The sequence below is a fragment of the Serratia montpellierensis genome (genome assembly GCF_020858655.1).
Taxonomy (GTDB): domain Bacteria; phylum Pseudomonadota; class Gammaproteobacteria; order Enterobacterales; family Enterobacteriaceae; genus Serratia; species Serratia montpellierensis.
Genome location: NZ_VOSN01000013.1, coordinates 944,984 through 990,812, shown reverse-complemented (window position 1 = coordinate 990,812; position 45,829 = coordinate 944,984). Strand labels below are relative to the sequence as shown.

40 protein-coding genes, 1 tRNA gene and 1 pseudogene (1 of these 42 only partly in view) are annotated in these 45,829 nt (G+C 60.7%); 21 read left to right on the top strand and 21 right to left on the bottom strand.

The features are described from left to right. From FUU19_RS16450 to FUU19_RS16425, 6 genes and pseudogenes are all read right to left on the bottom strand, one after another. Nucleotides 1-605, bottom strand: a pseudogene (locus FUU19_RS16450) (LptF/LptG family permease); the annotation flags it as partial. 28 nt (nt 606-633) lie between these two features. Beyond that, complete coding sequence (locus FUU19_RS16445; RefSeq protein WP_043143070.1) at nt 634-1,200, bottom strand: YtfJ family protein; 567 nt, start codon at nt 1,198-1,200, stop codon at nt 634-636. Between the two features lie 20 nt (nt 1,201-1,220). Continuing rightward, nucleotides 1,221-2,090 (bottom strand): hypothetical protein, encoded by an 870-nt coding sequence (locus FUU19_RS16440; protein WP_197833371.1) that lies wholly within the window; start codon nt 2,088-2,090, stop codon nt 1,221-1,223. After that, on the bottom strand, nt 2,087-3,424 hold the full coding sequence (locus FUU19_RS16435; protein ID WP_004935553.1) for a lipopolysaccharide biosynthesis protein: 1,338 nt from the start codon (nt 3,422-3,424) through the stop codon (nt 2,087-2,089). The genes FUU19_RS16440 and FUU19_RS16435 overlap by 4 nt, the downstream gene beginning before the upstream one ends. 72 nt (nt 3,425-3,496) lie before the next feature. Beyond that, the gene (locus FUU19_RS16430) at nt 3,497-4,291 is read right to left on the bottom strand and encodes a nucleoside/nucleotide kinase family protein (protein ID WP_141967766.1); all 795 of its coding nucleotides are present in this window, start codon (nt 4,289-4,291) and stop codon (nt 3,497-3,499) included. Between the two features lie 30 nt (nt 4,292-4,321). Further along, nucleotides 4,322-5,047, bottom strand: a complete 726-nt coding sequence (locus tag FUU19_RS16425) for a nucleoside/nucleotide kinase family protein (protein ID WP_187322592.1) — start codon at nt 5,045-5,047, stop codon at nt 4,322-4,324. Between the two features lie 333 nt (nt 5,048-5,380). On the opposite strand from FUU19_RS16425, the gene FUU19_RS16420 reads away from it, so the two are divergent. Then, complete coding sequence (locus tag FUU19_RS16420) at nt 5,381-6,112, top strand: nucleoside/nucleotide kinase family protein (protein WP_197833372.1); 732 nt, start codon at nt 5,381-5,383, stop codon at nt 6,110-6,112. 70 nt (nt 6,113-6,182) lie between these two features. Here the strand turns inward: FUU19_RS16420 and spt are convergent, their stop codons facing one another. From spt to FUU19_RS16400, 4 genes are read right to left on the bottom strand one after another with little or no spacing between them, the layout of a single operon-like run. Then, nucleotides 6,183-7,355, bottom strand: a complete 1,173-nt coding sequence (spt, locus tag FUU19_RS16415) for a serine palmitoyltransferase (RefSeq protein ID WP_230507215.1) — start codon at nt 7,353-7,355, stop codon at nt 6,183-6,185. Beyond that, nucleotides 7,342-7,602, bottom strand: coding sequence for an acyl carrier protein (locus tag FUU19_RS16410; RefSeq protein WP_019453571.1), 261 nt, complete (start codon nt 7,600-7,602; stop codon nt 7,342-7,344). Before FUU19_RS16410 ends, spt begins: the two co-directional genes overlap by 14 nt. A 31-nt stretch (nt 7,603-7,633) precedes the next feature. After that, entirely contained in the window at nt 7,634-8,548 is a 915-nt protein-coding gene (locus FUU19_RS16405; protein WP_197833373.1) for an NAD-dependent epimerase/dehydratase family protein, read from the bottom strand. Further along, nucleotides 8,545-10,284, bottom strand: coding sequence for a fatty acyl-AMP ligase (locus FUU19_RS16400; RefSeq protein WP_141967772.1), 1,740 nt, complete (start codon nt 10,282-10,284; stop codon nt 8,545-8,547). The genes FUU19_RS16405 and FUU19_RS16400 overlap by 4 nt, the downstream gene beginning before the upstream one ends. A 740-nt stretch (nt 10,285-11,024) precedes the next feature. Here FUU19_RS16400 and FUU19_RS16395 point away from each other — a divergent pair. From FUU19_RS16395 to psrA, 3 genes are all read left to right on the top strand, one after another. Further along, the gene (locus FUU19_RS16395) at nt 11,025-12,149 is read left to right on the top strand and encodes an N-acetyltransferase (RefSeq protein WP_197833374.1); all 1,125 of its coding nucleotides are present in this window, start codon (nt 11,025-11,027) and stop codon (nt 12,147-12,149) included. A 196-nt stretch (nt 12,150-12,345) separates the two neighbouring features. After that, a complete protein-coding gene (locus tag FUU19_RS16390) occupies nt 12,346-12,732 on the top strand; it encodes a diacylglycerol kinase (protein ID WP_230490714.1) in 387 nt (128 codons plus the stop codon). Between the two features lie 103 nt (nt 12,733-12,835). After that, nucleotides 12,836-13,735, top strand: a complete 900-nt coding sequence (psrA, locus tag FUU19_RS16385) for an L-proline-binding transcription factor PsrA (RefSeq protein ID WP_197833375.1) — start codon at nt 12,836-12,838, stop codon at nt 13,733-13,735. Here psrA and FUU19_RS16380 read toward each other — a convergent pair. Continuing rightward, nucleotides 13,710-14,516, bottom strand: a complete 807-nt coding sequence (locus FUU19_RS16380; RefSeq protein WP_197833376.1) for a substrate-binding domain-containing protein — start codon at nt 14,514-14,516, stop codon at nt 13,710-13,712. The genes psrA and FUU19_RS16380 overlap by 26 nt on opposite strands. Before the next feature lie 27 nt (nt 14,517-14,543). Then, nucleotides 14,544-15,839 (bottom strand): MFS transporter, encoded by a 1,296-nt coding sequence (tcuC, locus tag FUU19_RS16375; RefSeq protein WP_230490715.1) that lies wholly within the window; start codon nt 15,837-15,839, stop codon nt 14,544-14,546. A 679-nt stretch (nt 15,840-16,518) separates the two neighbouring features. Here tcuC and FUU19_RS16370 point away from each other — a divergent pair. Beyond that, on the top strand, nt 16,519-17,727 hold the full coding sequence (locus FUU19_RS16370; protein ID WP_230490716.1) for an aldose 1-epimerase family protein: 1,209 nt from the start codon (nt 16,519-16,521) through the stop codon (nt 17,725-17,727). Between the two features lie 73 nt (nt 17,728-17,800). Here FUU19_RS16370 and FUU19_RS16365 read toward each other — a convergent pair. Further along, nucleotides 17,801-17,876: transfer RNA gene (locus FUU19_RS16365), tRNA-Asn, on the bottom strand. 580 nt (nt 17,877-18,456) lie between these two features. On the opposite strand from FUU19_RS16365, the gene FUU19_RS16360 reads away from it, so the two are divergent. The 5 genes from FUU19_RS16360 to FUU19_RS16340 all read left to right on the top strand — a co-directional run bounded on the left by FUU19_RS16360 (nt 18,457) and on the right by FUU19_RS16340 (nt 23,497). Continuing rightward, nucleotides 18,457-19,575 carry a branched-chain amino acid ABC transporter substrate-binding protein gene (locus FUU19_RS16360; protein ID WP_048234441.1) on the top strand — a complete coding sequence of 373 codons (1,119 nt, stop codon included), beginning with the start codon at nt 18,457-18,459 and terminating at the stop codon, nt 19,573-19,575. A 125-nt stretch (nt 19,576-19,700) separates the two neighbouring features. After that, nucleotides 19,701-20,615, top strand: a complete 915-nt coding sequence (locus FUU19_RS16355) for an ABC transporter permease subunit (RefSeq protein ID WP_004928592.1) — start codon at nt 19,701-19,703, stop codon at nt 20,613-20,615. 10 nt (nt 20,616-20,625) lie between these two features. After that, a complete protein-coding gene (gene livM, locus FUU19_RS16350; RefSeq protein WP_141967784.1) occupies nt 20,626-21,912 on the top strand; it encodes a high-affinity branched-chain amino acid ABC transporter permease LivM in 1,287 nt (428 codons plus the stop codon). Continuing rightward, on the top strand, nt 21,909-22,784 hold the full coding sequence (locus FUU19_RS16345; RefSeq protein ID WP_174135410.1) for an ABC transporter ATP-binding protein: 876 nt from the start codon (nt 21,909-21,911) through the stop codon (nt 22,782-22,784). The genes livM and FUU19_RS16345 overlap by 4 nt, the downstream gene beginning before the upstream one ends. Next, entirely contained in the window at nt 22,781-23,497 is a 717-nt protein-coding gene (locus FUU19_RS16340; protein WP_141967788.1) for an ABC transporter ATP-binding protein, read from the top strand. The genes FUU19_RS16345 and FUU19_RS16340 overlap by 4 nt, the downstream gene beginning before the upstream one ends. A gap of 29 nt (nt 23,498-23,526) precedes the next feature. Here the strand turns inward: FUU19_RS16340 and FUU19_RS16335 are convergent, their stop codons facing one another. Next, nucleotides 23,527-24,213, bottom strand: a complete 687-nt coding sequence (locus FUU19_RS16335; RefSeq protein ID WP_060433575.1) for an aspartyl/asparaginyl beta-hydroxylase domain-containing protein — start codon at nt 24,211-24,213, stop codon at nt 23,527-23,529. 268 nt (nt 24,214-24,481) lie between these two features. Between FUU19_RS16335 and FUU19_RS16330 the strand changes: the two genes are divergently transcribed. From FUU19_RS16330 to FUU19_RS16305, 6 genes are all read left to right on the top strand, one after another. Next, entirely contained in the window at nt 24,482-25,672 is a 1,191-nt protein-coding gene (locus FUU19_RS16330; protein ID WP_230490717.1) for a sugar transporter, read from the top strand. Between the two features lie 174 nt (nt 25,673-25,846). Beyond that, the gene (locus tag FUU19_RS16325) at nt 25,847-27,241 is read left to right on the top strand and encodes an MFS transporter (protein WP_230507214.1); all 1,395 of its coding nucleotides are present in this window, start codon (nt 25,847-25,849) and stop codon (nt 27,239-27,241) included. A 142-nt stretch (nt 27,242-27,383) separates the two neighbouring features. Then, nucleotides 27,384-28,214, top strand: a complete 831-nt coding sequence (locus tag FUU19_RS16320; RefSeq protein ID WP_230490719.1) for an alpha/beta fold hydrolase — start codon at nt 27,384-27,386, stop codon at nt 28,212-28,214. Nucleotides 28,215-28,223: 9 nt separating this feature from the next. Then, nucleotides 28,224-28,649 carry a DoxX family protein gene (locus tag FUU19_RS16315; RefSeq protein ID WP_025303482.1) on the top strand — a complete coding sequence of 142 codons (426 nt, stop codon included), beginning with the start codon at nt 28,224-28,226 and terminating at the stop codon, nt 28,647-28,649. After that, entirely contained in the window at nt 28,642-30,252 is a 1,611-nt protein-coding gene (locus tag FUU19_RS16310) for an MFS transporter (protein WP_230490720.1), read from the top strand. Before FUU19_RS16315 ends, FUU19_RS16310 begins: the two co-directional genes overlap by 8 nt. A 96-nt stretch (nt 30,253-30,348) precedes the next feature. Further along, nucleotides 30,349-31,401, top strand: a complete 1,053-nt coding sequence (locus FUU19_RS16305; RefSeq protein WP_230490721.1) for an NAD(P)H-dependent flavin oxidoreductase — start codon at nt 30,349-30,351, stop codon at nt 31,399-31,401. Between the two features lie 45 nt (nt 31,402-31,446). Here the strand turns inward: FUU19_RS16305 and FUU19_RS16300 are convergent, their stop codons facing one another. The 5 genes from FUU19_RS16300 to FUU19_RS16280 all read right to left on the bottom strand — a co-directional run bounded on the left by FUU19_RS16300 (nt 31,447) and on the right by FUU19_RS16280 (nt 38,515). Then, on the bottom strand, nt 31,447-32,736 hold the full coding sequence (locus FUU19_RS16300) for an alginate export family protein (RefSeq protein WP_230507212.1): 1,290 nt from the start codon (nt 32,734-32,736) through the stop codon (nt 31,447-31,449). A 41-nt stretch (nt 32,737-32,777) separates the two neighbouring features. Beyond that, nucleotides 32,778-33,677: a VOC family protein gene (locus FUU19_RS16295; protein WP_230490723.1), complete on the bottom strand. Its 900-nt coding sequence runs from the start codon at nt 33,675-33,677 to the stop codon at nt 32,778-32,780. Between the two features lie 483 nt (nt 33,678-34,160). Further along, nucleotides 34,161-34,520: a DUF805 domain-containing protein gene (locus FUU19_RS16290; RefSeq protein WP_230490724.1), complete on the bottom strand. Its 360-nt coding sequence runs from the start codon at nt 34,518-34,520 to the stop codon at nt 34,161-34,163. Between the two features lie 115 nt (nt 34,521-34,635). After that, complete coding sequence (katG, locus tag FUU19_RS16285) at nt 34,636-36,831, bottom strand: catalase/peroxidase HPI (RefSeq protein WP_230490725.1); 2,196 nt, start codon at nt 36,829-36,831, stop codon at nt 34,636-34,638. Nucleotides 36,832-37,090: 259 nt separating this feature from the next. Continuing rightward, a complete protein-coding gene (locus FUU19_RS16280) occupies nt 37,091-38,515 on the bottom strand; it encodes a coniferyl aldehyde dehydrogenase (protein ID WP_230490726.1) in 1,425 nt (474 codons plus the stop codon). Between the two features lie 204 nt (nt 38,516-38,719). Here FUU19_RS16280 and FUU19_RS16275 point away from each other — a divergent pair, with 204 nt between their 5' ends. Then, on the top strand, nt 38,720-39,550 hold the full coding sequence (locus FUU19_RS16275; RefSeq protein WP_230490727.1) for an alpha/beta fold hydrolase: 831 nt from the start codon (nt 38,720-38,722) through the stop codon (nt 39,548-39,550). A gap of 68 nt (nt 39,551-39,618) precedes the next feature. Further along, nucleotides 39,619-40,563: an NAD-dependent epimerase/dehydratase family protein gene (locus tag FUU19_RS16270; RefSeq protein WP_197833390.1), complete on the top strand. Its 945-nt coding sequence runs from the start codon at nt 39,619-39,621 to the stop codon at nt 40,561-40,563. Between the two features lie 120 nt (nt 40,564-40,683). On the opposite strand, the gene FUU19_RS16265 is transcribed toward FUU19_RS16270, so the two are convergent. Together FUU19_RS16265 and amiA are read right to left on the bottom strand one after the other, a co-directional pair. Then, nucleotides 40,684-41,736, bottom strand: coding sequence for a porin (locus FUU19_RS16265; protein WP_230490728.1), 1,053 nt, complete (start codon nt 41,734-41,736; stop codon nt 40,684-40,686). Nucleotides 41,737-41,790: 54 nt separating this feature from the next. Next, the gene (gene amiA, locus FUU19_RS16260; protein ID WP_230490729.1) at nt 41,791-42,633 is read right to left on the bottom strand and encodes an N-acetylmuramoyl-L-alanine amidase AmiA; all 843 of its coding nucleotides are present in this window, start codon (nt 42,631-42,633) and stop codon (nt 41,791-41,793) included. A gap of 333 nt (nt 42,634-42,966) precedes the next feature. Between amiA and FUU19_RS16255 the strand changes: the two genes are divergently transcribed. The 3 genes in view from FUU19_RS16255 to FUU19_RS16245 are tightly spaced (at most 46 nt apart) and all read left to right on the top strand, a layout consistent with a single transcriptional unit that may run on beyond the window. Next, nucleotides 42,967-44,337, top strand: coding sequence for an MFS transporter (locus FUU19_RS16255; RefSeq protein ID WP_230490730.1), 1,371 nt, complete (start codon nt 42,967-42,969; stop codon nt 44,335-44,337). A 16-nt stretch (nt 44,338-44,353) separates the two neighbouring features. Next, nucleotides 44,354-44,752 carry a hypothetical protein gene (locus tag FUU19_RS16250; protein ID WP_025303469.1) on the top strand — a complete coding sequence of 133 codons (399 nt, stop codon included), beginning with the start codon at nt 44,354-44,356 and terminating at the stop codon, nt 44,750-44,752. A gap of 46 nt (nt 44,753-44,798) precedes the next feature. Next, nucleotides 44,799-45,829 carry the 5' portion of an ABC transporter substrate-binding protein gene (locus FUU19_RS16245; RefSeq protein ID WP_230490731.1) on the top strand. 46 nt of this gene lie beyond the right edge of the window, so only the first 1,031 of its 1,077 coding nucleotides appear in the window; the start codon lies at nt 44,799-44,801; its stop codon lies off the right edge, out of view.

The following is a 45,829-nucleotide window of genomic DNA, read 5'->3' as shown; positions in this document are numbered from 1 at the left end:
GGGCTGGCGGGAGAGGCGTCGAGCACCTCCACCGACTGCGCGCGGTACAGGTTGGTGTGATGGCCGCCGCGCACATAAATCAGGGCGTCCGTCAGATGGTTGGCCGTTTTGTCGACGTGATTGGCGAGGATCATGCGGCCGTTGCCGCTGACGTTGAATTTGTCGGCCTGCAGGTGGCTCACGTCCAGCACCGACTGCGACTCTTGCTGCAGCTGATAAATATTGGCGTACGCCCAGGGCCTGCCATACAGCGACAGCAGCGTGACCGCGATCGCCAGCGGCACGGCCAGTATCAGCACCGCTTTGTACAGCCGCAGCGGGCTGGCGCCGGCGGCCAGCATGGCGGTGATCTCCGCATCGCTGTACAGCTGGCTCAGCGCCACCGCCACCGAGACATACAGCGCGACGGGCAATATCATCTCCAGCGCGATCAGCGATTTATAGAAAACCACCTCGGCCACCACCCGCAGCGCCAGCGTGCCGTTGGCGGCGTCGGTCAGGTAGCGCTGGGCGGAGTAGCTGGCGAACATAAAGATCAGAAACCCGGCGATCATCATCACCAGGCGTCGGATCTCAACCGTGATATAGCGTTCAATCAAAGACATGCGTCATCGGCTCCCGGCGGCGTGCGCGTCATGGCGTCTCCCGGTCGATCAGGGTGCGCAGCAGGGCGATCACCTGGTCAACTTCCTGCGGGGTGAGTGCGCCGTCCTTCGCCCACTGCACGCGCCCGGCCTTATCCAGCACCACGATGGTGGAGCTCTCCTCCGGCAGCCGCCAGGCCATGCGCCCCAGCCCGTCGCTGTCGACGATGAACTGCGCCCAGGGGTAATGCCGCTTGTTTTTCTCGATCTTGCCGCGCACGAAGAAGCCGGAGCCCGGTATCGCGTCGTCGGTGTTGACGATGGTGGTCGGCTGGAAGCGATCGCCCGGCAGGTTCGCGTCCTTGACGGCGTTGATCAGCAACGAGTTCTTCTTTTTGGCGGAGGTGCGCCCGGCGATGTACTGGATCACCCGCACCTTGCCCGCCAGTTTTGCGCTGTTCCACGGCCGGTAGCTGAAATCGCCGTTGCGCAGCAGCAGCTCGCCGCGATCGGCGATGGCTATTGGCGCCACCGGCCGGCCATGCACGAAGTTATGCGCAGATGCCGCCAGCGGCGACAGCAGCAAGGCGAGGGTCAGCAAGCGGCGTAACGTCATCATGGCTCCGCGCAACCCGGTTATCTGCCCGCCGCGATGGCCGGCTGGGAATACGACAGCGGAAAGCGCGCCAGCAGCAGCTCCAGGCGCTGGCGGATGTCGATATCCAGGATCGCCGGCCTATCATAGATATCGCCGCCGGCCAGCTTGTCCGCCACCATCACGTCGTGTCGGTCGCCCATCAGGCCGTTAATCGCCGCCAGGAAGCGCGAGATCTGCCGGGCCTCGCGGTTGTCGGGATCGATCGATCTCAGCGTGTCGTAAAACGACACCTGGCGGCTGACGATTTTGCGCACGTCGTGGAACTGATGCCCGGTCAGCGCCGGGCTGGCGATCAGCGTCTGCAGCTGGCGCATCTGCTCCTGGCGGTAGGTGATAAAGCCCTGTGCGCTTTCCAGCCGGGTGTGGCGCAGCGCATAGCGCACCGATGACCACACCGGCTTGCTGAGCAGCAGCCGCAGCAGGTTGCCGTACAGCGTCAGGTTCTTCTGGTTGCCGTTGCGAAACGCGTCCTGAAAATGGCCGAGCACCACGGTGGTGATGTGGAACAGGCGGTTGGCGCGATGGGGCGCGCCGTACAGCTGCTGGGCGAAGCGCAGGTGCTTATAGCGGGCGCGGATATATTTGTAGCGCATGCGGGTAGCCGCCGCCAACTGCGGGTCTTGCAGGAAACCGTTCACCAACTGCAGCAGCTCGCAGCGGGAAAAGCCGTCTTCCCAAAACTGCAGGCACAGCGCGTAGTTGTCCCGAATGCTCTCGGGAGAGCATTCCAGATCGATCTGCTGTGGGAGGCTGATATTCGCCTCAACCAGGTCGTCCTCTTCCACCGCGACAAACAGCGCCTGGGTGGTTTCAGCGGAGAACTTCTTCCAATTCGTGTTAGCGGTCATTGATTACTCTCTTTGGGCACATTCAGCCCCAACATAAAGCGATTGCGGTAGGCGCCGATCGTCGGTATCAGGGATAACAGAACGTCTAAACATTGCCCCAGTAAATAAGCGAAGGCGGCGCCCTGCACGCCGAAGGCATACGCCATCGACACCAGCAGCGCAATGTAGGCCGCCGAGGCCGTCGCCTGCGCGATCAGGAAAGCGCGCTGCTTGCCTGCCATAAACAATAAGGACTCCTGCGGGAAGCCCATCATGGAAACGATGATCGCGCCCAGCATGATTTGAATCAGGTCATAGGCTTCCAGATATTGCTGCCCGAACACCGCGGAAATAAGCGGCTTGCCCACCAGTAGCATCAACACCGCGACGGCCAGGCCGATGCCGCCGGCCAACAGCGAGGAGCGCAGGCCCAGCAGCCACGGGGTCTTGGTGCGCGGATCCAGGCGCATGATCTCGGGATAGAAGCTTTTCTCCAGCAGCTTGGCCGGGGTGCCCGTCGCATCGAAGAAGGTCATGGCGATCTTGAACAGCCCGGCGGCGGCCGGCCCGAGCACCACGCCTACCAGCACGGTGGTGCAGGAGTTGCGCGCGGCCCAGATGGTATGGGCGATGTTGGTGGTCCAGACGAAGTTCCAGGCGCCCTCAATGCGGCGCGCGACGTTGAACAGGCGCGGCCTCAGCGCGCCGTGGATATCGCGGCGGCGCAGTTCGCGCGCGGTGAACCACCAAAACAGCGTGCCGCCGATCAGGTTAGAGGCGTACCAGGTGACGATAAAGCCGGGGAACCCCAGATCGAAATAATAGGAGATGACGCTGCCCACCGCCTGCAGGAATGGCTTGATCGCCTGCTGGATGGCGATGAGATCGAAGCGGTTGAAGGCGCGCAGCACGCCGGTCGGCGTGGACGAGGTCATCGACGGGATCAGGGTGCAGTACAGCATGGCGAGCCAGAAGCTTTCGCTGTCCAGCCCCAGGGCGTGAGACAAGAACGGCAGCATGATCATGCCGCCCAGCACGGCGATGACGCCGCTGGCGATATCCAGCCCGAAGGAGAAGGCGACGACGTCGCGGAAGCGCCCGGTGTTTTGATGCTCCAGCGCCGGGGTACCGAATTGCACCACAAACTGCCAGGTCTGGAATTTGATGAAATCGCTGACCGCTTTGGTATAGGCCTGGATCACCACCAGCACGCCGAACATTTCAGGTGACATGCCTTTACCGGCGCAGGAGAGCGCCAGCAGGCCAAGCAGCGCGCTGGCGACGCTGCCGGAGCCTAAGTAGGCGGCATTACGTAAAATGGAGCGAAACGCGCCATCGGAAAACCACCGTTTCATAACCCAAACCAGCCGTTATCGTTATTTTTCTGCATCTTGTGTTCCGCTGTTATGCGCTTTCCCTGTATGCGTTTAATAAACCTGAGTTTCTTTGCCGGCGTTTTCGCCGGGTTGCCCGATGTCGCTCTGTGGGCGCTTCGCGGGGTTCACCACGGCGGAAATGGCGTTGAGCGCGTTGCTCAGCACCTCGTCGTAAGGGGCTCTGGCGTCCAGCTCGATGATGCGCGTGCCGTTGTATTGCAGGCGCACCATGGCGGAAATCTTGTCTTTCAGCTCTTCATAGCTGTGATCGGGCTTGCGCGAAAACGCCGTATCGACGTCGATATCAAGGCGAATGATCAACTCCGGCCGATAGACGGCCATGCGTTGATATAAACGGCGTTCGCGCGCCGCCAGGCGGCTCAATAACCAGCCTTTTGCGCGTTCTACGCCGATGCCGGGCCCATCGTAGTAAAAACCTGAAATTTCCGCCTGCGGGTAGCGATCGCTGATCACCAGCACGCCGCTCTGCGCCAGCTGCCGCACCTTGCGCAGGTTGGCAGCGCGCCACAGCGAAAAGCCGTACATGATCAGCGCCGCCCACAGCGCCGGCGGCCTGTTGCTCATGCGCTGGGTTTTATCGGATTTGGCCGCCAGGCGCCGTTCCAGCCATACGCCGATGAACGGCAACTTCTTGATTTTGTCGCCGTCTTCGCCGGAGATCAGCCCCAAATAGCGCCGCTCCGTGGGGCGATGTTGCTGCAGATTTTTCACCAGATCGGCGGTCAGCGTGGACTTGCCCGTGCCGTCGCTGCCCACTACGGCAATCAGCCCGGTGATGCAGGCGGAAGAGGTATCCTGTTCGGCAGTGAGTTTATTTTTTTTCATCTGTTTCGGTACGAAAGGGTTATTTGTCGGCTAGGCATTGGCGGCCCTCAGCGATATTTTAACGGCGCGCAGCGATTCATCGAAAATACGGTTGGCCGGCTCGCGGCCGTCTAAATCCAATATGTTAGCGCCGTTAAACGTCAGGTGCGGGATAACGGCGATCTTTTCACGCAACGCCGCCAGCGAGTGGTCGGGTTTGCGTGAATAGGCCGTTTGCTCGTCAATATCCAGCCGAATTAATAATAAGGGCTGATAAGACGCCATCCACTGGTACAGGTGTTGTTCGCGCTTTCTCAGCCAGCGTACCCAGCGATTACCGCCGGCGGTTTTTGCCAGCTGCGGGCCATCAAAACGAAATCCCGCCACTTCGGCCTGCGGATAACGATCGGTAATCAGCAATGCGCCACGGCGACTTTTCTTCAGCATGCGGCGGAATTTATAAACGCGCCAATAGGAGAGTAAGAAAATCACCAGCGCCGTGGCATTATCCGGCGGCGTGGAAGGGCGATCGTGCACGCGCTCCGACTTCTTCAGCAAATAACGCCCGAAGGGGGCGCCAATAATCGGCAGCGAACTGATCCATTCACCGATACGCCCGGAAGACTGGCCGAGATAAAGCAGTTCGGCAGGTTCTTTTGCCGATAAGGCGTTGACCAGGCTGGCGGCCAAGGTGGATTTTCCCGAGCCGTCACAGCCGGTTATCGCTATGACGCGCACGGGCGAGCGATCAGACGAAGGTCTTATCTGCTGACTCACAATAATTGATCCAATGCGAAAAAAACTATTGTATTCCAATACGCCTTGGGTTCAAGATATTTATTGTGCTTTGCTGCGATAAAATAATGATGGCTGTATTTCTTTTCGTTATTTGAATTGATATTTATGGCGCTCGTTCTTGTTATTTTGTGCTAATTGGCTGTGCGTGTGCCGGTTTCGCTTTTTATGTTAATTCCGGCATGTGGCACGGCGAAAAAAGAGCAGAGGTTTTCAATTTTCGCTTAATCTTTTGTGCTGTTTGATGCGGCGTTGAGTGATATTTCGCTTCAAGCCTGGCACGCCATTTCTGGTGTATTGAAAGAGAGTCTGATTATGAGTGCAAAACTTCCGCCGCTGATTGCGGTTATCGGCAGCGACGGATCGGGTAAGTCCACCGTTTGTGAACATCTGATCGCGTATGTGAAACATTATGGCCCGGCGGTGCAGGTGCATCTGGGCAAACAGGCGGGCAACGTCGGGCGCGCGGCGGCGAAACTGCCGCTGCTCGGGCGCTCGGTGGGCAAGGCTATCGAGAGCAATACCAAAAAAGTCAAAACGAAAAAATCCCGGATCGGCCTGTTGCCGTCGGCGGTGATCATCGCCTTCGTCGGGCGGCGGCTGCTACGGTTTCGCCGCATGCTGGCGTATCGTCGGCAAGGGCTCATCGTGTTGACCGACCGTTTTCCGCAGGCGCAAATCCCCGGCGCTTACGACGGTACGGTTTTTCCCGTCGACGTTGAAGGGAGCCGTTTCGTCCGTTGGCTGGCGGCGCGCGAGCGGGCGGCGTTCCAATGGATGGCGGGGCAAAAACCGGATCTGGTGCTCAAGCTGAATGTCAGTCTGGACGTGGCCTGCGCGCGCAAACCCGATCACCGCAAAGCGGCGCTGGAGAAGAAGATCGCCGTCACGCCGTTATTGACGTTCGAAGGCGCCGACATCGTGGATCTCGATGCCGATCGGCCGATCGAGGAGGTGCTTTCGGCGGCGGAAAAAGCCATCGCGGAATTTATGGCGGCGCAGGGCTATCGCTATTCGGCTGATGGGGCATCAACGGCTGCGCACTGAGGCGCGCAGCGATTCGGAAGGGCGGTGATGCCATTTTCGGCACCGCCGCCGCGGCCGAGAGAGAAAAGCTTTATTTTTTCAGCGCCGCAAAGGCGCGCACGATGGCGTCGATCTCTTCATCGCTTTGCGCGGCATTGACGCTGCAGCGCAACAGGGTGACGCCCGCCGGCGCGGCCGGTGGCAGCACCAGGTTTACATATACGCCGTGGACGATCAGCTCGCGCCAGAAACGCAATCCTTCTTCCTTCGAACCGATCATCACCGGCACCACCGGGCTGATGCGCGGGCCCAGGGTATACCCCAGTTCGGCGAGGCCGTGGTACAGACGGTGCGCGTTGCTCCACAGCTTTTCCCGCAGCTCGGGATGGCGCGCGATTTTTTGCAGCGCCGTGCGCACCGACGCGATGCTGGACGGCGACGGCGAAGCGGTAAAGATATACGGCCGGCTGCTGTAGCGCAGCACGTCCATCCCCTTGCCACCGACGGCGAAACCGCCGATCGAAGCCAGGCTTTTGCTGAAGGTGCCCAGGATAATATCCACGTCTTGCTCGACGCCCAGCGCTTCGGCCAGGCCGCGGCCGTGCTCGCCCATCACGCCGAAGGAGTGCGCTTCGTCGACCAGCAGATACCCGCCCAGCCGCCGCTTGATGTCGACGATTTCCACCAGCGGGGCGACGTCGCCCAGCATGCTGTAGATGCCTTCCACGATAATGATCGCCTCGCGGGCGCGTTCGCCCAGGCGCACCATGCGGCGCTCCAGATCGGCGGCGTCATTGTGGCGGAAGCGAATAATCTCCGCGCCGCCGAGGGCGCAGGCGTCGTAAATGCTCGCGTGGCTGTCCGCGTCGATCAACACCACGGAGCCCGGTCCCGCCAGCGTGCTGATGACGCCCAGGTTGGCGGTATAGCCGGTGGAGAACACGATGGCGCTGGGGCGATCGAAGAATTCCGCCAGCTCCCGTTCCAGCGTCAGGTGCGATCCGTAGCTGCCGTTCGCCATGCGCGAGCCGGTGGTGCCGGTGCCGAGCGCCGCCAGGGCTGCCTGGCCGGCGGCGATCGCCTGCGCATCGAACGTCAGGCCAAGGTAGTTATTGGTACCGGCAAGGACAATCTTTTGATCGCCGATGCGGCCCTGGGTGGCGGAATAGACTTCGTCGATACAGGTGCCGAACGGATTCAGACCGGACGTTTGAAATTGTTCACGGTCATTGGCGAGCCGAGCAAACTTATCATACAGTCCCATGGCTTTTCTCCAGATAAGGGCGCAGCGCATCAAGCAGTTGCTCAGGCGTTCTGACATCAAGCAATATATTGATAGGAATGGAGATATCTAATTCATCTTCCAGCATCATCAGCAGATCCAAGACTCTGATGGATTCCAGGCCAAGATCATTGACGAGATCGCTATCAGGTTTTATTTCCACTCCGCCTTCGACGATACCTTGCAAACACGTCAGGATATAATCCATTACAGCATCGCGATTTAGCATAAGAATGTTGACACACCTCTATTTGGAATAATTAAAACAGCCCTTCACGCAGTGCGCGCTCCAAACTCACCTGTGGAAACCAATTAATCTGTTGCGACAGCGCGTGATTACTGGCGGACCAGTCGTGATGCGTTAATTCGCGTATTTTGCTGCGCGTCAGCATCGGCTCTTGTTTGACCAGGCGGTTCCACGCCACGCTGATATCCGCCAGGGCTTTCAGCAGCGGCAGCGGAATGCCCACCAGACGCACCGGCCCGTGCCGCACGGCGGCGCCGATGTCCCGCAGGCGCAGCCAGTTATAGCCTTCGGCCACGCCGTCGCACAGCTCGTAAATATTCGGCTGCGCGGGTTCGGCCTGCACCCATTGGCTGACCGCCTTTGCCAAATCGCTCACGTGCAGAAAAGAGAGCCTGGCGTCAGGCGCGCCCAGCCGGGGCAGTACGCCGCGCAGCAGACCGTTGAACAGCGGTTTCAGCTCTTTATCGCCGGGCCCGTAAACCGCCGTCGGGCGGAAAATCCCCAGCGCGATATCGCCGCTGGCGGCGATGAGTTGCTGTTCGGCGGCCTGTTTTGAATGGGCGTACCACGACAGCGCCGGATGGCGGGCCGCCAGCGACGACATGAACAGAAAGCGATGGCAGCGGCCGTTTTGCCTGGCCGCCTGCATCAAATTCAGGCTGCCGGTGACGTTGCAGCGGGTAAAAACCGTTTCCGCATGCCCGCGCACCTGGCCCGCACAATGCACCACGCATTCCGCGCCGCGCACCAGTTCGGTGAGCGAGGGCCGATCTTCCAACTCGCCGGGGATCCATTGCAGGTTGTCGGCGGCGGCTTTTCCGGCGCGCCGCGTCAGGGCGCGCACGCTAAATCCTTGCGCCAGCAGTTCCTGGACGATGTGCCGGCCGATAAAGCCGGTCGCGCCCGTCACCGCCACGGTGCCGCTCATTGCGCGAAACCGGCCAGCTGCGGCATTTGCGGGTAGAGCGAAGCGCTCAGCCAGCGTTTTTTGGCCTCGGCACGGGCAGGTTTGCCCGACGACGTACGGGGAATGCTGTGCGGCGGCAGCAGCTCGATGTCCACCGCAATGCCGAACTCGCTTTGAATGCGCGCGCTCAGCGAATGCACGATTTGCTCCCGGCGTTCTTCCGAACTGACTCGGCACTGGATTTGCAAAATGATCCTGGCCGCTTCGTCGTGTTCTTCGGTCACGAAGGCGATCGCATCGCCGGAACGGATTTCCGGTTCGGATTCCGCGACGTACTCGATATCCTGCGGCCAGATATTGCGGCCGCGAATGATGATCAAATCCTTCTTGCGGCCGGTGACGTAGAGATAGCCGTCCAGCAGGTAGCCCAGATCGCCGGTATCCATCCAGCCGGTCACCTGAATTTGCTTCTGAGATTCATCGTCGCAGAAATAGCCGTTCATCAGGCTGGGGCCGGAAATCGTGATGTGGCCGACCTGGCGTTCCGGCAGCGGTTGCCCGGTTTCGCTGCGGATCTCGATGCGGTGGCCGGGCAGCGCTCGGCCGCAGTTGACGAAGGTCGAGACGGCGCGGGTCTTCTTGCCGGGCGCGACCGCCTTACCCTCGTACTCCAAAATATCGCGGTCGACGGCGTTGGTTTGCGGGCCGGAGCAAGGGTCGGAAAAACTGACCGCCAGAGTGTTCTCGGCCAGGCCGTAGCAGGGCATGAAGGCTTTACTGTCGAAGTTGATGCTGCTGAAGTGGTCGCCGAACTGGCCGAGCAGCTCGGCCGGGATCGGCTCGGCGCCCACGCCCGCGACCCGCCAGCTGGAGAGATCCAGATCGGCCAGCTCTTTGGCGTTGCTGCGGCGCAGACACAGATCGTAGCCGAACGGCGGGGCGACGGAGACCGTGCCGCGATTCTTGGCGATCAGTTTCAGCCACTGCATCGGACGCATGGCGAAATCTTGCGTGCGCAGGTAATCGACGGACAGCTGGGTCGCTACCGGGGTCAGCAGGAAACCGACCAGGCCCATATCGTGATAGAAGGGCAGCCAGGAGACGCAGCGGTCGCCCGCGCGCAGCTTGATGCCGTCGCGACTGATCGCGTTCAGGTTCGCCATGGCCGCCCGCTGGGTAATGATCACGCCGCGCGGGAAGCGGGTGCTGCCCGAGGTGTATTGCAGATAGGCGATGTCGTCGGGCGAGGGCGCCGGCAACGCGATTTCCGGCTCCGGCAAGGCGTTAAAATCCTCGTCGCTGAGGATGTGCAGCGACGGCGCCTTTTCCGTGGCCGACGCGATCAGCGGCGTCCATTCTTCGCTGCTGATGATTGCCGCGGGGTTGCAGCTGGCAATCAGCCCCTTCAGCTTGGCGGTGTAAGAGTCGCGCTGGCCCACGCCCATCGGGATCGCCAACGGCACCGCCACCAGGCCGGCATATTGGCAGGCGAAAAAGGCTTCAACGAATCCCGCGCTGGTTTCAGCGATCAGCGCCACGCGATCGCCTTTCTTGAGCTTCAGGGACAATAAACGCCGCGCGCCCGAGATCGCTTTTTGCTGCAGCGTGCGATATTCGAGAACGGTCACGAGTTGATTGCGACGGTCGTAAAAATTCATTCCCGTATTACCGAGTGCCGCGTAATCCAACGCGTCCACTAAAGTGGGGAAGTCCGCATAGCGCATGGGAAGAGAATGAACGGAACTTGTTTCAGACATAGACAAACTTAGCCATAGATTAAAAATCACCAAAAGAGATAAATCACTCTTGGCGAGGTAATTGATGTTTTACTATGAATAGGTTTCGAATAAGTTTGTTATTCAACCATCTTCATTCCGCGAAAAGCGTATATTGTCGTGCTTGAGTAGCACGCAGGTTATTAACCGGATAGCGCGTTATTGACTCGCGTTATCAGCCTTGAACAGCGCCCTGGAGATATACGAGAGGCTAGGGTAATACCCGGGTTTTGCCGTTCTTTCATCTGCATATGTTGAGCAGGAAATAACTGTCGGCTCATAGGTTATGACCTCATGCATGGCAATCTTGGAACTTAAACACTTCCTAAACAGTATGCCGCAAGAAATCAAAAAGTGAATGCCTGATTTAACCTGAATCTTAAAAAGAGCATTAAGTGGTAAAAATGGCGGCGCACCTCCTGATTAAAGTCGGTACACTAAAAGCGGCGGGTTTCTTTTGCCTGAACAGCACGAAATAATAAAAGAGCATCATTAGCGTAGCATGCCTGCGCCGCTTTTTGTTTTTCTTTTTTGAGCAATCACGAAAATCACAGGGTGAATGTCGGGCCAATAATGCGCTGATTCACAGGGGGTAATATTCGGTTTTTCTTATCGTTAAATCGGAGGCAATACACTAATCCAATAAAAGAGAACAGCATAAAAAATGCTAAAGGCATTGTCGCGCGCATAGTTAATTATTTTATTAAAACCTAAGGCTATTTATGATCCGTGTTGAGAAAGTTCTGGATAAACGCGAGCTTAAAGAATTTATTGCTTTCCCCTCGTTACTGTTTCGCGATGATCCGAACTGGATTGAGCCGCTGTATTTAGAGCGCGAAGAGCACCTGTCAAAGAAGAATCCCGGCACCGACCATATCGAATGGCAGGCGTGGGTGGCCAAAAAACAGGGGAGGGTCGTTGGGCGCATCACCGCACAAATTGATTCCTTGCACCGCGAGCTGCACGGCGAGGATACCGGCCACTTCGGCATGATTGATGCCGTTGACGATCCTGCCGTGTTCAGCGCGTTATTCACGGTAGCGGAGGAGTGGTTGAGGGCGAAAGGCGCGCGCAAAATCACCGGGCCGTTCAGCCTCAATATCAATCAGGAAAGCGGCCTGTTGGTCGAAGGGTTCGACACCCCGCCGTCGGCGCTGATGACGCACGCCAAGCCTTATTACGCGCCCCAGATAGCGCAGCAGGGTTATACCGAAGGCATTGATTTACTTGCCTATTGGATGAAGAGAACCGACCTGCACTTTTCGCCGTCGTTAACCCGGATGATGGACCAGGTACGCAAAAAGGTGACCGTTCGCCGCCTCAACCGCAAGCGCTTTCGCGAGGAGATGCAGGTGCTGCGCGAGGTGTTCAATTCCGGATGGCAGCATAACTGGGGGTTTGTCCCGTTCACCGAGCACGAGTTCGCCACCATGGGGGATCAGCTGAAGTTCCTGGTGCCCGACGATATGATCCATATCGCCGAGGTGGATGGCGCACCCTGCGCCTTTATCGTCGGCTTGCCGAACATTAACGAAGCCATTGCCGATCTGCAGGGGCGGCTATTGCCGTTCGGCTGGGCGAAGTTATTGTGGCGGCTGAAGGTCAGCGGCGTGCGCACCGCGCGCGTGCCGTTGATGGGCGTGCGCCAGGAATATCAATTCAGCCGCATCGGGCCGATTATTGCGCTGCTGCTGATTGAGGCGCTGCGCGAGCCTTTCGCCAAGCGCAATATCGACGCGCTGGAAATGTCGTGGATCCTGGAAACCAATACCGGCATGCGGACGATTTTAGAACGCATCGGGGCGGTCCCTTATAAGCGCTACCGCTTGTACGAGAAAACGCTTTAACCGGCTGATAACGTATCGTCTTTTAACGTCCTCAGGATAATCATCCCGCCGGGGCATTTTTCTCGCTGGTCGCTTCACGGTTGTGCGGGCGCCGCGTAAGCGAATGAAGCCTCTCCTGAGGGCGAACGGTTAAGGTCTTTAATTAATAAACCCGAGATAAATTCACGGCTCGTGATTTATTTGAAGGGGTGTCGTCATGTTGATGAGAGCAGAAGGTATGCCTGAAAAAAAGAAAAAGGGAATAAGCCGATTAACGTATAGCATAAGGAATTCCTGGGCCGGTGTTATTGATGCCGTGCTGACCGAAGATGCGTTTCGCCAATTATTGGTTATTAACGCCATTTTACTGGTTGTTACATTTGCTTTAGATATTACAAAAATGGAGCGACTGTTATTAATCATCTGCAGTTTTCTGCTATTGGTGGTAGAACTGCTTAATACGGCGATTGAAACCGTGGTCGATCGCATTTCGCTGGAATTGCATCCGTTATCCAAACGCGCCAAAGATCTGGGCGGCGCAGCGCAGCTGGTGGCCGTGGTGCTGACCATTGTGGTTTGGGCAACGGTGCTGCTGGGGCGATAGGGGCTTTGGTGGCTCAACCACCAAGCCGGTTACCGTAGCGATATCGGCGGTTATCATCGTTGTTTTTCGTCTTTTGCCCTTTCAGCAAGGAGAGTTGGCCGTTATGCCCGTGAATTTTGATCTCAACGATCTCTATGCGTTTCGCGCGCTGGTGGAGTACGGCAATTTTCGGCTGGCCGCAGAGTCTATCTGCCTGTCGCAATCGGCGCTGAGCCGCAGGATTGAGAAGCTGGAAAACGCGCTGGGCATCAAACTGTTCGATCGCACCACCCGGCGCGTGACTTTGACGCTGTACGGGCAGGCCTTTGCCGAACGTTCGGATCAGCTGCTGATGAACGTCGAAGCGGTGATGGCCGATATCGATAAGGTCAGCCAAGAGCGGGTGGGGTTGATCACCGTCGCCACGGTGCCGTCGGCGGCCTACTATTTCATGCCCGACGTGATACGCCGTTTCCGGCTTCGCTATCCCCGCGTGCGCGTTAAGTTGATCGACGGCAGCGCCGGCAATGTCATCGAGGCGGTCACCGGCGGCCAGGCCGATTTTGGCATCTGCTTCGCCGGGCGGCTGCAGCCTAATCTTGAGTTTGTGCCGTTGGTGGGGGACGTCTACGTGGCCGCCTGTCGGCGCGACCACCCGCTCGCCGGTAAAAAGAGCTTTACCTGGCGGGAATTTTATCAGCAGGACTACGTGTCGCTGGATAAAACCTCCGGCAATCGTAATCTGCTCGATCAACGCCTGGAACACCTCGTGCCGGAACGCCCCAGCGTGTGCGAAACTCGCCATGTGACGACCATGCTGGGCATGGTTGAGGCGGGCATCGGCATTGCCGCCGTGCCCGCCATGTCGATGCCTGCTTCAGAGCATTCGGTGCTGACGTCGGTGCCGCTGGTCGATCCGGTGGTGAAACGCACCGTGGGCCTCATCAGACGCGGCGGCCGCATGCAGTCTTTCGTCGCCGCCGAGCTGGAAAAGCTGATTACTGAACGGTATCACTCTGCTTGACCGGCTGCTGTGCCGGCACGGTTCGCATACCGGTCGCGCGAATGGTCGGCTGCGCCTGAGAGGACGCGAGGAAGTCCAGCAGCGCTTTGCCTTCGCGGCGGTGCTCCGCCTTGGCGGTCACCGCGCCGGCGAAGCGGGTGATGTACTGCACGTTTTCCGGCAGCTCGCCGATAAAGGTGACGCCCGCCACGGGCAGCAATTCGCTGACCTGCTGGAAGCCCAGCGCGTATTTCCCTTGCGCCACTTCAGAGGCCACCGGGATGCGCTCAATCTTATGCGCCTTTCCTTTCACCTGTTCCTCGATGCCCAGCTTTTTGAACAGTTGGCCGCTGACGTAGCGGCCGCTGGCACTGTCGGAATAGGCGAAAGAGTCGGCTTGCAGCAAAACATTGCGCAGCTCGGCATCCGTTTTTATCGCCGGTTTGGGCGCGCCCTGTTTCACCACCATGCCGATCGGCGAATCGGCCAGCTCCACGCGTGAGCCCGGCTGGGTCCAGCCACTTTTGTCCAGTTGGGACAGCGCGTCGCCTACCATGATCACCACATCGGCTTTCTCTCCGCGCGCCAGCCGCGCGGGGATCGCCTGCGGCGTTTTCCCCATGGAGGGGCCGGACACCAGAATGATGTTATCGCCGCTTTGGGCTTCATATTCCGGGGCCAGCTTCTCCAGCGCGGCTTTGAAGCCGCCGGAGATCATCACGGTCACGTCTTTGGCCAGTGCCGCCGTACTGAAGGAGGCGCACACCAGCGTGGCGAGGATCGAACGAGTGAGTTTCTGCATGACATGATTCCCTATTGCGATTACGGGTTAGCGTGCGGTTTGCAGCGGTATGGCGATGCGGCGATACAGATACAGCGTCGCCAGCAAGGCGCACAGCGCGGCGAAGCTCATCCAGTAGCCCGGTGAAGCCTTATCGCCGGTGTATTCGATCAGGGCAGTGGAGATCACCGGCGTAAAGCCGCCGAACACCGCCGTCGCTAGGCTGTAGGCCAGCGAGAAGCCGGCGACCCGCACTTCTGTTGGCATGATCTCGGTTAAGGCCGGGATCATCGCGCCGTTGTAGAGGCCGTAAATGAAGGACAGCCACAGCAGCACGGCCAGCATCATGCTGAAGCTGGGGGCGGCGGCGAGCAGGCTCAGCGCCGGGTAGGCGGTGGCCAGCGTCAGCAGCGCCATGGTGACCAGCACCGGTTTGCGGCCGAAACGGTCCGACAGCGCGCCGCCGATGGGCAGCCAGATGAAGTTGGAGATCGCCACCAGCAGAGTGACCAGCAAGCTGTCGGAAGCGCTGAGCAACAGCACCTTTTTGCCGAAGGTCGGCGCATAGACGGTGATCAGGTAAAACGCGGTGGTGGTCATGGCGACCATCAGCATGCCGGCGATCACCACCGGCCAGTTTTTCAGCAGGGTTTTAAACACGTCGTGCATCGCCAGGTGGTGACGTCGGGCGGTAAATTCCTGCGTCTCTTCCAGCTTGCGGCGCAGGAGGAAGATGGAGGGAACGATCAGGCAGCCGAACAGGAAAGGCAGGCGCCAGCCCCATTCGCGAATGGCGCTTTCTTCCAGTGCCGCATTGAGCGCGAAGCCCATGGCCGCCGCCACCATGATAGCCACCTGTTGGCTGCCGGACTGCCAACTGGTGTAGAAGCCCTTACGGCCCGGCGTGGCGATCTCGGCCAGATAGACGGACACGCCGCCCAGCTCCGCGCCCGCCGAGAAGCCTTGCAACAGGCGTCCGCACAGCACCAGCAGCGGCGCCCAAAGCCCGATGCTCTGGTAAGAGGGGATCAATACGATCAGGAAGGTGCCCGTAGCCATAATCGACAGGGTCACGATCAGCCCTTTGCGGCGGCCGACTTTATCGATGTAAGCGCCCAGCACGATGGCGCCAATGGGGCGCATCAGAAAACCGGCGCCGAATACCGCGAAGGTCATCATCAGCGAGGCAAATTCGCTGCTGGCCGGGAAAAAGGTGTGTGCGATGTAGGTGGCGTAAAAGCCGAACAGAAAGAAGTCGAACTGTTCCAGAAAGTTGCCGGAGGTGACGCGCAGGATCGCGCCGGATCTGGCCCGGATGGTCATGGGTGAGGAAGAGGAATGCATCTTTATCTCCAGTTTGCTATTGGCGCCTGACGCCGCGCCTGTTGCTGAAGATTCGCTCAGGAAAATAAAGTAAATAAGCGCAATAAACACATGACGCGATGCGTGTGGCGCATCAATCGGCGTTAACAATGTTGCCTAACCCGATGTAACGTGGCGTTAACAAGTTTGTCGCTCATCGCCCGCTGCGCAGAACGCCGAAAACGTTATGCGCTTTTTGTGACAGGGTTCATAAAGGGGCGGCGGGGAAGCGCCCCGTGCCTTGTGCTGTAAGCGCTAACGGCAGAAAGGCACCAAGCCCGCTCAGGATCTCCGGAGCGGGCTTTGTGCACCAGGGCTCCTTTGACACAAGCAGGCGGCCATGAAAGCAAAGAGGCTCAAGACGGGCAGGCTTTATGGGCGCTTCCGTTTGGGCCAGATAGCGTTAAGCAGGTCACCCGTCGTACCTTCGCGATAAACCATCCCCTTGCTCAAAGCTGAAACGATACGACTTATGTTGATGAATCGCTCATTTAACGTGCAAAAAATTAATGAATTTCATTAAAATTGCGATGATATTCGTATTTTTATCGCACTATTTAGTGAAATACTCACCCGGTGAAGTTCATCACATTTCTTTAACCTGCTTAACAGTAGATTTTTCTCGTTAATAGAAAATCGATTCAGCTAAAGGGGAAGGGAAATGAAGAAAACGTGGTTTATAGCGATGTTTTCGGCTCTGATTTCAGGGCAGGCTGCGGCGCAGAGTTGGGTGCTGACCAGCGCTGAAGATGGCGTGGAGGAAGGAAACTGGAAGATTTCGAGCGAGGCGCTGAAGGTGAAGGATAAAACGTTCAGCATTGAGCAGAAAGTGTTGCACGGCGGCAAGCAAGAAGGCAGCAAAGTCATCATTTTCCGCAGCCAGGATGGCCTGACCATCACGCTGAGCCCCACGCGCGGCATGAACCTCCTGCGGGCAGAAGGCTTTGGCGCGAAAATGGGATGGGATTCCCCGGTCAAAGAGGTGGTCAACCCCGCCTTTATCAACCTGGAAAGCCGCAATGGGCTCGGTTGGCTGGAAGGTTTCAATGAGATGATGGTGCGTTGTGGCTATGAGTGGACCGGTCATCCGGTGACCGAAGGAGGGCAAATTTACACGTTGCACGGTAAAGCGGGCAATACGCCGGCCTCGCGGGTTGAGGTTGAGGTAGCGGATACGGCGCCGTATGAAATTCGTATTCGCGGCCTGATCAAAGAGAGCACATTCAAAAAAGCCGATCTGCAAACCCTGACCGAATTGCGCTATGTGCCCGGCAGCAACAGTTTCAGCCTGCATGATGTGTTAACCAACCGGGCGGATTATCCCCATGACTACCAGATTATTTATCACAGCAATTTCGGCGCGCCGATTCTGGAAAATGGCGCCCGCTTCCTGGCGCCGATCGCCAGCATCAGCCCGTTTAACGACTATGCCAAAGCCGGGCTGAAGACCTGGGGAACCTATGCCGGTCCAACCAAAGGATTCGATGAAATGGTCTTTAACATTAAGCCATTATCGGATCCGAATCATCAAACGCTGGCGGCGCTGGTCAATAACGCGGGCGACAAAGGGGTGGCTATTCAGTTCGATACCCGCCAATTACCCGTCCTGACGCTGTGGAAGAATACCGATACGTTAAAACAGGGGTATGTGACGGGGATTGAGCCGGGCACCAGCTATGCCTACCCGGTCACTATTGAGCGCGAACAAAAACGCGTTAAGCAGCTGCAGCCTGGCGCCAGTGCGCAGTTTGATCTGACCTATACCTTGCTGCACAGCAAAGCGCAGGTGGCGGATCTGGAGAAGAAGATTGCGGATATTCAGGGCAAGGTAAAAATAGATGAGAATGCCGTGCCGATAGCCAAAGAGTAGCGCTGCCTGTCGGCGCATTCAGCGTTAAAGCAAAAGGCCCGCTTAAGTTTCCTTAAGCGGGCTTTTCTAAATATGGCTCCTCTGACTGGACTCGAACCAGTGACATACGGATTAACAGTCCGCCGTTCTACCGACTGAACTACAGAGGAATCGTGTGAACGGGGCGAATAATAGCGGGGCGCCTGGGGTTTGTCAAAGCGCTAAACTGCAAAAAAAGTGCGTTTGCTGAGGGAATGAGCACCTTGCGTTGTTTTTCGGCATTTTACATCGCCAGGCGGTGATGTTTGCCGCCGGTCTCGTTATCGCGTCGCTTGCACATGCCCTTGCACGGCGATGGTGCAGGGTCACTCTCGCTATCCTGCACCTTCCCATCTTAGCCGTACGGCTCACCCCCGTTATCCCCGCCACACGCCGTGCCGCAACTGATATGTAGGATGAATAAGCAAACAATATGTATTCGTCGTCACAATGGCTGGATTTTTGCTTACCCATTTTTGGGGAATGCGACTGCGCTCTCAAGAAAATTATTTTCCCCGTCTACACATAAAGTGAAAGTTCCGCGCCCCCGGGCGTTCCGCTATACCCGTCATACTTGACGCTGCCTCGGTGTTGGCTGCGAGCATTTACCCCGGTCACTGACCTTGAGTCAGCTCTCGGGGCTCATGCTCTTGCCGCCTGGATGCAACGCCAATTATCTAGGGTATGAAAACAGTGCTGAGGAAGATAACAATGTCATCGAAATTGATAAAAAGTCCGCTCGCTGCTTTGCTCATCGGTTGTTTAGGTACGGCGTTTTCCGCGCAGGCCGATATCGTCATTGGCGTCGCCGGGCCGTTCTCCGGGCCGAACGCCACCTACGGCGATCAGTATTGGCGCGGTGCTTCGCAGGCGGCGGCGGACATCAACGCCGCCGGCGGCATCAAAGGGGAAAAAATCAAGCTGGTGCAGGGGGATGACGCCTGCGAACCGAAACAGGCGGTCGCGGTCGCCAACCGTCTGGTGGATCAGGACAAGGTCTCGGCGGTGGTCGGCCACTTCTGCTCCTCTTCCACCATGCCTGCCTCCGAGGTGTATGACGAGGCCGGCATCATCGCCATCACCCCCGGCTCCACCAACCCGCAGATCACCGAGCGCGGCATGAAGACGATGTTCCGCATGTGCGGGCGCGACGATCAGCAGGGCGCGATCGCCACCAACTACATGCTGGATACCCTGAAGGCCAAACGCATCGCGGTGATCCACGATAAAGACACCTACGGCCAGGGGCTGGCGGATGCCGCCAAGGCGGCGATGAACAAGCGCGGAGTCAAAGAAGTGCTGTATGAGGGGCTGTCGCGCGGCGAGAAAGACTTCAACGCGCTGGTGACCAAGATCGCCTCGGTCAAGCCGGACGTGGTCTACTTCGGCGGCTGCCATCCGGAAGCCGGGCCGCTGGTGCGCCAGATGCGCGAACAGGGCGTGACCGCCAAGTTCTTCTCCGGCGACTGCGTGGTGACCGAAGAACTGGTGACCGCCGCCGGCGGGCCGCAGTACACCAACGGCGTGCTGATGACCTTCGGCAACGATCCGCGCCTGATCCCGGAAGGCAAGGCGGTGATCGCCAAGTTCCGCGCCAGCGGCTTTGAGCCGGAAGGGTACACCCTCTACTCCTACGCCTCGATCCAGGCGATCGCCGCCGCCTTCAACGCCACCGGCGGCAAAGACAGCGCCAAGGCCGCCGAATGGCTGAAGTCGCACGACGTCGACACCGTGATGGGCAAGAAAGCCTGGGACCAGAAGGGCGACCTGAAGGTGTCGGACTACGTGGTCTATCAGTGGGATGACAAGGGCAAATATCACCAGCTTTGAACAACCCAATACTGACGTTGTGACTTTATGACAGACGGGCTCGCCGCCCTGGCGTGCCCGTTCCGCGATGACCTTTGGGCCGCGTCGGACTGCGTTGGCGGCCTTACCAGGCGAGACTGCTCATTATGGATGTATTCTTTCTGCAACAGCTGATCAACGGCCTGACCCTCGGTGCGGTGTATGGCCTGATCGCCATCGGCTACACCATGGTTTACGGCATCATCGGCATGATCAACTTCGCCCACGGCGAGGTGTACATGATCTCCGCCTACCTGTGCGCCATCGGTTTGGCGCTGCTGTCGTTCTTCGGGCTGCACTCGTTCCCGCTGCTGATCCTCGGCACGCTAGTGTTCACCATCGTTATCACCGGGGTATACGGCTGGGTGATCGAGCGCATCGCCTACAAGCCGCTGCGCAACTCTACCCGCCTGGCACCGCTGATCTCCGCCATCGGCATGTCGTTAATCCTGCAAAACTACGCGCAGATAAGCCAAGGGCCGCGCCAGCAGGGCATCCCGACGCTGCTGAGCGGCGTGTTCCGCCTGGAGTTCGACGGCGGCGTGGTGCAGATCACCTACACCAAGGTGTTCATTCTGGTGGCGTCACTGCTCGGCATGGCGATCCTCACCTACATCATTCAGCGTACCCGGCTGGGGCGCATCTGCCGCGCCACCCAGCAGGATCGTAAAATGGCCTCGATTCTCGGCATCAATACCGATCGGGTGATCTCGCTGGTGTTCGTGATCGGCGCCGCCATGGCCGGGCTGGCCGGGGTGCTGATCACCATGAACTACGGCACCTTCGATTTTTACGTCGGCTTTATCATCGGTATCAAGGCCTTCACGGCCGCGGTGCTGGGCGGCATCGGTTCGCTGCCGGGCGCGATGCTGGGCGGGCTGCTGCTCGGGGTGGCGGAGGCGCAGTTCGCCGGCATGGTGAACTCGGATTACAAGGACGTGTTCTCCTTCGGGTTGCTGGTGGCGATCCTGATCTTCCGTCCGCAGGGCCTGCTCGGCCGGCCGCTGATCGCCAAGGTTTAAGGAGAACGCCATGTCGCAATCCGTGATCAACGGTGGGCTGGACGTTAAACGCAGCCTGCTGGACGCCGTCTTGGCCGGGCTGATCGCCCTGATCGTGTTCGGGCCGATCGTCGGCATCGTGCTGAACGGCTACAGTTTCAACTTCGAACCGCACCGGCTGGTGTGGATTATCGTCGCGGTGATGGTCGGGCGGCTGCTGCTGAGCCTGTTCCTGCAAACCGCGCCGGGGCGCAGGGTGTTGGCGCGCTTCGACGGCGGCAACGACGGCGTCTACGTACGGCCGCTGGGTTATAAATCCAACCTGCGCTGGATCTTGCCGCTGATGGCGGCGATCGCGCTGCTGTTTCCGTTCGTCGCCACCAAATACCTGCTGACGGTGGCGATCCTCGGCCTGATCTATGTGTTGCTCGGCCTGGGGCTGAACATCGTGGTTGGGCTGGCGGGGCTGCTCGATCTGGGGTACGTGGCGTTTTACGCCATCGGCGCCTACGGATTGGCGCTGGGCTATCAGTACCTCGGTCTGGGGTTTTGGGCGATGTTGCCGCTGGGGGCGCTGATGGCGGCGCTGGCCGGTGCACTGCTGGGTTTTCCGGTGCTGCGCATGCACGGCGACTACCTGGCGATCGTCACGCTGGGATTCGGCGAGATCATCCGGCTGGTGCTTAACAACTGGATGTCGCTTACCGGCGGGCCGAACGGCGTCTCGGTGCCGGCGCCGACGGTGTTCGGCCTGGAATTCGGCCGCCGCGCCAAAGAGGGCGGCGTGCCGATCCACGAGTTTCTCGGCATCGATTACAACCCGAATCTCAAGTTCATTTTCATCTACGCGGTGTTGTTTTTGGTGGTGCTGCTGGTGCTGTATATCAAGCACCGGCTGACGCGCATGCCGATCGGCCGCGCCTGGGAGGCGCTGCGCGAAGATGAGATTGCCTGCCGCTCTCTCGGGCTGAATCACGTACTGGTGAAGCTGTCGGCGTTTATGCTGGGCGCCTCCACCGCCGGCCTGGCAGGGGTGTTTTTCGCCACCTATCAGGGCTTCGTCAATCCGACCTCGTTCACCTTCTTCGAATCCGCGCTGATCCTGGCGATCGTGGTGCTGGGCGGCATGGGCTCCACCCTCGGCGTGGTGCTGGCGGCCTTCGTGCTGACGGTGGCGCCGGAGCTGCTGCGCAGCTTCGCGGAATACCGGGTGCTGCTGTTCGGCGTGCTGATGGTGGCGATGATGATCTGGCGGCCGCGCGGGCTGGTGCGCATCAGCCGCGCCAGCTTCGCCGAACGCAAGGGGGTGGCGCCATGAGCGACGCCATTTTGCGGGTGGAGCACCTGATGATGCGCTTTGGCGGCATCAAAGCGCTGAACGACGTCAATCTGGAGGTGGAGCGCGGCTCCATCACTGCCCTGATTGGCCCCAACGGCGCCGGCAAGACCACGGTGTTCAACTGCCTGACTGGTTTTTACCGCGCCAGCGGCGGCGTGATCCTGCTCAATACCCACAAGCGGCCGACCGACGTGATCCAGGTGCTGGGGCAGAAGTTTCGCGCCGGCGATTGGATTCGCCCGAAGCGGCTCGGCTCGCGCCTCTATTACAAGATGTTCGGCGGCACCCACCTGGTCAACCGCGCCGGGCTGGCGCGCACCTTCCAGAATATCCGTCTGTTCCGCGAAATGTCGGTGGTGGAGAACCTGCTGGTGGCGCAGCACATGCAGAGCAACCGCAACCTGATCGCCGGGGTGCTGAATACGCCGGGCTACCGCCGTGCGGAAAGCGCCGCGCTGGATCACGCCTTCTACTGGCTGGAGGTGGTGGATCTGGTGGACTGCGCCAACCGGCTGGCGGGGGAGATGTCCTACGGCCAGCAGCGGCGGCTGGAGATCGCTCGCGCCATGTGCACCGCGCCGGAAATGATCTGCCTCGACGAGCCGGCCGCCGGGCTGAACCCGGTGGAGACGGCCACGCTGAGCCGCATCATCCGTTTTCTGCGCCAGCATCACGGCATCACGGTGCTGCTGATCGAGCATGACATGGGCATGGTGATGGAGATCTCCGATCGGGTGATCGTGCTCGATCACGGCGACGTGATCGCCCGTGGCACGCCGCAGGAGATCCAGCACAACGAGGCGGTGATCGCCGCCTACCTGGGCGCGGACGAAGAGGAGCTGGCGGGATGAGCGAGGCGATGCTGGAATTTCGCGAAGTGGACGTGTTTTACGGGCCGATCCAGGCGCTGCGTCAGGTGTCGCTGCAGGTTAACGCCGGGGAGACGGTGGCGCTGATCGGCGCCAACGGCGCGGGCAAATCCACGCTGTTGATGTCGATCTTCGGCCAGCCGCGTATCGCCGGCGGGCAGATCCTGTTTAGCGGCGAGGACATCAGCCGCCGCTCCACGCACTACGTGGCGGCCGGCGGCATCGCGCAGGCGCCGGAAGGGCGGCGCATCTTTCCGGACATGAGCGTGGAGGAGAACCTGCTGATGGGCACCATCACCGTCGGCAATCGCTACCTGGACGAGGATTTGCCGCGCATGTTCGAGCTGTTTCCGCGCCTCAAGGAGCGGCGCAATCAGCGGGCGATGACCCTGTCCGGCGGCGAGCAGCAGATGCTGGCGATCGCCCGCGCGCTGATGAGCCGGCCGAAGCTGCTGCTGCTGGACGAGCCGAGCCTGGGACTGGCGCCGATCGTGGTGCGGCAGATCTTCGGCGTACTACGTGAGCTGACCCGCAGCGGCATGACGCTGTTTCTGGTGGAGCAGAACGCTAACCACGCGCTGAAGCTGTCCGATCGCGGCTATGTGATGGTCAACGGCCAGATCCGCCTCAGCGGCAGCGGCCAGGAGCTGTTGAACGATCCGGAGGTGAGAAAGGCCTATCTGGGCGGCGGCTGAGCGCCGCCCTTGGGCAGGGATGCCCGTGTTCAGAACTGGCGCTGCATCCAGCGCACGTTCAGCCGCACCAGGGCGATGATGGCGCTGGAGAGCAGCCGCAGCCCGCCGGGCATGTCGCGGCGGCGGATGTCCAGCAGCAGTACGGTGCGCACCTGCGCGCTGTCGTTCCACACCTCGTGTTCGAAGGTATCGTCCCACAGCATGAACTCCCCCTCGTGCAGCCGGTATTCGCGGCCGTCCACTTTCAGCACCGCCGCCGGCACCCCGTCGGCGCGTTTGGGCATGTCCAGCACCAGATAGCCGCGCAGAATGCCGCGGAACGGCCCGCGGTGGGGCGGCACCTGTTTGCCGGGCGCCAGGAAGGAGAGCGAGGCGGACAGCACGTCCGGCGACGAAGCGATCAGCGCCGCCAGCGTCGGGCAACGCGCCAGGTTGCGGGCGATCGGCTGGCCGTAGGCCTTCATGATGAACATGCGCCAGTCGCGCGCGTCGTTGGCGGAGATCGACGCCTGCTGGATCATGATCTCGTGGAAGCGCGGAATATTGTGCAGATCGTGGGCGACGGTCAGCGCCTCTTCGCGGATCTGCCGCCATTGGGCGGTGAAACGTTCGGCGTCGGGGAACAGCGCGGCGCTGTCGAGCACCGGTTTGCCCTGAATGCGGCGATCGTAAACATTGCGCAATGCGAGCACGGACCAATCATAAATCGCGGACATAATGACCTCGCCTCAGAAAACGCCAAATGGACACTGCGCGCGGTTCTTCGGCGTGGCGCGTCGTCTGCGGGGGCCGGAAGGGAAGAGCGGCAGGAAAAATTGGTACGCTTCAAGAGATTAGCACAGCATTTGTGCAACCGTGTGTCTGCGAATGTGTCGAAATGCGGCGAAAAAAACCACACAATTAAAGTGTGACGCGTATCGCATTTAGCGGGCCGGTTGGTTAAAATATCGCTACTTGCCCGCACCTGTCCGGATTTTGTTTATCATGGAACACGCTCCCGTTTCGCGCTCAACCGCCTGGTTGCGCGTGGTTATCATCGCCGTCTCGGCCTTTATCTTCAACACCACCGAATTTATCCCGGTCGGCCTGCTGAGCGATATCGCCGCCAGCTTCTCGATGCAAACCGAACAGGTCGGCCTGATCATCACCATTTACGCCTGGATTGTCGCCGCCGCCTCGTTGGCGTGCATGCTGCTGACCAGCAAAATCGAGCGCCGCAAGCTGCTGATCGGCGTGTTCATGCTGTTTATCGCCAGTCACATCCTGACCGCCGTGGCCTGGGACTTTACCACGCTGGTTATCTCGCGCGCCGGCGTGGCGCTGGCGCACTCGGTGTTTTGGTCGATCACCGCCTCGCTGGCGATCCGCGTGGCGCCGCCGGGCAAGAAAGCCCAGGCGCTGAGCCTGCTGGCGGGCGGCACCGCGCTGGCGATGGTGCTCGGGCTGCCGCTTGGGCGGGTGGTGGGGCAGCTGCTCGGCTGGCGCATGACCTTTATCGGCATCGCGGTGTGCGCCACCCTGGCGCTGGTGCTGCTGTGGCGCCTGCTGCCGGTGCTGAAAAGCGAGCACTCCGGTTCGCTGGCCAGCGTGCCGCTGCTGTTCAAACGCCCGGCGCTGCTGGCGCTGTACATGCTGACCGTCATCGTGGTGACGGCGCACTTCACCGCCTACAGCTACATCGAGCCGTTTATCCAGACCGTGGCCGGGCTCTCGGAGAACTTCACCACGCTGATGCTGCTGCTGTTCGGCGCCGCCGGCATCGTCGGCAGCCTGCTGTTCAGCCGCTACAGCGAGCGTTTCCCTTCCGGCTTCTTTATCGGCGCCATCGCGCTGCTGACGTTGAGCCTGCTGCTGCTGTTGCCGGCCGCCGGCAGCGAAAGCCACCTGACCGTGCTGTGCATCTTCTGGGGCATGGCGATCATGGCCATCGGCCTGTCGATGCAGGCCAAAGTGCTGAGCCTGGCGCCGGACGCCACCGACGTGGCGATGGCGATCTTCTCCGGCCTGTACAACTTCGGCATCGGCAGCGGGGCGCTGCTGGGCAACCAGGTGAGCTTGCATCTGGGCATGGGCAATATCGGTTTCGTCGCCGCGCCGCTGGCGCTGATCGCCCTCGGCTGGTGCCTGCTGAGCGTCTACCGCAGCGAACGGCTGCAGCAGCACCCCAGCCGTTAAGCCACCGATTCGGGATGCCGCTGCGGCATCCCAGGTTGCATTTTCCTGCTATAAAACAGGCCGCTGCAGCGTTTTATGCTTAACTTTTTTTCATAGTCTGCTAATTAAAAATTTAACTCCGACGCCGCTTCGCTAGCATAGAAAGTCATCAAAAATGTTAATGCGAGGTTAACGGTGAGTGACTCTGTAGCGGCGTCGCCGATCCATGCGCGGGATTTGGCGGCCAGAATCGACGCCTTGCCCGCGTCGGCCGGTCTGTGGCGTTTTATCATTCTGCTGTCGCTGGGCGGCTTTTTCGAACTCTACGATCTGTTCCAGACCGGCTATATCAGCACCGGCCTTATCGCCGACGGCATTTTCCACACCGGCGCGCAGGGCGTCTTCGGCGTGTCGGACCAGGCGGCCTTCGCCTCCGCCACCTTTCTTGGCCTGTTCGTCGGCGCCAGCCTGCTGAGCCCGTACGCCGATCGCTTCGGCCGGCGTGCCACCTTTATGTTCGCCCTGATCTGGTACGGCGCCTTCTCGCTGCTGTTGGCGTTTCAACAGCAGGCGGAATGGGTGATCTTTCTGCGCTTTCTGGTGGGCGTCGGGCTCGGCATCGAGCTGGTGACCATCGACACCTACCTGACGGAGTGGGTGCCCGCGCATCTGCGCACCCGGGCTTTTGCCTTCGCGTTCTTCGTGCAGTTCCTGTCGGTACCGGCGGTGGCGCTGATGTCCTGGTGGCTGGTGCCGCAGACGATTTTGGGCCTGAGCGGCTGGCGCTACGTGGTGATCGCCGGCGCGCTGGCTTCGCTGGTGATCTGGCTGGTGCGCAAGGGGCTGCCGGAGTCGCCGCGCTGGCTGGTGCAGCAGCGGCGCTATGCGCAGGCCCGGCAAGTGATGCGGGATATGGAACGGCGCTGCGGCGTGGCGGCCACGGACTTCCCGTCGCGCCCGGTAGACGATGCCGAGGGGGCGCCGCCGCGCGGCCGCTTTCGCGACATCTGGGCGCCGCAGTACCGCGATCGCACGCTGATGCTGGTGGTGATGAATTTCTTTCAGGCTATCGGCTTCTTCGGCTTCGGCAACTGGCTGCCGGCGCTGCTGTCGGGCAAGGGTGCCTCGGTCACGCACAGCCTGCTGTACGCTTTCTTCATCACGCTGGCCTACCCGCTCGGCTCGCTGCTGTGCAGCTTCTACGCCGACAAGATGGAGAACAAGTGGCAGATCGTGTTGTCTTGCCTGGTGACGGTGATCTTCGGCTCGCTGTTCGCGCTGCAGAACAACCCGCTGTGGCTGATCCTGTGCGGCTTCTTTATCACCTGGTCCAACGCCTGGCTGACCTACAGCTACCACTCGTATCAATCCGAGATCTTCCCGACCCATATCCGCGCCCGCGCCGTCGGTTTCTGTTACTCCTTTAGCCGGCTGTCGACGGTATTCAGCAGCATCATTATCGGCATTATCTTGCAGTACGGCGGCTCGCTGGGGGTGATCGCGTTTATCGTCGCCAGCATGCTGATCGTGATGCTGGTGATCGGGCTGTTCGGCCCGAAAACGCGCGGCATCGATCTGGAAAACATCTGACGTTTTGCGCCGGCGGCGACGCCGGCCTCTTCAGCAAAAAAACTCGCGATCATGCGAAAATTATTCCGTTATCACTGCCTTTGCGCCTGCCGTACTGTTACCCGGTACAAAATCCAATTCAATACCGAGCGGGGAACACGTCATGAGCATCCTCACCGCGCCCGATGGCGCGCGCATTTTCTATAAGGATTGGGGCCGCGGCCAGCCGATCCTGTTCTCCCACGGTTGGCCGCTGTCCGCCGACGCCTGGGACAACCAGCTGCTGTTTTTCGGCCAGAGCGGGTTCCGCGTGATTGCCCACGATCGTCGCGGCCACGGCCGTTCGGATCAGACCTGGCACGGCAACGACATCAACCAATACGCCGACGATCTGGCCTTGCTGATCGAAACGCTGGATCTGCGCGATCTGATCCTGGTCGGCCATTCCACCGGCGGCGGCGAAGTGGCGCGCTATATTGGCCGTCACGGCAGCGAGCGGGTGGCGAAGGTGGTGCTGGTGGGGGCCGTACCGCCGCTGATGCTGCAAACGCCGGTCAACCCTGAGGGCACGCCGATGGCGGCCTTCGACGGCATTCGCAGCGGCGTGGCGGGCAACCGTTCGCAGTTCTTCAAAGATTTGGCGGTGCCATTCTACGGCTTCCACTGCGACGAGGTGGAGAGCAATGCGGGGCTGATCGACCACTTCTGGCTGATGGGCATGCAGGGCGGCGTGAAAGGGCAGTACGACGGCGTGCGCGCGTTCTCCGAAGTGGATTACACCGCCGATTTGCTGGCGATCGACAAGCCGACGCTGCTGGTGCACGGCGACGCCGATCAGATCGTGCCGATCGGCGCCTCGGCGCTGAAAGCCGCTAAGCTTATGCAACAGGCGGAGCTGAACGTATACGCCGGCGGTGCTCACGGCTTGGCGCAGGTCGATCCCGATCGCTTCAACGCCGATTTGCTGGCCTTTATCCAGAATTCGCCGTTCTAAGGGGGCGCGATGAACCTGACTGCTATCGCCGCCCGCTGCGCGCAGCGGCTGCATGCGCCCATGCTGCGCTGGCTGCTGCTGCTCGCCATTTGCGCCGCCTACATCCAGGGCGGGTTGGTCAAGGCGCTGAACGTCGAAGGCGCGGTTGCTGAGATGACCCACTTCGGCCTGCAGCCGGCGGCGCTGTTCGCCGTGCTGGTGACGCTGCTGGAACTGGCGGCGTCGGCGCTGATCCTGAGCGGCTTTTATCGCTGGCTCGGCGCGTTGGCGCTGGCCGGTTTTACCCTGATGGCGACGCTGATGGCCAATCCGTTCTGGCAGTTCGACGGGGCGGAGCGCGGCCAGATGATGAACGGATTTTTTGAACACCTCGGGCTGGCCGGCGCGCTGTTGCTGGTGGCATTTAACGATTTGAAGGAGCGAACGGATGGCTGAACAGACGGAAAACAAGGCGGCGGCGGGCGGCTTCGCGCCGCTGAAAATCCCATTATTTGCGGTGCTGTGGGGTGCCACGGTGCTCGGCAACGTCGGCAGCTTTATGCGTGACGTCGCCAGCTCGTGGCTGATCACCGACCTGTCGAGCAACCCTTCGGCGGTGGCGCTGATGCAGACCGCCGCCACGCTGCCGGTGTTCCTGCTGGCGATCCCGGCCGGGGTATTGTCGGACATCCTCGATCGGCGACGCTTTCTGATCTTCGTGCAAATTCTGCTGGCCTGCGTCAGCGGCAGCCTGCTGGTGCTGTCGCAGACCGGCGCGCTGACGGTGGAATACCTGTTGGCGCTGACCTTCGTCGGCGGCATCGGCGCGGCGCTGATGGGGCCGACCTGGCAGGCGATCGTGCCGGAGCTGGTACCGCGCACCGAGCTGAAAAACGCCGTGGCGCTGAACTCGCTGGGCATCAACATCGCCCGTTCCATCGGCCCGGCGGCCGGCGGCCTGCTGCTGGCCAGCTTCGGCGCCGGCGCGGCCTACGGCGCGGACGTGATGAGCTATGTGCTGGTGATCGCGGCGCTGCTGTGGTGGAAGCGGCCGAAGGCCGAGGACAGCGGCCTGTCGGAACACTTCTTCGGCGCCTTCCGCGCCGGCCTGCGCTATGCCCGTTCCAGCCGCGAGCTGCACGTGGTGCTGCTGCGGGCGGCGGTGTTCTTCGCCTTCTCCAGCTCGGTCTGGGCGCTGCTGCCGCTGGTGGCGCGCCGCATGCTGGGCGGCAGCGCCGGTTTTTATGGTGTGCTGCTGGGGGCGGTAGGCGCCGGGGCGATCCTCGGGGCGATTGCGCTGCCGCGCCTGCGCCAGCGGCTGAATGCCGACGGGCTGGTGCTGCTGGCGGCGGTGCTCACCGCCGTGGTGATGGCGGCCCTGTCTCTGGCGCCGCCGCAGTGGCTGGCGGTGGTGGTGCTGCTGGTGCTGGGCGCCGGCTGGATTATCGCGTTGACCACGCTCAACGGCGCGGCGCAGGGCGTGCTGCCCAACTGGGTGCGCGGCCGCGGCCTGGCCATCTACCTGATGGTGTTCAACGGCGCGATGGCGGCGGGCAGCCTGCTGTGGGGGCTGGTGGCGCAGGAGCTGGGCGTGGCCGCCACGCTGCTGGTCGGCGGCGTCGGCCTGTTGGCGGCGGGGCTGCTGTTCCACCGCCTGCGTCTGCCGACCGGCGAAGCCGATCTGCAGCCGTCGAACCATTGGCCGGAGCCGTTGGTCAACACGCCAGTTGAAAACGATCGCGGCCCGGTGATGATTCAGGTGGAGTACCGCATCCGCGAACAGGATCGGCCGCAGTTCTTGCGCACGCTGCTGATGCTGGAACGCGCGCGTCGCCGCGATGGCGCTTACGCCTGGGGCATCACCGAGCATACCGGCGATCCGGAATGCATCATGGAGTGGTTCCTGGTGGAATCCTGGGCGGAGCACCTGCGGCAGCACCAGCGGGTGTCGCACGCCGACGCCGATCTGCAGCAGGAGGCGCTGCGCTTCCACATCGGCCCGGAGAAACCGGTGGTGCATCACTTCCTGTCGCTCGACCGGCATCAGGTGAAGCATTAACTGCACGGCCAGGTGGCGAGAAGGTGCTATGCTTTTGGTCGGTTCGGCGGCGCGGCCGCCGTAAGACGAATGTAGTCAGCACAGGGAGACACATTGATGACGGCACCTTCTGCTTTTGCCCGCGAGCTTGGGCTGCGCTATCCGATCGTTCAGGGGCCGATGAACGGCGCGTCGCCGCCGGCGTTGGCGGTGGCGGTGAGCAACGCCGGTGCGCTGGGCTCGTGCGCGGCGGCGCTGTTTTCACCGGCGGTGATCCTCGAGCGCGTGCAGCAGATCCGCGCGCAGACCGCCGCGCCGTTCAACATCAATCTGTTTCTGCTCGATGAGCAGCACCCGGATCTCGCCGAGCTCAAGCGCGCCCAGCACCTGCTGCGGCCGTTCCGCGAAGCGCTGGGGCTGAGCGAGCCGCCGATCCCCACCCAATTCGCCGAAAACAACCGCGACCAGATCGCGGCTTTGCTGGAGGCGGCGCCGCCGGTGGCCAGCTTCACCTTCGGCGTGCTGCCGCGCGCCACGGTCACACAGTTCAAGAAGGCCGGCTCGCGGGTGATCGGCACCGCCACCACGGTGGCGGAAGCCCGCGCCTGGGAAGAGGCGGGCGCCGACTTCGTTTGCGTCTCGGGCTCGGAGGCGGGCGGCCACCGCCCGACCTTCCTCGGCGACATTGAGCAATCCTGCGTCGGCCTGATGGCCCTGCTGCCGCAGGTGGTGGCGGCGGTGAAGATCCCGGTGATCGCCGCGGGCGGCATCATGAACGGGCGCGGCATCGCGGCGGCGCGCTTGTTGGGCGCACAGGCGGCGCAGTTGGGCACCGCGTTCCTGTGCAGCCCGGAGTCGGGCATCGCCGAAGCCTGGCGGGCGGCGCTGCGTAACGCCGGCGATGACAGCACGCGCCTGACGCGCGCCTTCAGCGGCCGCCCGGCGCGCGGCATCGTCAATGATTTCATGCGGCAGATGCGCGCGGAAGAGGCGCAGATCCTGCCTTATCCGGTGCAGAACGCGCTCACCGGCGATATCCGCCAGGCGGCGGCCAAGGCCGGGCGCGGGGAATTTATGTCGCTGTGGGCCGGGCAGGGCGTGGGCCTGGCGCGGCCGATGCCGGCGGCGGAGCTGGTCGCCACCCTGGCGGGGGAGCTGGAGGCGGTGTGAGACAGACGGGGCGCCAGATTCGGCGCCCTTTTTCTTGGCCTGGCGTTAAAAACTGTAGGTGCCCTGCGCCAGCACGAAGTTCATGTTTTTCAGCCCGGCATGTTGCTGCAGGCCGTTGCTGACGTCGAAGTAGACATAGGCCACCTTGAACTGAAGATCGCTGCGTGGCGTCCAGGTGGTTTCGACCTGATACTGGTTGCCGATAAAGCGCGAGCCCTGCGCGCTGCCTTTCACCGGGCGCATTGGCCCGAGGTAGAAGGCATCCTCGCGGCGTTGTCGCCACAACGCGTCCCAGCTGAAATCGATGGACAGGGTTTGCCACGGCGTCATCGTGACCGAAGGGTGGATGGCGATCAGGTTAGCCGGCGCCACCAGTCCGTTCTCGGTTAGGTAGGGCAGCTTGGGGTACATGGCGTTAAAGGTGTTGAGCTGCCCATCATGTCCGTTTTTATCGCCGCTGGCGATGCCAATCTTGCCGCCAAAGCGCGGTTGCCAGCGCCAGTCGTTGACCGTATAGCCGGCGTGCGCCGACGCCGACCAGGCGCGGATGTCGCGCTGTTCTGCGCTGCCGAACTGCCAGGCGGCCTCGTTGTCCCAGTCGAATCCCTGCGCCGCGCCGAAAATGCGCGCGCCGACGGTATAGCGCCGCTCTTGCCCGCTGAGCTGCGCGTAGTGGGCGTCGCTATCCTCAAAGCCGAAGGTGTAGAGATCGAGCGAGGAGGCCAGCGCGGCCAGCGGCGTGGTGCCGTACAGTCCCCAGACCTTTTGGCTGTTGTCGGTATCGTCGTCGAAACTGCCGGTTTTGAGGGTGACGGGATGGCCGATAAAGGCGTCGAGGCGGTTTTTATCCTTGGCCCAGCTGGCGCGGATGGCGTCGAAAGAACGGCGCACGTTGGGGCCGTCGCGGGTGCCCAGCAGGTGCAGCGAACCCAGCGCAATCTCCTGGCGGCCGACCCGCAGGGTGCCGAGGCCGTAGGCGGTGGGCAGTTTCATATCCACATAGCCCTGGCCGAGATAGGCATGATCTTCGTCGGTCGGCTTGCGCCCGCGATCGCGTGGGGTGGCCAGCGACGATCCCAACTGAACATAGGCGCCAAAGTTGTCGCCATAGTCGAGGCGCGCGCCAATCAGCAGGCGCTGCATGAAGGTGTCGTCGCGTCCGCCGCTCAGATCCCGTTGATCCGTCCATTCATAGCGCTCGCGCAGTGAACCGTCGAAAGACAGGGTGGCCGCATCGCCCAACTGGATGTTTTTCCAGGGGGACGCGGCGGGCTCCGCCGCCAGCGCGGGGAGCGTGGAGAACAGCAACAGTGCGGGAAGCGTGCGTTTCATCATGGATATCCGAAGAAAAAAGCGCGCCGCAGCGCGCCTTGGGTTTATTTAGCCGTCTGGTGAATTTCGGCGATGTAGCCGCCGGGGAAACGCACCAGCGCCGAGGCGCGGCGTTCCGCCGCCGTCGAACGCCACAGCACCTGCGCGCCGCTGGCCGTCGCTTTGGCCAGCGTGGCCGGCAGATCGTCGACGCCATAGCCGGTGCGCTCATGGCCGAACGGATAAGGCAGATGCCCGTCGGTGACGAAAATGCGCGTTTTGCCGAAGTGGGAATCCAGCTCGATCTGGCGGATCTTGCCGTTGTCGCTGCGGCCGATCGCCGCATCGCTGACCTGTTCGTCGCTCACGACCTTGCCGTGCGAGAACGCCTGGTAGCTTTTCAGGAAATCGTCGACGCGGTAGGCGGAGAGATACAGGCGGTTTTCCGGCACGCTCAGCAGCGGCTTGTAGTTGGGTGCCTTGGTGTGCCAATAGAGCTGCATGTTGACGCCGCCGGGCCACTGGATCACTGCGTCGCGGCCGATAGGATCGTCGAAAGGCGCAACCTGCACATCGGCGCCGGCGGCCCTGGCCTGCCGGATGGCGGCGTCCATATCCCTGACCAGAAAACCGTTGCGCTCGGTGCCGAACGGGTGCGGGATCGGCGTTTTGAAATCGAACACCGAGAAGCTGCCGGCCGGCGTCAGTATCAGCTGGGAGTAGGTTTCGCTCGGCGTGGGCGTGACGTTGACCAGCACGCGTTCGGTGCTGGTGCCGCCGAAGGTTTTCAGGATGCTGTCGACAAAGGCATCCATCTTGCCGCGTTCGACGTAGACATGGGTGGTGTCATATTGCGGCCCCACGGCGAGAGACGCCGTATCGGCCGCCCATGACATCGCCGGGAGCAGCAGCGCAAGGGCCGATATCCTCAGCTGACGAGAAGAAATGCCGATAATATGTTGCATGTTGACCTCCAGGTAGCGGTTATTGTCCTGAGTGATGCGTAATTTCCTATGAGCTTTCCCGTCGGCTGAAAAATAAAAACGAAAAACGCAATGCGCGTCGTGAAACATTAAATAAGGGCGAGATTCTGGCGCCTAAGCGAATATCGCGCAGGTGCAAAATATCTCTTTTTATGGGCGTGGAACGGTGGGGCGCCTTTGCCGGCTCAGCCCGCTGCCGCTAAGGCATGGCGATGGTCATGAGGCCTGCCTCGCCGCGTGTTGAGGTGAATTGAGGATAATCCATAATGGTGTTCTCCTTGATGGGATATATCGCATTAGCCAGCTGAGTTTACGGTCTTCATTGCCGTCTAAATATAAATACAGCATTAAAAGAATTGCCGCCCATCAAATTTTTATATGACTTGTTGAGTAAATACGAATAAGCGGGTAAAGAGAATATCGCGGCGCCAGCCATGGCTCGCCGAAGCAGGCCGTTGAGGGGGCTTACGCCAGGTTTGGGCGATCGTCGTAAGGGTTATTGATGTTCTTAGCGGGAAGGAACAGCGCGAAGATCAGCATTACATAGGGTGTGAAGCAGAACCATGTCAGGCACCAACCACCGGAGTAACCCGCATCATGCAAACGGCGCACATTGGCCGCTAGCATAGGCAGCAAAAACGCCGCAAACGCGAAAATGGAAATCTCATTCATCTTGCTGGCGATAACGGCGAGATAAAGCAGAAACCAAACGTGTTGGCATAAAAGCAGCATTGAGTAAGGCCCACGGCTTTCGCGGCCTGAGTAGGTGAAGGTCTTTTTGTAACTGCTGAAGAGCGGGTGAGCGCTGTCCGATGTCTGTATCATGCCATCTCCTTGGCTGCGGTTAGCCAACGTTAGCACGAGATTGCGATAAAGATATGCATCAATGATTAAAAAAGCCCGCCAGGTTTACCGTGGCGGGCTTTGTGCTGTCGCTTAGTTACGCCAGATCGAAACGATCGAGGTTCATCACTTTGTTCCAGGCAGCGACGAAGTCGTGGGCGAACTTCTCCTGCGCGTCGGCGCTGCCGTAGACTTCGGCCAGCGCGCGCAGCTGCGCGTGTGAACCGAACACCAGATCGACGCGGCTGCCGGTCCATTTGACCGCGCCGCTGCGGCGATCGCGCCCTTCGAACAGGCCGTCCTCACCCGCCGGATGCCAGGTGGTGCCCATGTCGAGCAGGTTGACGAAGAAGTCGTTGGTCAGCGCCTGCGGTCGCTGGGTGAACACGCCGTGCTGCGTGCCGCCGACGTTGGCGCCGAGCACCCGTAGCCCGCCGACCAGCACCGTCATTTCCGGCGCGGTCAGGGTCAGCAGCTGCGCCTTGTCGACCAGCAGCGTTTCGGCCGGCACGCGGTATTTGCCCTTCAGGAAGTTGCGGAATCCGTCGGCGAGCGGCTCCATCGCCTCGAAAGAGTCCACGTCGGTCTGTTCCTGCGAAGCGTCCATGCGGCCCGGCGCGAACGGCACCGTCAGGGTCAAACCGGCGTTCTTCGCCGCCTGTTCCACGCCCGCCGCGCCGGCCAGCACGATCAGATCCGCCAGCGAGACGCGCTTGCCGCCGGTCTGGGCATCGTTGAAGGCGCGTTGGATGCTCTCCAGCTTGGCCAGCGTCGCGGCGAGCTGCGCAGGCTGGTTGACCGCCCAGTCTTTTTGCGGTGCCAGGCGAATGCGCGCGCCGTTGGCGCCGCCGCGTTTGTCGGAACCGCGGAAGCTCGAAGCGGAAGCCCAGGCGGTGGTGACCAGCGCCGACACCGACAGGCCGGAAGCCAGCACGGCGTTTTTCAGCGCGGCGATGTCCTGCTCGTCGATCGGCGGATGATCGACCGCCGGGATCGGATCCTGCCAAATCAGCTCTTCCTGCGGCACTTCCGGGCCGAGGTAGCGCGCGCGCGGCCCCATGTCGCGGTGGGTCAGCTTGAACCAGGCGCGGGCGAAGGCATCGGCCAGCGCTTCCGGATGCTCATAGAAGCGGCGCGAAATCTTCTCGTAGGCCGGATCGAAGCGCAGCGACAGGTCGGTGGTCAGCATGGTCGGGCGGCGTTTCTTGTTCGGATCGAAGGCGTCGGGAATGGTTTCACCGATGTCTTTCGCCACCCACTGATGCGCGCCGGCCGGGCTTTGGCTCAGCTCCCATTCGTATTCGAACAGGTGGCGGAAGAAGTCGTGGTTCCACTGGGTTGGGGTGGTGGTCCAGGTGACTTCCAGGCCGCTGGTGATGGCGTCTTTGCCGACGCCGGTGCCGAAGGTGCTGTGCCAGCCGAGGCCCTGCGACTCCAGCCCGGCCGCTTCCGGATCGGCACCGACGTTAGACGCCGGGCCGGCGCCGTGGGTCTTGCCGAAGGTGTGGCCGCCGGCGATCAGCGCCACGGTTTCTTCGTCGTTCATCGCCATGCGGGCGAAGGTTTCACGGATGTCGCGCGCGGCGGCCACCGGATCGGGGTTGCCGTCTGGGCCTTCCGGGTTAACGTAGATCAGGCCCATTTGCACCGCCGCCAGCGGATCTTCCAGGTCACGGTCGCCCGAGTAACGGCTGTTCGGCCCGCCGCTCAGCTCCAGCCAGATCTTCTCCGAACCCCAGTAGACGTCGTCCGGCTCCCAGGTGTCGGCGCGGCCGCCGGCGTAGCCGAAGGTTTTAAAGCCCATCGATTCCAGCGCCACGTTGCCGGTCAGGATAATCAGGTCGGCCCAGGAGAGGTTGCGGCCATATTTTTGTTTGATTGGCCACAGCAGGCGGCGCGCCTTGTCGAGGCTAACGTTGTCCGGCCAGCTGTTGAGCGGGGCGAAGCGCTGCTGGCCTTCGCCCGCGCCACCGCGGCCGTCGCCGATGCGGTAGGTGCCGGCGCTGTGCCAGGCCATGCGGATGAACAGGCCGCCGTAGTGGCCGAAGTCCGCCGGCCACCATGCCTGCGAGTCGGTCATCAGGGCGTGCAGATCCTGTTTGACCGCCGCCAGATCGAGGCTGTTGAAGGCATCGGCGTAGTTGAAGTCTTTGTCCATCGGATCGGACAGGGGGGAGTGCTGATGCAGCGGTTTCAGGCTGAGCTGGTTAGGCCACCAATCCTGATTGGTGGGGCCGTCCTGCGGTGCGGGCTGCTTGCCGCCCGAAAACGGGCATTTGCTTTCAGTTGTCATAATGCGCTCTCTGCTTCCGTAAAGGTGCTCCAGCCGCCGGGCGTGGAGCGGTTAACAAGGCATGCGGGTAAGGCTTGCGTCGGGTGTTGCGCTAAATAACTGAACTCAATGGAATAACATCGCTCCGGCCGCTAACGGGCAAAAGGCGACTCATGGCTAAGCTTAGTCAGCGGCGGCGGAGAGATAAAATAGGAATGAGTGAATATTGCGATAGCTTGCGGCGATTTATGGGTGTGTTATTGATAGCCAGCACGCCGCCTTATCGACGCCGCAGCATCACCTTGAGCACCGCGTCCGCCAGCTTGCCGAACGGCGCGCGCAGCAGGTCGGTAAAACGCCAGCGGCTTTGGATGAAGACGCCCTTGGCGTGGCTCAGCGCCCGAAATCCTTCGATGCCGTGACAGGCCCCCATGCCGCTGGGGCCGATGCCGCCGAACGGCAGATCGTCCTGGGCAAAATGCAGCAGGGTGGCGTTGACGCTGACGTTGCCGGAGGTGGTGCGCGCCAGCAGCCTGTCCTGCAGCGCGCCGCCTGGGCCAAAGTAGTACAGCGCCAGCGGGCGCGGCCCGGCGTTGATAACGTCGATCGTTTCATCAAAGGCGGCGTAGGTGCGCAGCGGCAGCAGCGGCCCAAAGATCTCCTCTTGCATGATCCGGCTGTCGTCGGGGGCGCCGACGATCAGCGTGGGGGCGAGGGTTTTCGGCCGTTCCGCCGCCGAGTTCGGGCGGTGGCCCACCGGAACGATCCGCGCGCCCCGCACCTGGGCGTCGGTGAGCAGATCGTGCAAACGGTGGTAGTGCCTGTCGTTGATGATGGCGCCGTAGTCATGGCTCGTCGGCCCGTCGGGGTAAAACGCTTTGACCGCCGCATCGTAGAGCGCGATGAAGTTTTCCACATCGTCCTGATGGATCAACAGGTAATCGGGCGCGATGCAGGTTTGGCCCGCGTTCGACAGCTTGCCGAACGCCAGGCTGTTAACGGTTCTGGCGGTGAGCGCGCCGGGCGCCACGACGGCGGGGCTTTTGCCGCCCAGTTCGAGCGTTAACGGCACCAGATGTTTGCCGGCCGCCTGCATGACCTGACGGCCGATCGCCGTGCTGCCGGTGAATACCAGGTGATCGAACGCCAGTGCGCTAAACCCGGCCCCGACGTCCGGCCCGCCGGTCACGACGGCGACTTCATCGGCGGGAAACAGCGCCGCCAGCATCGTGTCGATGAGCTGACTGGTATGCGGCGTGAGCTCCGGAGGTTTCAGCATCACGCGGTTGCCGGCGGCCAGGGCGGTGGCCAGCGGGATGAAGGTCAACGAAAACGGGTAGTTCCACGGCGCCATGACGCCAATCACACCCTTAGGTTGGTATTGCACGTAGGCGCGCCCGGCCTGGTACGGCAGGGCGACGTGGCGGCGTTCCGGCTGCATGAAGCGTTTCAGATTGCGTAGCAGGTAATCGATCGCCTGCACGGTGACCAGGATCTCCAGGATGTCGGTTTCGTAAGGCGAGCGGTGGCCGAAGTCCGCGCTGACGGCCGCCGCCAGCGCACCGCGCTGGGCCAGAATGGCGCTCCGCAGGCGGCGCAGGGCGGTTTTGCGCTGAGCGATCGTCGGCGCGCCGTCGCGCAGGAAGGCATGGCGCTGGGCGGCAAGCCGTTGCTCCATCGTCATGAGGATGTCATCTCCCTGCACTTGAATTCTCCTGATGCCGATTGCGTTACTGAGGGAAATACCGCTTGCCGGGCCGCCATTGACCTTAAAGTGAACTTTAAACCTATACTCGTTAAACGATCAACGTAAGATCGTCGGCCAACCGGGATGAGGGAGCCAGAGATCCCGGCGCCGCGCGCAGTATAAACCTTCTTTTTTAACCATAGTGTAAACGGGAGAAACGACATGGGTTATGTAACGACCAGCGATGGCGTCGAGATTTTCTACAAGGATTGGGGCCCCAAAAACGGCAAGGTTATCTATTTCCACCACGGCTGGCCGCTGTCCAGCGATGACTGGGATGCCCAGATGCTGTTCTTCGTGAACCAAGGGTTCCGCGTGGTGGCGCACGATCGCCGCGGCCACGGCCGCTCCAGCCAGGTGTCGGAAGGGCACGACATGGACCACTACGCCGATGACGTCGCCGCGGTGGTAAAACACCTGGGCGTGCAGGGCGCGATGCACGTGGGCCACTCGACCGGCGGCGGCGAAGTGGTGCGCTATATTGTGCGCCACGGCGAGGATAAGGTGTCCAAAGCGGTGCTGATCAGCGCAGTGCCGCCGCTGATGGTGAAAACCGACGCCAATCCGCAGGGCACCCCCAAAGCGGTATTCGATGATTTCCAGGCGCAGCTGGCCGCCAACCGGGCGCAGTTCTATTACGACGTGCCGGCCGGCCCGTTCTATGGCTATAACCGCCCGGGTGCCAAACCGTCGGAGGCGATTATCTGGAACTGGTGGCGCCAGGGCATGATGGGCGGCGCCAAGGCGCACTACGATGGCATCGTCGCCTTCTCGCAGACCGATTTCACCGAAGATCTCAAGAAGATTACCATTCCGGTGCTGGTGATCCACGGCGACGACGATCAGGTGGTGCCTTATCAGGACTCCGGCGCGCTGTCGGCCAAGCTGGTGCAAAACGGCACGCTCCATACCTATAAGGGCGCGCCGCACGGCATCCCGACCACCCATGCCGATCAGGTCAACGCCGATCTGCTGGCGTTCGTGAACAGCTAAGCGCGAGAAATAGGTGCTTGCTCCGCCCGGTTGGGCGGGGCCTCTTTTCATTACGATGAGGAACGGAAATGCAAACGATCCTGGGCGCCAGTGGCCAGATCGCCCAAGAGCTGGCGCGTGAACTGAAGCGCGCGTACACCGATGATTTAAGATTGGTCAGCCGCAACCCAAAGAAGGTCAACGACAGCGATACGCTGGTTGCGGCCGACCTGCTCGACGCGCAGCAGACCCTGGCGGCGGTGAAGGGCAGTGACGTGGTGTATTTCGCCGCCGGCCTGCCGCCGGATTCGGCGCTGTGGGAGCGACAATTTCCGACCATGCTGCAGAATGCGTTGGACGCCAGCCGCACTGCAGGCGTGCCCTTCGTCTATTTCGACAATACGTACATGTATCCGCAGAACGGCGAGCCGCAGACGGAATCGACGCCGTTCGCGCCACGGGGGCGAAAGGGGCGGGTACGCGCTCTGATGACCGAGAAGGTGCTCGACGAGATGAAGCGCAACCAGATCCCCGTGCTGATCGGCCGTGCGCCCGAGTTTTATGGGCCGGGAAAAACGCAGAGCTTCACCAATGCGCTGATCGTCGACAGGCTGAAAGCGGGGGAAAAACCGCGCGTGCCGGTTCGCGATGACAGACTGCGCACGCTGATCTGGACGCCCGACGCCAGCCGTGGGTTAGCCCGGCTTGGCAATACGCCCGACGCGTTCGGCCAGACGTGGCATTTGCCGTGCTGCGACGAACGGCTCACCTACGCGCAGTTCGCCGCCTTGGCCTGCGAGGTGTTTGGTAAGGACATTTCATATTCCGTCATCGGCAAATGGGCGTTGATCGCCGCAGGGCTGGTTTCATCCGGCGCGCGTGAGATGCGCGAGCTGCTGCCGCGCTACGAGCACGACAACCTGTTCGACTCGACCAAGTTCAAGCAGCGCTTTCCCGACTTCGCCGTCACGACGTATCGCGCGGGGCTGGAAACGATTTGGCGGGAGTGGAAGAACGCGCAAGCGCGGCGTTAAGATGCCCGCCGCGCCAGGGCTAGCCACAGAGCACTACGCTGGGCTGCCGGCCTACCTGAGCCATTAGGCAAGCCTCTCCCCTCACCGGGCGGGGCTTTTTATTGGCTGCGGGAGAACCGATCACCAGTGATAGCTGATGCCCATATCGAGCTTGTCCGACGCATCGACGCCGGCTGCGTGCTGGGAAAGGTTATTGAATTCATAGTTAATAAATACCTGCATGTTGCTATTAAGCAACCAGGTCACCCCCAGCTCCTCGTAGTTCAATAAGTCGGTGTTGCGGCCTGCCCGGGCCTGTATCAAGCGGGTATAGCCGATGTTGGGCTGAATATGGTCCGTCAGCCGGTATTTGACGAGCGCTTCATAACTTGACGCCGAGCCGCGGTTAGCGGTTTGTTGCGGGCTGATGGCGTTGTCGCTTTGGGTGAACACGGCCGCAAGATAGATTTTTTTCGACGTATAGAGAACCCCTTCGGCCAGCGTATCGATGCGTCGGCGATAGCCGGCGGCGTGTTGCTGCCGCTGCGTGGTTTGAGACGCCGAGGCGGCGGCGATGAGGCTGAGCGTCGGCGTCAGCGCATAACGGAACGAGGCGCCGAAGCCGTTGCCGTTTTGTTTGCCCGGCGCTTGCCGATCGTCGCCGTCTTTGAACTGATATTGCAACGCGAGGGCGGCGCGCCGCTGAAACAGGCTGAAAGTTTGGCGGTAAGTGAGCAGGTTATGCGCCCGGCCGCGCATAAAGTTATCGATGTAGTTGTAGGCCATTTCCCTAAACAGCGGGGAGCGATCGGTCAGGGCGGTCACATCATAAAGCACGCCCCAGTTGCGGCCGATATCGAGGCTGCCCAGGGTGGCGTTTTGCACGCCGATATAGGCGAGCCGGGTGCTGTTGCGAGTCGCGTCGGCGAAGCTGACGGTATATTCCCAGTGGGCGTAGGCCTGCCAGCGCGGCGCGATCTTTTTTTTGCCTATCAGGCCGAAATAGAGGTAGCTGCGGTCGCCGTCGTCGCGTTCGTTGTGGCCGCTGTAGCGTCTGGCGATAATCGTGCCGTAGAAATTCAGGCTGTTTTGCTGCGATCCCGTCAACGACACGGCGAAGGCGCCGCGCGGCAACAGAGCCAGCAGAGGGAAAAGCATGCCCGCCGAAAAATAACGAGGATTGCGTTTTATCATGATGGCACCATCCCTGTGCGCGGCAAGCCCGTGAGCTTGCCGCCCTGGCGAAGCTTAAGCGTGCGTTTCGCGTTTAAAGTAACTGACGATCCCCTGAGTGATCGCCGTGGCAATTTTATTTCTGAAGGCGGGGGTGCCGAGCAGCCTTTCTTCCTCAGGGTTGGTGATGAAAGAGGTTTCCACCAAGACGGAAGGAATATACGGGGACTTCAAGACCACGAAGGCCGCCTGTTCGGTATTTTTGGCATGCAAATGATGGATGGGCGCAATATGTTGAATAATGTGCGAGCCCAGCGCCAGGCTCTCTTTGATCGTTTCCGTCTGCTCCAAATCAAACAGTATCTTCTGCAAATAGTGGTCTTTCTTGATGACGTTGGGGCCGGCGAGATCGTCCGCCGCGTTTTCACTGTTCGATAAGTATTTCGCCATCGCGCTGCTGGCACCTTTATTGGAAAGCGCAAAGACCGACGCGCCGCAGGCGCTGGGGCAGGTAAAGCCGTCGGCGTGGATGGACATGAAAAGATCCGCGCCATGCCGGTGCGCGATCTCCACCCGATCGTAAAGCGGGATAAAAACGTCGCTGTCGCGCGTCAGACGGGCATCGATGCCGTGTCGATCAAGCTGTGCACGCACATTTCTGGCAATCTCCAGAACGACATGTTTTTCCAGCGAACCGGTGTGGCCAATGGCGCCGGAGTCGATGCCGCCATGACCGGGATCCAACATGACCAGGAATCTTTTTCGCGCCCCGTGAGGGCCGTTCTGCTTTTTGGGACGTGGCAGGCCGTGGGCGTGAGCCAGCGGGGAAACGGCGCCGTTCAGCGCCAGGGCCGCCAACCCTGCCAACATCATTCTGCGGCGAGATAACCGGGTGTTCAAAAGGTCCGTCTTAGCCATAAGGGTAACCAGCATAAAAGGAAAGGGTTTTTTTGTTATAACATAACAATTTCACTCGCCGGCGGGGTTGTCTGTTAGCGGCTGTTACTTTTAATGTCATTCCTTAAATTCACTGGTTTTTTATACTGCATTTATTTTGTTTATTGAATGTTTGTATTGATATTAATTTGTTTTGTATTTGTTAATTCTTATTTTGACACACTATGTAATCCAATATTTCAAATGAGATTTATTACCATCTTTAATTGATATGTTATAACGTAATTATTAAACGGATAAAAAGCGGGGTCTTTGCCGCCGGCATGAAGCTACTCACGTTTTTGGAGCGTTAACATGACTTTTAAACACCAGGAAAAAGAGACACTAAATATATTCGCCGTTCTCGCGGTCTCGTTAAGCACGGTCATCGCCATGCTCGACAGTACCATCGCCAACGTGGCATTGCCGGTTATCGCCAAAGATTTCGGCGTTTCCGAATCGGCCTCCATCATGATTATTAATGCCTACCAGTTTGCCGTTGTCGCCTCTTTGATGCCCTTCGCGGCGCTGGGCCGCGCGGTGGGCAATAAAAAGATCTTTATAGCCGGGGTGGTGCTGTTCGCTTTTTCATCCTTGGGCTGCGCGCTGTCCACGACGCTGTCGATGCTGACGGCATTCAGGGTGATACAGGGCTTCGGCGCGGCGGCGGTGCTCAGCGTCAATGCGGCGCTGATCAAGGAGATATACCCGGAAAGGCTGCTGGGGCGCGGTCTGGGGATTAATGTGATGGTGGTGTCGGTTTCCGCCGCCGCCGGGCCGTCCATCGCCTCGGCGATACTTTCTCAGACGAGCTGGAACTGGCTGTTTACCATCAATGTTCCCATCGCCTGCCTGTCGCTGCTGCTGAGCCTGATCTTCCTGGCCCCCCGCGAGCGGCGCAGCGTTGGATTCGACAGCGGCGGGGCTCTGTTGGTGTTTGTGCTGTTCATCGCTTTCTCGCTCAGCACGATGAGTATGACCACCCACCATCTGCCGGCGGCGGCGCTCAGCTTTGCGGTATTCGCCGGGCTGGCCGGGTGGCTGTACATCAATCAGAAAAGAAAGGCCAACGCCGCGCTGATCCCGGTCGCGATGCTGCATAACCCGACGCTGTCATTGTCTTTGCTGATGTCGATGCTGTCTTACAGCACCCAGCTTTTGGCTTTTGTATCGCTGCCTTTCTATTTCCACAATGTCCTGCAAAGAAACGTGGTGGACATCGGTCTGCTGCTGACCGCTTGGCCGCTGGCCACCATGGCGTCTTCGCTGATTTCCGGTGATTTGGCCAAGAAATACGATCCCAATCTTGTTGCCCTCTCGGGCCTCGCCTGTCTGCTGGCAGGCATGCTGCTGATGGCCAATTTGCCAAGCGATCCGTCGAATGGGGCGATCGTATGGCGCGTGGCGCTGTGCGGCATCGGTTTCGGCCTGTTTCAATCACCGAACAACCTGCTGATCATGACCTCTGTGTCCCATGAAAACAGCAGCATCGCCAGCGGCCTGTTGGGCAGCTCCCGATTGATCGGGCAAATCGTCGGTTCGGCGTTAGTGGCGATTTTCTTCAATATGCGCGGCGCGCAAGCGACGAATATCAGTTTAATGGCGGGGGCGGCATTCTCGTTCCTTTCTCTGGTCGTGAGCTATATGCGCTTCAAGTCCGCCGTTACGTTAAAAACCAGCAAATAGAAGCACGAGGTTTCCCATGCGATTTATCCCATTAGTGCCGTTGGTTATCGGGATGGCGGCGTTTTCCCTTGCCGGCTGCACGACCTACCACGACGTGGCGTTGCAACAAAAAGAGGCGGGGCTCAATAGCCCGTATTACCTGCTGCAGCCGCCGGTCTATGTCGGCGACCAGTTGAAATATGGCCTGAAGGATGGCAGCGGCGGCGAGCTGACGGTGGCGAAGGTTGAACCTAAAGACATCGTCGCCGACAGCGGAAAAATCATTCCCCTGGCAGAGCTTTCTTTCCTGCAACGCAAAGACCTTTCCACGGGAAAAACCGCCGCGTTGGTCGGCGGCGGCGCGGTCGCCACCACGGCAATCGTGTTTGTGGCCGGGATCACCATTATGGCAGCAGGCATCGCCGCGTCGGCCTAATACAGCCCATCGACGCACGCCGCCGAGCGTGCGCACAGGAGGCACCATGTGCGTCACAGTGAAATTTATCGCCACCGCGCTGCTGGCTCTATTCGCCTTGCCGACCGCGCCTTGCGCCGGCGCCAGCCTGCCGGCGGCGGCCGAGCCGTTGCAAAGCGCGGCGACGCAAACCCTGCCCGGCAGCTACCCGCGGATCGTCATCACCGGCAACTGCCCCTTCGGCGTGATCCTGGCGAACGAGGCGGCCTATCGGCATGTCGTCGGCGTGGGGCCCTGGGCGTTCATGCATGCCGATAGGCATGTGTTGAAGGACATGAAGCCGGATATCGGCAGGATCACGTCCGATTTCATCAATAAGGACTATCGGGTCAACATGGAGTCGTTAATGAATCTCCGGCCCGACATCATTTATTACTACGGCAAAAGCCAGGAGGATCGGCTGGAAAGGGCGGGCGTGATGACCGTCGATCTGGATGCCGGCGGGAAGACCAAATACCAGCCGATGGTCACCCAGGTGTATTGGGAAAATACCTTCGCCGACACCCTCGGCCTGCCGCGCACGCATAAATTCAAAGACGCCTGGGAAAAGACCCTGAAGCAGATCCGCCCCTATGCCGCCGCCATCCGCGCGCAGCACGTCAGGGCGTTGTATCTCGAAGAAAGCGACGGCAGGCAGCTGAAGGTGAGCGGCCCGCATACCTACGGCGACACCTACCTGAAAATGGCCGGCATGGACAATGTCGCCGGGGATTTGCCGGTAAAAGGGGATGCCGGCAGGTACATCAACGTTTCGATGGAGCAGATCATGGCCTGGGACCCGGATGTGATTTTCGTGGTGTTCGGCAGCGCCAAAGCACTGCTGCACGGGGGGATCCCCGGCCAGGCGTGGGAGACGCTCAGGGCGGTAAAAAACGGCAAGGTTTTCTCGACGCCGGTGGGGATTCATAACTGGGGGGGCCTGTCGGCGGAAACGTCACTGCTGCCGCTGTTTATGATCAACCGGTATGCCCCTGAAGACATTAGCGACAAAACGCTGCGGGAGGAGACGCGCCGCTATTATCAGACGATGTTCTCTTA

What these genes read in the sequence shown, in the direction of transcription:
- FUU19_RS16445 (WP_043143070.1), bottom strand. Translation starts at nt 1,200, where the DNA reads ATGACGTTACGCCGCTTGCTGACCCTCGCCTTGCTGCTGTCGCCGCTG.
- FUU19_RS16440 (WP_197833371.1), bottom strand. Translation starts at nt 2,090, where the DNA reads ATGACCGCTAACACGAATTGGAAGAAGTTCTCCGCTGAAACCACCCAG.
- FUU19_RS16435 (WP_004935553.1), bottom strand. Translation starts at nt 3,424, where the DNA reads ATGAAACGGTGGTTTTCCGATGGCGCGTTTCGCTCCATTTTACGTAAT.
- FUU19_RS16430 (WP_141967766.1), bottom strand. Translation starts at nt 4,291, where the DNA reads ATGAAAAAAAATAAACTCACTGCCGAACAGGATACCTCTTCCGCCTGC.
- FUU19_RS16420 (WP_197833372.1), top strand. Translation starts at nt 5,381, where the DNA reads ATGAGTGCAAAACTTCCGCCGCTGATTGCGGTTATCGGCAGCGACGGA.
- spt (WP_230507215.1), bottom strand. Translation starts at nt 7,355, where the DNA reads ATGGGACTGTATGATAAGTTTGCTCGGCTCGCCAATGACCGTGAACAA.
- FUU19_RS16410 (WP_019453571.1), bottom strand. Translation starts at nt 7,602, where the DNA reads ATGCTAAATCGCGATGCTGTAATGGATTATATCCTGACGTGTTTGCAA.
- FUU19_RS16405 (WP_197833373.1), bottom strand. Translation starts at nt 8,548, where the DNA reads ATGAGCGGCACCGTGGCGGTGACGGGCGCGACCGGCTTTATCGGCCGG.
- FUU19_RS16400 (WP_141967772.1), bottom strand. Translation starts at nt 10,284, where the DNA reads ATGTCTGAAACAAGTTCCGTTCATTCTCTTCCCATGCGCTATGCGGAC.
- FUU19_RS16395 (WP_197833374.1), top strand. Translation starts at nt 11,025, where the DNA reads ATGATCCGTGTTGAGAAAGTTCTGGATAAACGCGAGCTTAAAGAATTT.
- FUU19_RS16390 (WP_230490714.1), top strand. Translation starts at nt 12,346, where the DNA reads ATGTTGATGAGAGCAGAAGGTATGCCTGAAAAAAAGAAAAAGGGAATA.
- psrA (WP_197833375.1), top strand. Translation starts at nt 12,836, where the DNA reads ATGCCCGTGAATTTTGATCTCAACGATCTCTATGCGTTTCGCGCGCTG.
- FUU19_RS16380 (WP_197833376.1), bottom strand. Translation starts at nt 14,516, where the DNA reads ATGCAGAAACTCACTCGTTCGATCCTCGCCACGCTGGTGTGCGCCTCC.
- tcuC (WP_230490715.1), bottom strand. Translation starts at nt 15,839, where the DNA reads ATGCATTCCTCTTCCTCACCCATGACCATCCGGGCCAGATCCGGCGCG.
- FUU19_RS16370 (WP_230490716.1), top strand. Translation starts at nt 16,519, where the DNA reads ATGAAGAAAACGTGGTTTATAGCGATGTTTTCGGCTCTGATTTCAGGG.
- FUU19_RS16360 (WP_048234441.1), top strand. Translation starts at nt 18,457, where the DNA reads ATGTCATCGAAATTGATAAAAAGTCCGCTCGCTGCTTTGCTCATCGGT.
- FUU19_RS16355 (WP_004928592.1), top strand. Translation starts at nt 19,701, where the DNA reads ATGGATGTATTCTTTCTGCAACAGCTGATCAACGGCCTGACCCTCGGT.
- livM (WP_141967784.1), top strand. Translation starts at nt 20,626, where the DNA reads ATGTCGCAATCCGTGATCAACGGTGGGCTGGACGTTAAACGCAGCCTG.
- FUU19_RS16345 (WP_174135410.1), top strand. Translation starts at nt 21,909, where the DNA reads ATGAGCGACGCCATTTTGCGGGTGGAGCACCTGATGATGCGCTTTGGC.
- FUU19_RS16340 (WP_141967788.1), top strand. Translation starts at nt 22,781, where the DNA reads ATGAGCGAGGCGATGCTGGAATTTCGCGAAGTGGACGTGTTTTACGGG.
- FUU19_RS16335 (WP_060433575.1), bottom strand. Translation starts at nt 24,213, where the DNA reads ATGTCCGCGATTTATGATTGGTCCGTGCTCGCATTGCGCAATGTTTAC.
- FUU19_RS16330 (WP_230490717.1), top strand. Translation starts at nt 24,482, where the DNA reads ATGGAACACGCTCCCGTTTCGCGCTCAACCGCCTGGTTGCGCGTGGTT.
- FUU19_RS16320 (WP_230490719.1), top strand. Translation starts at nt 27,384, where the DNA reads ATGAGCATCCTCACCGCGCCCGATGGCGCGCGCATTTTCTATAAGGAT.
- FUU19_RS16315 (WP_025303482.1), top strand. Translation starts at nt 28,224, where the DNA reads ATGAACCTGACTGCTATCGCCGCCCGCTGCGCGCAGCGGCTGCATGCG.
- FUU19_RS16310 (WP_230490720.1), top strand. Translation starts at nt 28,642, where the DNA reads ATGGCTGAACAGACGGAAAACAAGGCGGCGGCGGGCGGCTTCGCGCCG.
- FUU19_RS16305 (WP_230490721.1), top strand. Translation starts at nt 30,349, where the DNA reads ATGACGGCACCTTCTGCTTTTGCCCGCGAGCTTGGGCTGCGCTATCCG.
- FUU19_RS16300 (WP_230507212.1), bottom strand. Translation starts at nt 32,736, where the DNA reads ATGATGAAACGCACGCTTCCCGCACTGTTGCTGTTCTCCACGCTCCCC.
- FUU19_RS16295 (WP_230490723.1), bottom strand. Translation starts at nt 33,677, where the DNA reads ATGCAACATATTATCGGCATTTCTTCTCGTCAGCTGAGGATATCGGCC.
- FUU19_RS16290 (WP_230490724.1), bottom strand. Translation starts at nt 34,520, where the DNA reads ATGATACAGACATCGGACAGCGCTCACCCGCTCTTCAGCAGTTACAAA.
- katG (WP_230490725.1), bottom strand. Translation starts at nt 36,831, where the DNA reads ATGACAACTGAAAGCAAATGCCCGTTTTCGGGCGGCAAGCAGCCCGCA.
- FUU19_RS16275 (WP_230490727.1), top strand. Translation starts at nt 38,720, where the DNA reads ATGGGTTATGTAACGACCAGCGATGGCGTCGAGATTTTCTACAAGGAT.
- FUU19_RS16270 (WP_197833390.1), top strand. Translation starts at nt 39,619, where the DNA reads ATGCAAACGATCCTGGGCGCCAGTGGCCAGATCGCCCAAGAGCTGGCG.
- FUU19_RS16265 (WP_230490728.1), bottom strand. Translation starts at nt 41,736, where the DNA reads ATGATAAAACGCAATCCTCGTTATTTTTCGGCGGGCATGCTTTTCCCT.
- amiA (WP_230490729.1), bottom strand. Translation starts at nt 42,633, where the DNA reads ATGGCTAAGACGGACCTTTTGAACACCCGGTTATCTCGCCGCAGAATG.
- FUU19_RS16255 (WP_230490730.1), top strand. Translation starts at nt 42,967, where the DNA reads ATGACTTTTAAACACCAGGAAAAAGAGACACTAAATATATTCGCCGTT.
- FUU19_RS16250 (WP_025303469.1), top strand. Translation starts at nt 44,354, where the DNA reads ATGCGATTTATCCCATTAGTGCCGTTGGTTATCGGGATGGCGGCGTTT.